The sequence below is a fragment of the Polyangium sp. y55x31 genome, from assembly GCF_029946505.1.
Taxonomy (GTDB): Bacteria; Myxococcota_A; Polyangia; order Polyangiales; family Polyangiaceae; genus Polyangium.
In genome coordinates, this window is sequence record NZ_JARZHG010000011.1 from 57,672 (window position 1) to 115,342 (window position 57,671).

Here is a 57,671-nt window from a genome sequence, read left to right on the forward strand (position 1 = left end):
CCGATACGACAAACCCGTCGAGCGCAGCTCGCACATGCTCCGCCTCACGCCGATCCACGACCGCCTGCAGACGCTCCACACCTGCGACATCACGCTCTCGGTCGACGGCAAGCAGCGCGACTACGACGACGTCTTCGGCAACCGCGCGCGAAAAATCGTGATCGAGCAGAGCTACACCGAGCTCGTCATCGAAGCGCGCTCCGAGGTCAGCCTGCTCGACACCGAGCCCTTCGGCCTCCGACCCTTCCATGCGCGGAGCACCATCCCGCTCGTGTGGATGCCCTGGCAAAGGCAGGTCCTGCAGCCCTACCTGCTCCCGCCCGAGCTACCCGAGAGCCAGCTCGAAGTGCTCGCCCGCTACGCCATGACCTTCGTCGAGCGCAACGACTACGACCTCGTCGACACGCTCTTCGACCTGAACCAGACGATCCACCGCGACTACCTCTACCAGAAGGGATCCACGAGCCTCTCGACGACGCCCTACGAGGTCTACACGCGGCGCACCGGCGTCTGTCAGGACTTCGCGAACCTCTTCATCTGCCTCGCCCGCCTGCTCAGCGTCCCGGCGCGTTACGTCTGCGGCTACCTTTATACGGGCCCGAAACATCCGAACCACAGCATGGCCGAGGCCTCGCATGCGTGGGTGCAGGTCTACCTGCCCGAGGTCGGCTGGAAAGGCTTCGACCCGACGAGCGGCGTCGTCACGCAGACCGATCACGTGCGCGTCGCCGTCGGCCGCAGCTACGTCGACGCGACGCCCACCTCGGGCACGATCTACACCGCCGGTGTCCGCGAGACGCTCGACGCCGCGGTCCACGTCACGCCGATCGAGTGACGATCAAGGCGCGACCGGCAAGAAGAGCCGGAGGCGCGTCCCTTTGCCCGGCACGTTCTCCACGTCGATCCGCCCGCCGTGGGCCGAGACGAAGCTCTCCGAAAGAGAGAGCCCCGGCTCTGCGGCGCGATCTGCGCTGCGCCCGCTCCCGAACACCTCCAGGCAGACCATCCCGGCCTCCGCGGGCGCGAGCACGATGCGCACCTCGTTCGCCTTCGGATCTCCCGCCGGCAGCGCGCGTGCCGTCCGCAGCAAGAGGTCCACGAGCAAGAGCGCGATCCCTGCCGGCTCTGCCGCGACGAGCGGCACATCGGCCACCTCGCACGAGACACGCGCGCGCATCGCCATCGCGCCGCTCGTGAGCATGAGCGCGGCCTCCACCGCGCGCTTGATGTTCGTCTTCGGCGGCGTCTCCCGCGACGCTTCGCCGAGGATCCGCATGTCGCGCACGATCGAGGCCATCCGCTTCGCCCCGAGCGCGGCCTCGTCGAGCGCCTTCGCCACGTCCTCGCTCTTCGACGCGCCGAGCGCCTCGGACACGAAGCCGATGTTCCCGATCAGGAACGAGAGCGGATTGTTGAGCTCGTGCGCGATGCCTGCGGAGAGCGCCGCCGCCGTGGCGAGCCGCGCCTCGGCCTCGCGTTGCCGATGCTCCGTGATGTCGCGCAGGATCGACACGAGCAGCCGCTCTTCCTTGCGCACCGCGAGCAGCGTCCGCTTCTCGACGAGCACCCGCAGCGAACCATCCGGCGCCTTGATCATCACCTCGCGCTCGTCCGCGACCTGCGGCCACCGATCCGGCCCTCCGCCCTTCGGCGCCGGCTTCAGCGCGTCCGCCGACTGCCCGAGGACCTCCTCGCGGGATCGCCCGAGGAGCGCGCAGAACGCGCGGTTCGCGATCGTGAGCCGCCCGGTGTCGTCCTCGACGGACAGCGGATCCGGGATCGCGTCGATGATGGCGAGCCGCGCCTCGGCTTCGAGCTTCTCGTGCTCGGCGTGGATCATCGCGGTGATGTCGCGCGAGACGGTGACGAACTCCTCGATCACGTCCGTGCGCGGATCACGCACGGGCCGGCTGATCGTCTCGAGCCACGCGTACTCGCCGTCCTTGCGCTGCAGCCGGATGATCGCGCCCGCGACCTGCGCGCCCGCGTCGAGCGCGCCGAGCGCCTCGAGCAGCTTCGAAACATCCGACGGATGCAGGATGTCGAGGATGCTCGACCCGAGCAGCTCATCGGGCTCGTACCCGAGCACGGTGCGACAAGCGGGCGAGATGTAGAGCCGGACGCCGCCGGGCGAGAAGCGCGCGAGGATCTCGGTCGAGCTCTCGGCGAGGTGGCGGAACCGCTGCTCGCTGCGCTCGGCGTGCCGGAGCGCATCGCCGAGCATGGCGGCCCGCACGGCGTCTTTTTTTCGTTGCGCGACACGCCGAAACAAGAGCCCCACGCGCGACGCGATGAGGCGCTCGTCGTTCGGCCAGAGCATGAAGTCATCGACGCCCTCGTCGCAGAGCGCCTCCACGTGCTCGGGCGTGGTGGCCATCGCGAGGACGACGGGCCCGCCGTCCGGGGCGCTCCGGAGCGTGCGACAAGCGGCCAGGATCGAAGCAAAATCCTGCTCGTCCTCGGACGTCAGGAGCACGGCGATCCCGATCCCCGCGCTCGACGCCGCCGCGAGCTCCAAGGCAGGCACGACGGCCACGTCACTGCACTGATCCCGAAGCAACCGCTCGAGCGGTTGTGGATCTGCCTTGGAAGAAGCGACGAGCAAAGCCTTCATACGCGAAAACCCCGCACATCCTGCCACACTTTGGGGGAGGGTGTCGCCCTCGATGATTTGGGGAGGTGTCGCGCTCGTCCGGCTCTAGCCGGCGGTTTGGCGGCTGGCTCGCTCGGCGAGCGCGGCGACGACCTGACGGATCGCGTCCGTGCCGCTGGTGGCGGGGATCACGTAATCGTCGGGTACGTCGGGGAATCGTTGCCTGTCGTCGATTCGGAGGCCGGCGAGCTCACCGCTCCAGCCTGCGATCTCCAGCGCCACGACGATTCGATCGTGGATCCAGGCCATGGCCATTTCCGACAGCGTCCCGGCGCCCCCGCCGACGGCGACGACGGCGTCCGCGTGCGCGACGAGCGCATTTCGCAAATGTCCGAGCCCGGTTGGAATCGCGATATCGACGTACGTATTGGCGGCGCGTGGGTCGTGCCCCGGAAGCAGCCCCACGGTATCGCCCTCTTTGTACCGCCCCGACGCACGCGCGCCCCGACAAGCGGCTTCCATGACGCCGCCGAGGCCGCCGGTGAGGACACGAAAGCCGACTTCCACAGCCGCACGACCGGCCTCGAAAGCGGCTTCGTACGCAGGAGATCCCGGGAGAGCGTTGCCGTCACCGATGATGGCGAGGAGGGGGCGGGGCATGGTCAGAGGGTGTGCCGTTCCAGGTAATGACGAAACATCAGGAAAAGGGGCGATTCCGGTCGAACGAAACGACGCGAGGAGTTCTTGCCCCTCGTCTCGTATCACCTGCCTACCCTCACGGTTCCTCGTTGACAAGACTTCCGTATACGGAGTCATGGAGGAAACCAGCGGCTTCCGCGCTTCGACTCCAGTTCGAGGCGATCGAGCGCATACTTTGGGATGGTATTGCGTCCTCGCGCCCGGGGAAGCGTCCACGCGCGGCGAAAAGAGCCGTCGGAACGTACAGAACCCCGTCTGCAAGCGTTGCAAGCGCCGATCAGAACGCCCGAAACCCGTCTGCAAGCGTTGCAAGCGCCGATCGGAGCGATCGGAACCCCGTCTGCAAGCGTTGCAAGCGCCGATCAGAACGCCCGAAACCCGTCTGCAAGCGTTGCAAGCGCCCCCCGGTGCGCCCGAACTCCTCTTTCCCCGCCTACCCTGCTGCCCCGCGCCCCGCCGCCCAGGCCAGCGCCCGCTCCCGCAGCCCTCGCACGAACGCATCCTTCGCCTGCGAATACGACGAAAACATCGTCGCCCCTTGCGCCACGGCCTCCTGCTTGTGCCGCGCGTACGCGAGGACCTCCGCCGGATGCGCCCGCAAATAATCCCGCACCGCGAGATTCGTCTCCCAGAACGGCTTTCCGTACTCCGTCACCGCCACGTTGAAATGCGGCGCCGTCCCCCGCTTTCGCAGGTAGATCCTCCCCGGCACGAAAATCTCGCCGAAATCCTCGTACCCGATGGCCACGAGCCCCGCGACGTGTGCCTTCGCCTCCTGCAAATCGGCCACCCCGACCAGGATGTCGATGATCGGCTTCGACACGAGCCCCGGCACCGCCGAGCTTCCGAACGGCTCGATCGCCACCACCACCGGCCCGAGCGCCGCCCGCACCCGCGCCGACTCCGCCTCGTATTCGAGGGGCCAGCGCGGGTCGTAGGCGACGATCGAAATCGGCTCGTCCACGTCCCCGCGCATGACCCCCCTCCCCGGCTACCCCTTCGCCGGCGGCGCCGCCGGCACGAGCCCGACCTTCCGGTACACCTTGGAGAGCGTCTTCCACGCCCGCGCCCGCGCCTTTTCCGCGCCCCGCGCGAGGATCTGCTCGAGGCCCGCCTTGTCCGCCATGACCTCTTCGTACCGCTTCTGGAACGGCTCCAGCGTCGCCACCACCACGTCCGCGACCTCGGACTTCAGATCGCCGTACCCCTTCCCCGCGAAATGCGCCTCCACCGCCTCCATCGACTGGTTCGTCAGCGCCGCGTGAATGGTCAGGAGGTTCGACACCCCCGGCTTGTTCTCGACGTCGTAGCGGATCTCCGTCTCCGAGTCCGTCACCGCGCGCTTGAACTTCCGGCGGATCACGTCCGGCGTATCGAGCACCGCGATGTAGTTGTCCGGGTTCGGGTCGCTCTTCGACATCTTCTTCGTCGGATCCTGCAGGCTCATGATCCGCGCGCCCATCTTGGGCACGAAGATGTCCGGGGTCACGAAGGTCTCCGAGTACCGCTGGTTGAAGCGCTGCGCCACGTCCCGCGCGAGCTCGAGGTGCTGCTTCTGGTCGGCCCCGACCGGCACCAGGTTCGCCTGGTAGATCAGGATGTCCGCCGCCATCAAGACCGGGTACGTGAACAGACCCGCATTGATGTTCTCTTCGTGCCGCGCCGACTTGTCCTTGAATTGCGTCATGCGCGACAGCTCGCCCATGTACGTCATCGTCCCGAGCACCCACGCGAGCTCGGCGTGCTGCGGCACGTGGGATTGGATCACGATCGTCGACGCCTCCGGATCGATCCCGCAGGCAATGTACTGCGCCGCGAACGACAGGCACCGGTTCCGCAGCTCCGCGGGCACCTGCGTCACGGTCAGCGCGTGCAGATCCACGACCAGGAAGACGCAGTCGTACTGGTGCTGCAGCTCGACCCAGTTCTTCAGCGCGCCCACGTAGTTGCCGAGCGCGAGCTGTCCGCTCGGCTGGATTCCCGACAGGATGACTGGCTTCTTCTGCTGCTGGGTCGACTCGCTCACGCGTGCCCTCTATCGCCGGACGCCCTCCGCGTCAACCCCTCGCATTCGTTCTTGCTACCGGGCAAAGGCACCTCTACCTTGCGGGCGGACGACGATGAACGCTCGGGATTTGCTCGATTCCAAGGCCAAGGACGAGGTCTCGCGGGTCATTCGGGAGCTCGAAGCGAAGACCTCCGCCGAGGTCGTCGTCGCCGTCCGCGCTGTCTCCGGCCACTACCGCCATACCGATTGGCTGGTCGGCTTCGTGCTCTCGCTCGTGGCGCTTTGCGTGTTCCTCTTTCATCCCGCGCCCTTCGACGAGGACCTCCTGCCTTTCGAGATCGTCCTCGTTTTCGCCCTCGGCGGATTCGTCTCGACGAATGTCCCGCCCCTCCGGCGCGCCCTCACGTCGCGGCGCCTGATGGCCGAGAACGTCCGCCGCGCCGCCTGCGCAACCTTCGTCGAGCGCGGCATCTCCCGCACCCGCGGGCGCACGGGCCTCCTGATCTACGTCTCCACCTTCGAGGAGCGGGTCGAGCTCGTCGGCGACATCGGCCTCGAATTCGACGCGCTCGGCGATGACTTCGCGGCGGCGCGGCGGCGCATCGAGGCATCGATCGAGAATGCGAGCGGGCTCCCCGCCTTCCTCGCCGCGCTCGGAGATCTCGGCGCCGCGCTCGGACGAACGCTCCCGCGCGCCGAAGACGACGAAAACGAGCTCGCGGACGAGGTGAGCACATGAAGCGGAAGAAGCATTTCGCGGCGCTCGCCCTCGCGGCCGGAGTCGGCCTCGCCGCGCCTTTCTTCGGAGGCGACGCGGCCGCGCGCCCGGGCGGCGGTCAAACCTTCAGCGGCCGAAGCAGCTCGTCGTCCTCGTCGTCCTCCTCCTCCTCGAACCGCTCGTCATCCCCGTCGCCGTGGAGCGGCTCGTCGGGGAGCCGTTCGTCCTCGTCCTCGTCCTCATCCTCGTCGCCGTCGTCGTCCTCCGGATCGAGCTCGTACAGCGGCGAATCCGTTGGTTTCTCGGGGCCCTTCGCGCTCGTCGTGCTCGTCATGGGGGCCATTTTTTTCGTCGCGAGCACCATCCTCCAGAAGCAACGCGAGCTCGAGCGCGGCTGGGAATCGAGCCTGCCGGATCCCCACGAGGAGCGCATGCAGGCCGCCCGGCGGCGCGAGCGCGAGCGCAAGCAAGCGCAAGCGCAGGCGCGCCGCCGGAACAACCATTCCTCCATCGAGTCCGCGCTCCGCGCCCTCGGGAGCAAGGACACGAATTTCTCGCGCGTCCTTTTCGAGGATTTCCTCTACGCGCTTTATGCTGAGGTCCAAGCCGCGCGTGGCAAGGGCACGCTCGACGCCCTCGGCAGCTACCTCGCCGAAGGCGCAATCGCCGCATATTCACCCTACCCTGCAGCCGAGGTCCGCGACGTCGTCATCGGCGCCATGCGATTCGAGGCAGTCGTCGCGCAGAGCAAGCCCGTCCGCCGCATCGAGCTCGTGGTCGGCTTCGAGGTGAACTACACGGAAGTCTCGGCCGAAGGCGAAGAGCAAAGCTTCTGGGTCTCCGAGAAATGGCGCCTCGTCCGGGACCCCGACGTAAAATCGCGTCCCCCCGAGAAAACGCGCCTCTTCGGCTGTCCGAACTGCGGCGCACCGCAAGACAAGTCCATCGGCTCGAAATGCCCCTACTGCGGCGCCGTCGCCTCCACGGGCGAGCTCGACTGGACCGTCTTCTCCATCGACATCGAGGCCCGCGAACCCCGCGGCCCCATGCTCACGGGCACGACCGAGGAGGTCGGCACAGACCTGCCGACCATCGTCGCGCCCGACACGAAATCAAAATGGTCCGCGCTGACGGAGAAGGACCCCGATCTCCGCTGGTCATCCTGGAAGGCACGCGTAGAAGCCATCTTCCAGGCCTTTCACGAGGGCTGGTCGAGCCAGAACCTCGCCCTCGTCCGCCCGTACCTCTCGGACCACCTCTTCCAATCCCAGCACTACTGGATCGACACCTACCGCAAGCAGAAGCTCCGCAACATCACGGAAGACGCACGCATCATCTCAATCGACCTCGCCCGCGTCCTCTCCGACGCCCATTACGACGCCGTCACCGTGCGCATCTTCGCCTCATGCCGCGATTACACCGTCGATGGAGACGGCAAAGTCGTCGCCGGCAGCGAGACGAAGGAGCGCGCCTACAGCGAATACTGGACACTCATCCGCGGCGCCGAACGACGCGGCACCCCGCGCGTCGATCCCGTCTGCCCGAACTGCGGCGCCCCAAACGCCAAAATCAACATGAGCGGCGCATGCAGCCATTGCAAAGCCCACATCACGGCCGGCGAATTCGACTGGGTGCTCTCGCGAATCGAGCAGGACGAAGTCTACAGGGGGTAATGCTTTTGTTGGAGCGTGGGCGCCGGGGCGCTGCCCCGGACCCCGCGGGGGCTGTTCGCCCCTCGACCCGAACCAGCGCAAGCGCTGGACTCGGGGGGTAAAAACTGCGCTACGCGCAGTTTTTACCACAGGCCGATGGCAAGACCTTGGAGGTGCGTTTCGCGCTGGCGACGGGGACGTTGCCGGTTGAACCGTCAGCGCTGCTGTCTTGGCTGGCAGGAGACTGGCCCGTTCGATGAACTGCGCATTGCGCAGTTCATCGACCCCGGGTCCAGCGCTTGCGCTGGTCCGGGTGCAGGGGCGGACAGCCCCTGCTGGGGCCTGGGGCAAAGCCCCAGCACAACGCTTCACGCGAAGATCAATTGATCCCGCAAACCACCTTGCCGTTTGCCTCGTCCTTGTTGTTTCCGTCGTTGCACTCTTGCACCGTGTTTTGCGGATCGACCACGGCGTAGATGAGCACGAGCAGGTTGGGCGGGAAGTTCGACATCTTCGACGTCAGCATCACGCTTTGCCCGGGATCCAGCGGGCCCGGGATCGTCTCCTCGTGGATGGGCGTGCCGCCCTGGTTGGGATCACCCGCGTAGAATCGCACGAGGATGTTGCTCGCAGGCGCCGAACCGTCGTTGTACACCGTCGCCGACACCGTCGGCGTTGGGCATCCGACTTCCGTGGCTGCGCCCACGTCGATGCGCAGATCTGGCTGCACTTCGCCCGGCGCTACCATTGCTTCGAGCGTGTTGTTGTCCTCGATGCATTCGCGCTCCTGGTTTGCGTCGTCCACGACCACGCGCACCTTCTCCGGCAGCGTCCCCGGCGAGTTGTTCGTCGCGTCGTAGCTCACCGTCACCAGGATGGATTGCCCCGGCTCCAGGCTCGTCCCGAGCACGGCCGTCAGCGGCGTCTGCGCGGCGTCTGCGTATAGCGGCTCGCTCGGCATTCCGTTCATCCACTCGCCGTAGAATGCGACGACCACGCCCGGGCCCACGCGCACGTCGCCGTCGTTGCGGATCTCGACCGTGATGTCGAGCTTCTTCGAGAGCTGCCCGCAGGCCGCGTCTGGCGACGACATTTGAATGCCTGGCACCCGGAGATCCGGCGCGACGCCGAACGAGCGCGGGTTCGAGCGGTACGTGTTGTATTCGCGGCCATTGTAGAGCTTCCAGCTCTCCGGCTCGAGCGCCGGGATTGCGCCGCTCTCGAGCACGTTCGTCACGTGGTAGGCGTGCTGGTTCCAGATGCGCCGCGCCGGCACCCAGGTGTCGCTCGTGTCGCCCCAGACTGCGATGCCGTTTGGATAGTTGTAGCCCACCGAGCACGAGCTCGAATCGTTGTTCGAGCAGAACACGATCTCCGCGTTGCCGTCGTTGTCGACGTCGGCGATGACCGGGTTTTCCGTGCGCGTGCGGCTCGGCGAGTGCTCCTTGAAGAGCACCTCCGACGTCGCGCCGTCGTAGATGCGGAACCAGCACTCGTCGTTGTAGATGACCTCGGCCGCGCCGTCGCCGTTGAAGTCGAAGACGCTGGAGGCCGTCACGCGGCTCGAGTCGTCCTCCGTGATGCGCTGCCAGCCGTTGTGCAGGCACACGCACGAGCCCTTCGCCGTGTTGCAGACTGCGCCCGCGCTGCATTCGGCGTCCGTCGTGCAGGCTGCGCCGGGCGTGCGGGCGGGATTCGGGTTCGCGGCGGCGTCGCTGATTCCCGTGGGCCACGCCGGGCAGCTCGCGGCCGTCGCTTGCAGGTCGATCATCATGTACCGCGTGCCGAATGCGGTGCCGATCTCGGGGAACCCGTCTCCGTCGAAATCGTCGACGTTCGGCGCGCCGCCGTTGTCGCCTGCGTTCAGGTTCGTGAATCGGCGTTGCGTCCCGGTCTCGCCATTGTAGATCGCGAGGTAGCCGCGCGAGATCAGGATGACCTCGGGCTTGCCGTCGGGCGTGTTGCCCGGGCCCGGCGCGGCGTCCTCGTCTGCGCCGAGGATGTCGGCGACGGCGCAGAAGCCCTCGCGTTGCGTGTTCGGCACCTTCGCGGCTCCATTGACCGCCTGCGCGTCCCAGACGACTTCGAGCTGGCCGAGGCAGAATGCGCTCATGTCGCCCGCCGCGCAATCGGCGCGCTTCGTCACGCCTGCCGGCGGCGTGGGGAATTTGTAGACCGTGCTGCCCGCCACGATCTCCTGCTTGTTGTCTCCGACGAGGTTCGCCACGCAGGAAATCGCGCCCTGCCCGTTGTTGCCGTTGACCGTGAGCGTGCCGGCGAACCGGTCGACGAACACGAGCTTGTTCGTCACCGGATCCTTGCCGACCGTGAAGACGAACCGGCCGACGACGATCTCGGCGAACCCCTTGCCGTCCACGTTCGCCAGCGTGATCGCGGGGACGTTGTAGCCCGCCGAGGGCAATTGATTGACGGCCGTCTGCGCGATGATGTCGCCCTTGTTGTCGAGGATCGCGACCCCGCCGGTCGACACGCCCGCCACGACCTCCGTCGGCATGACGATTTCGGGCACGCCGTCGCCGTCGAGATCACCCGCTGCGAGCGAGCCCGTCGAGTTCGCGATGCCTTGCGTGTTCGTCCACGCCTTGTTCAGCGGATCGCCCTCGTGCCAGACGTTCGTCCCGGCGTTGGCGAAATAATCTTTGCCCTTGTTCGGGCCGCCGCCGTGGATCGCGCGGACCACGCCGTCCTCGTCGGCCGCGGTCCCGTGGTACGTGGTGAACACGATCTCCGGGAAATCGAGCTCGTTGATGAGGCCGTCGCCGTTGTCGTCGTCGAGGTTCACGACGAGCGGCGTCATGCTCACCTGCGCCGAGCCGGCGAAGGGCGCATTGACGGCCACGTTGTTCGGCGCGACGCCGGTCCCGCCCCACTGGATCTCCTTCTTCGGCAGGACCTGCGAGAATGGCACGGGCGGCAGCGTGCAGGTCGCGGGTTTGCCCGTGCCCACGCATTGACCGACCTCGCAGGCCGTGTCCGCCGGGCAATCCCAGTCGTCCTCGCAGGGGCACGACGCGTCGCCCATGCCGGCGTCCGTGCACATGCTCATGTAATAGGACGTGCTGCCGCAGGTGAACTGCGCGGTCGTCCCGCTGCCGTTCGCCTGGCAGGCATAAAGCTCGTTCCCCATGCACGTCGTGGTGCCGGGGACGCAGGCGTCGTCGACGCAGATCGTGCCATTGCAATACTGGCTCGCCGGGCACTCGACGTCCTGCGTGCAGGAGATGTCCTTGCAGATCGCGCCGCCGCCGGGCGTGACCTCGCAGATCTCGGTCGGCAGGCAGTTCAGCATGCCGCAGTCGTTGTTCACGCAGCCGGGCATTCCATCCGGCAGCACCTCGCAGTGCTGATCCGGATTGCATTGGATGCCGACGCACAGATCCACGCCGCCGCCTTGGCCGCCCTGGCCGCCGGCGCCGCCGGAGCCGGCGAGGATGATTCCGCCGTCGCCGCCTTCACCGCTCGAGCCGCCGAGGCCGCCGGCGCCGCCTTGGCCGCCGCTGCCGGAGGGTGTCCCCGAAGTGGTTTGCTGCTGGGCCTCGCCGCCGCATGCGGCGGACAGCAAGGCGAGCAGCGGGAGTGCTGTCAGGAGAGAGGAGCTCGATCGTCGCATGACCGAGCAGGATATCGGAACGACGCGTCGCCGGAAATCAAGAAAAGGCCGCGTAAGACACGACGCGGCTCAAGGGACGGGCACGATGCTCATCCAGTTCAGCATCGTGTATTCGTCCTGCTGCCCGGCCTCCATCGTGACGTTGCCATCGGTCACTTCGACGACCACCGACCCGACGCGGTAAGGCTCGGCCGGCGTCGTGGCCACGGAGTCGAAGAGCGGCTGCCCCTCGATGAGGACACGATGCTTTTCGTAGGTGCCATCGTACCAGCCGATGGAGACCGTGACCTCGTACTTGCCCTTCGCGATATCCCAGTTGAACGTGTCGGTGCGCCCGTAATCGTTGTAGATCACGCTCTTCTGGAGCTCCGAGACGGGGGCGTCCGCGAGGTATTTGTACAGCATGATCCCCGGATCGCCGATGTACGGCCCGGACCAGCCGTAGCCTTTTTTCGCGTCGTAGGCCTCCCAGCCGATCTTGAGCCATTCGTGGCCGTCCACCACGAGCGGATTCGCGGCAGGCTGTCCGTTCGGGTCCTGGAAGTTGATGTAATAGGCGGCGCGCGGATGGGCGCCTTCCGGGGTAGAGTCGAGCGTCGGGCAGCCGTCGACCTTGCCTTCGAGGTAAAGCCCGAGCTCGTCGCGCAGGTGCGCGAGCGCGGAGGCGTCGCGCGTGAAGGAGGTCGGCGACGAGACCGCGCTCGCGGCCGAGAGGTCGCAACCCGCGGCTTGATCCGGCGTGGCGGGCATCGTGCCGCCGGCCGCACGGAGCAGGTATTCGAAATCCTCGGCGCCCTCGCGCAGAAGCTCCCAGCGAATGCTAGTCACGAGCGCGCCGTCTTCCGGCGGATACAGGAGAAACCCGTCGCCGTTCTGGTTCGTGCCCTGCGGCCGCGGATCCTGGTACGGATCACTCCCCCAGCCCGTGACGGAGTAATAAGCGAACCCGCGGATCCGATACTTCCAGGCGGCCCAGTGGGCGATACGCGTCTCGATGCCGGGGTGATCGATCGTGATGGGGTTGAAGTGCGGCGGGAGGTCGCCGTAGAGGAAATACCACCACACGGTCTCGCCGAGCGCCTGGCGCGCCTTCGCGTAGTCGGGATCGAAATGCGAGAGGTCGGCCCACCAGAGGTCGTAATGGCCGGACCCGATCGAGGCATGCTCGGCGATCTCGGGCTTCGGCTCCTCGCTGATGGCGATCCGCAGGTGCGGCGCGGCTTCCTTGGCGAGGTTCGCGAGGAACGCGGCGACGTCGTAATCCTCCGGCCCCTGCGGCTCGTTCTGCACGTAGTAATAGCCCTTGTCCTGCCAGCCCTTGGCCACGAGGTAGGCGTCGATCGCGGCGAGCAGCTTCTGCCACTCGGCGTTGTACTCGGGCGTCCCGAAATGGTCCGCGCCGCGCTCCTTGCCGCAGAACGTCTGCGGCCGCGGCGTGGAGTTGTCGACGAACTGCATGATCTGGAACGACGGAAACCCGATCCCGTTCCACCCGTCGCCGTCGATGTACGCGGGGCCGAGCTGGGAGAAGTCGTAGGCATTGTTCTCCTCCACGAACGATCCCGTCGCGCAATCGTAGTTGATGCCCCCGTTGTAATTGAGCCCGGCCGGCCAGGCGACGCCGGTCGGTACGAGGCGGTGCTCGTAGAAGAAGTCTTTCAGCTCGCGGACCTTCTCCAGGCTCTCGCCGCCGCCGAGGGCCTCGAAGCTCGTATTCCAGTTGCCATCGAAGCCGAGCTTCTCCGGAAGCTCGAAATCGTAGACGTGGAGCGTGACAGGGATGTCCTGCGCGGCGCCGGCGGTCGTGACCGTGAGCGTCGCGGTGTAATCGCCGGCCGCGGCCCCGGGCGGGACCCGGACGGTGATCCAGAACGGCTGATTTTCACCCGCGGAGAGGTCGTGCGAGGCGCCGAAGGTCGTCGGGTGGAGCGGATCCGGGACGAACGGGCTCACGATCGACGAGGGATCCGAGGGCTCCGTGATGTGGACGTACCCGACGCGGTGAATGCGGACGTCGTCGAGCGTGCCCGGTCCGGTGAAGGGCGTGAGCGTGATCGAGGCTTTCCCGGCGGCGTCGGGGCGGACGATGATCTGAAACGGCTCGAGCTCGTTCTTGGCCGCGGAGATGCGGATGCCGTCGCCGGTGCGGGAGGGCGGCGTGGCCTCGCGGAGGATCTTGTCCATGGGCGTCGCGGTCCAGAGCGTCGCGCCCGCGGGCGAGGGCAGGACGAAGGAGCGATCGCCCGACGGTGTGCAATCGGTGCAAGGCGGAAGCGGCGGCTTTCCATTGCCCGGCGGGCCGTCGGGGGAGCCGCAGGCGAGAAGCGAGAGCGCGAACCAGGCGAAGCGAAGGCGGGGCATCGGGACCTCCACCCCCGATGGTACGGCGGATCCGCGGGAAAACGCGAGGGATCGACGCTCGCCCACCCGAGCGCGTTCCGCCCCCCGCCGGTCTCTGCTATCACCTGCCCGCTCGCCCCGCCCAGTCCCCTCCAGAGCGTCGTGCGTTTCACTTCGAAAAACCTTTTTCCCCTGGCGATCGCCGCGGTGCTCGTGGCCTGCGGCGATTCTGCTTCGGCGCCCGCGGACGCCGTTCCGACGCGTCCCGCCGAGCCTCTCCCTCCCCTGCCCTCGCTGCCCGACGGCCTCACTGTGCGGCTCACGCCGCGGCCGGATCGCAGCGCGCTCGACGTCGAGGTCCACCTCGTCGGCCCCGCGGCTGCGCGCGCGAAGGAGCTCGCCATCGCCCGCGACTGGGCCGGCATCGACGGCATGGCCGCGCTCCGTGGCATTCGTGTCCGCGACGGCGAGGGCGTGATCCCCACGGATCCGGGCCCGGACGAAGGCCCCGATCGCACGCTCGTCCTCGGCCGCGCCCCGACCTCGCACCTCGCGATCACGTACGGCGTCGCCTCCGCGCCCAAGGACGCCGCGCGTTTCGCGCTCCACCTCGATCGCGAGCGCCTCTCCGGCGTCGGCCACACGTTCCTGCTCTTGCCCCGCACGAGCGAGCCGCTCGCCGTGCACGTGCAAATCCGCCCCGGCGCCCTCGCCCCCGGCGCCTCGGGCGCGAGCTCGTTCGGCGTGGGCGACGACGTCGAAGACCACGCGACGCCCGCCGATCTCGCGAATGCCGTCTACCTCGCGGGCCGTCTGCGCACGCTCGATTCGGCCGAGAAAGAGCGCCTCGTCCTCCTCGGACGTCCGGCCTTCGAACCGGAGGCCACGCTCGCCAGCATTTCCCGCGCCCACGCCGCACTCGCGCGCCTCTTCGGCGGCGCGCCGCGATCCGGCGCTAAAAGCGACGATTTTTCGTACCTCCTCGTCGCCGAGCCCGGGCTCGGAAAAGGCCACGACGGCGCGCTCCTCGGCCGCTCGTTTGGTCTCTGGATCGGCGACGATCGGCCCTTCGACGCCGCCGTCACGATCGCCGCGGCCCACGAGCTTTCGCACCGCTGGATCGGCGGCGCCGTCCGCCTCGTCGCCGAGGGCCGCGAGCAGGTCTGGTTCTCCGAGGGATTTTCCGTCCATTACGCGCGGAAGATCGCGTTCGCGGAAAAACTCATCAGCGGGCGCGACTTCGCGGCGGATCTCGAGCGTACGCTGGTGAGCGCGGAGGCGGATCTGCCAGCGCACGCGCGCTCGCGGAAGGACTATCAGCGCGGCGCGCTCTACGCCGCGGTCCTCGACGCCGCGTTGCGGAAGGCCTCGGGCGGCGAGCGTTCCCTCGATGATCTCGTGCGCGCCTTGCTCGATCGCGCCGCGACCGAAAAAAACGCCGATCTCCCGGTCTCCGCGCTCGGAGAGCTCGTCGCGCGCGAGCTCGGCCCGGCGCGCGGCGAGGAGCTCGACTGGGTCATGGTGCGTGGCCACGGCGAGATCACCCTGGACGAAGGCGCCTTCGGTCCGTGTTTCCACCGGGCTCGTACGAAATCGAAGGTCTACGAGCTCGGCTTCGACGAGGCGAGCCTGCGCCGCACGCCCGCGATGATCCGCGGCCTCGTCGCGGGCTCGGCCGCCGCGCGCGCGGGCCTCGAAGAAGGCGCGCTCGTGCTCTCGTCGAAGGTGCCGGCCGGGCGCGACGAGGAGACGGCCGAGCCCGTGGAGATCGTCGTCGCCGACCGCGGACGTGGTCGCAAGATCCGATTCGTGCCCGTGGCCGAGCGCCAGGTCGTCCGCTGGGCAGAAAAACCGCGCTGTCGCGATTGAAGCGCCCATCGACGGAGAGCCCGAACCGGGCGTACCATCGGCCCTGCCATGACAAACCCCGTCCCCGACGCGCCGCCCCCGGAGGCGAACGCGTATGCTCCCCCCACGGCGCCGCTGCGTGATCCGATCCCCGAGCGCGCGCCGCACGAGGTGACGCCCGCCCAGCGCCTCGCCGGCGGCCTGCTCATCGTGAACGCCGCGCTCGTGCTCATCGAAGCAGTGGCCCTGCCGGCCGATCCGAACCCGACGCCCCTCTCGTCGCCGGGCCGGAGCTTTTTGCCCGCGATCATCGACGTCGTGATCGGCATTTCTTTGCTCTCCAAGAATCGCAAGTTTTTGCCGTGGGCGGTCGTGCGCGTCGCGTTCGGGCTCGTCGTGCTGACGGCGCTGCTCGCGTTCAAGGATCCGTTCCTCGCGGTGATGCAGGTCGTGGTGAGCGGCTCGTTCCTGCTCCTGCTCGTCGGGGACGCCGGAAAACCCCGCATGGCCGTGGGCGGCGCGCTCTTCGGGTTCTACGTGCTCATCAGCGTGCTCGGCCTGTCCGCGACGCTGACGGGCACGAACCCGATCGCCGCATTCGTCTTGACCGCGCGGGGCGACATCGAGAGCACGCCGGCAGGCGTGGTCACGGGCGAGACGTCCCACTACCGCCTCCGCGCGCCCTCGGATCGCTGGCGGATGCGCAAGCCGGAAGCAGCGAAGAAGGACAACCCGCTCGCCGATCGCTGGATCTCGCGGCCCGATCTCGACGCGCACGTGCTCGTCATCGCCGAGAAGGCGCCGGGCATGCTGGTGCTCCCAGAGGCGCTCGCCGACGCCGTGATCCAGAACGGCAAGACCGCCGCGACGGCCTTCGAGCTCGTGAACCGCGCGCCCTTGCGCACGCACCCGGAGAACGGGCGAATGATCCACACGCGATCGACGACGAGCGGGATCGAGATCGAGTCCCTGACGGGCGTGGTGGCGACGTACGAGCACGGCTACCAGATCCTCGCATTCGCGCCGAAGAAGGCGTTCGCGGAGGCCGAGCCCGAGCTCCGCGCATTCGTGGAGTCGTTCGAGCTGCCGACAGACGAAAAGCCGGGCCTTCCAGCCGACGCCGAGGCGCTGCCGCCCGGCAAGCTCACAGGCGTGGCCACGAACTACACGCTGACACCGCCGAGCGATGCGTGGGCCCTGCGCAAGCCCGAGGCCGCGAAGAAGGACAACCCGCTCGCAGATCGCTGGCTGGTTCGTCCAGACAAGGACGCGCACGTCTTCGTGGTGGCCGAGCACGCGCCAGGCTCCGTGGTGGATCTCGAGCGGTACGCCGACGCGGTGGCGAGCTCGATCCTCGATCGCATGCACGGGACGATCGAGTCCCGCGAGCCCTTGCGCACGGATCCGAAGAACGCACGCCTGCTCCGCGTACGCGCCGAGGCAGACGGCATGAAGCTCGAGTACTACTACGGGCTCTTCGCGCGGGGCGATCGGGCGTTCCAGGTGATCGCGTTCGCCCGGACCGAGGTCTTCGCGAGCGTGAAGGACGAGCTCCTGAAGTCGATCGAGACGTTCGAGATGCCGCCGGAAAACGCGGCGGCGAGCACCAAGCGCTGAGGTAGCATCGAGGGCGCCATGACGAAGCGTGCTCCGCAGGCGCCCTCACCCGACGACGCAAACCTCTACGCGCCGCCGGCCGCGCCCGCGGCTCCGCCGGCCGCAAACCAGAACGCCGCGCGGGCGACGCCGGGCCAGCGGCTCGCGGGGGCGCTCCTCATCGTCAGCGCGGCCCTCTGGCTCCTCGAATCGCTCCTCGGGGGGCGTGGGCTTTTCGGGGGGCCATTCACGACGCCTCTGATGCGAGCGCTTCCGGTCCTCCTGGATGTCGTCCTCGGCGGCGCTTTGGTCCTCGGCCTTCGCCGGGTGGCGTGGCTCGCCGGCGCGCGCGTCGTGCTCGTGCTCGCCGCGTGGACGTTCATGCTCGTCGCGCGGGAGCACATCCTGGCGGCCCCCGCAATCGTGCTCGGGATGGCCTACCTGCTTCTGCTCGTGCGCGACGCGGGCAAGCCTCGGATGGTGGTGGGCGGCGTGCTCTGGGGGCTCTGCACGCTCCTCGACGTCGTCGGGCTTCGCGCGGCCGTGACCGGGAGAAACCCGGTCGCCGCGTTCGCGCAGATCCGCGCGGGGGAGATCGAGCCCGAGCCGGTGACGGTCGTGACGGGCGAGCAGTCGCATTACCGGCTGCGCTTGCCGTCCGGGGATTGGTACCTCCACACACGCGCGTCGACGCAGCGGGAGGGGCCCCTCGTCGACCGCTTCCTCTCGCGACCCGACGTCGACGCGCATCTGTTCGTCCTCGTCGAGAAGCACCACGGCCAGCTCCTCGCGCGGGACGGGCTCGCGCAGGGAGCCGTGCAGGCGGAGGCGAGGGATGCGCAGGCCTTCGAGTTCGTGCGTTCCAGGGCCATGCGGTCCCACCGGGAGGAGGGCCGGCTCCTCTGGATACGCAAGACGATGGCGGGGATCGAGACCGGGAGGCTCATCGCCGTGGTGGCGACGTACGAGTGGACCTTCAAGATCATCACGACCGCGCCGAGCCGGATCTTCCCCGAGATCGAAGCCGATCTCGAGGGCATCCTGGAGTCGTTCGAGCTGCCGACCGACGAGACACACGGCCTGCCGCCCGACGTGGAGCCGCAGCCCGTCGACGTGGTCGAAGGCGTGGCGGCGAAGTACAGGCTGAAGGCGCCGAGCGCGCGCTGGTTCCTGCGCAAGGACGCGGCCGCGAAGAAGGACAACCCGCAGGCCGACCGCTGGCTCGTGCGTCCGGACAAGGGCGCGCACGTGTTCATCATGGTCGAGGACCTGCAGGGCAAGGACGTGGGTGTCGATACCTATGCCGACGCGGCCGTCAAGCTCATCGAGGAGAAGCTCAAAGGCACGGTCGAATCACGCCTGCCTGTCCTTACGCACCCGGAGAACGGGCGCCTGCTTCGCTTGAGCATGGAGCAGGGCAAGAGCGAGATCGAGACTTACTACGGGGTCTTCACGCAACCGGGGCGCGCGTTCCAGGTGATCGCCTCCGCGCCGAGCGAGCGGTTCGCGAGTGTCGCGCCGGAGCTCGTCCGGTTGATCGAGTCGTTCGAGTTGCCGCCGGCGGACACGGCCGAAGAACGCTGAACTCTCACTTCGGCGCCGTCGTCACCACGACGCGGTGTCCACGCGCGAGCGTCTTCCGCAGCGCAGTGCGCATCGTCTGCACGCTCATCTTGTCGAGCTCCTCGATCAGCGCCTCGGCGGCGCCCGGCGCGAGCGCCTCGCGGATTCGCGCGCTGTTTGCGAACTTTGGCGCGTTCTCCACGACGGGCCCGCGCTGGCTCGCGATCTCCTTCTTGAGCCCTGCCTTCAGGTGCGCGACTGCGTATGCGATCTCCACGGTCGTCGGACCTCCCTGGACGAACGCGTCGATCTCTGCGTCGAGCCGCGTCTCCACTGCCGCGACATCGTGCGGCACGGCGGGCACGACTTCGACCACGGCGACGCTCGCGCGGCTGCCTGCGTCGAGCATCGCGCGCACCTCGGAGGCGAGACCCTTCTCGACGAGTGCGCGATCGAGCCGCCCACCCTTTGAGCTCGAAAGGATCCACATGGCCACGCGCATCGCCGCGTGCTCGCGCACGTCCTGCTCGCCTGGCGCGATCCAGCCGTAGAGCGCCCGCGTCGCGGGGACGTTTTGCTCCACGGTGATTCGCTCCTCGCGTGGATGCGGGCCGATCGGCAACGCGTCGGGCGCCGTGGGCAACGTGGCGAATACGCGCTTCGCGAGATCCTCGATCCGCGCGCGCGTCACGTCGCCGATCACTGTGACCGACGCGTGGGTCGGCATGCGCTCGGTGGCCATGGACTCCGCGAGCAGGAGATCTCGCGCCACGGCTGCGTCCTCGCGGGCGCCGAGCACGTAGCCTTCGAGCGGGTGACCGGCTGGGAAGAGCGCGTCGCCGAGTGCGAGCCATGCCGGGCCGTACGCTTGCGATTCGAGCGCGCGGCGCCGCGGCAGCGCCGAGAAGCGCCGCAGGCTCGCGAGCTGCGCGCCCGAGGTCTCGCCGAGCAGGAGCCGGAGGCGCCCCGCCGCAAGCTCCAGGCCGAGATCGAGATCCCGCTTGCCCACCGTGATCGTGTGCCGCGTCTCGCCCGCGCCCGCCTCGCCGGCCGGTTCGCTCGTGCCCGCGATCTTTCCTTCGTCCGGCGCGATGCGGATCGTGATCGCGATGCGCGGGGCCGAGGCGTCCTCGCGCACGCGCATGGCCACGCCGTTCGGCAGAACGAACCTTTGGAAAGGATCCGGCGGCGGCTCGAGCCGCGCGGCTGCCGGGATGAAGCCGAGCTGCTTTTCGAGGGCCGCGCCGCCGACGCCCTTGGCCGCCGCCGCCTGCGAGCTGCGCGCCTCGGAGGCGAAGACTGCGAGCGGATCGTCTGGACGGTTCGGCTGCCATCCGACGCCTCCGCCGATCGAGACGAACGGCAGCTTCGCGCCCATGGGGCCGAGGCTCGCCATGCTCAGCGTCGCCGGGCCCTGGCCTGGAAGCACGAAGTCGGGCAGGCGGTTTTTCCCGATCGGCGACGGCCGCGGCGGCAACGGGCCCTCGTCTTCGTCGCCCTCCTCCACGCCCGGGATCTTTGGCGCGCGCATCGCGGTCGCTTGCTCCGTGACGGGATCGGCGCCCGGATCGTCGACGCGCTCGTGCTCCAGGTACGCCGGGAACGCCGCGAGCGTCTGCTGCACGCGCTCGGCGGGCAGGTGGATGATGTAATCGCCGCCGAAGGGCGGGGTCCGATCGCGCAAAAGCTCGGGGTTGTACTCGCGGAGCAGGCGCGTGGGGATGCCGGCCGAGCGCGCGATCGTGCGCAGGCGCGTGCCTTCGGGCACGGCGATCTCGCCCATCTCCATCGAGGGATCGGCGTGGAAGGTGTCGAGCCCGAAGCGCGCGCGGTTGTTCGCGACGATCGCGAAGGCCACGATCTGCGGCACGTAGTTCGCCGTCTCCTCCGGCAGGAGCTTCTGCTGCGCGAGCTCGGCGAAGCCGATGGGCGTCTGCGGCGCGCCGGGCGGGCGCGTCTCGGCGACACGCGCCATGCCCCGGAGCACGGTCTCGATCCCCGCGTTGTACGCCGCGAGCGCGAGATCCCAGCGGCCGAAGCGCTCGTAGAGGTCACGCAGGTGCGCGACGGCGGCGACCGTGGAGCGCCGCAGGCTCCGGCGCTCGTCGACCCACTGCGATTGATCGAGCCCGTAGAGCGCGCCCGTCTCGGGCATGAACTGAAACAGCCCGGCCGCGCCCGCGGGCGAAACGGCGCGTGGATCGAAGCCACTCTCGATCGCCGCGAGCCACACGAGATCCTCGGGCAAACCCGCCTCGCGCAGGCTGTGCTCGATCATCGGGCGGTATCGCCCGCTCCGCTGGTACCGATCCCCGAAGATCGCGCGACCGCCGTCGGTCTTCGCGAAGAACCGCACGAAACGCATGGTGCGGCGGGTGACGGGGATCTTCAGGTCCGGCATCGCCAGCGTGGCGAGCGCTGCGCCTTCGGGATCGTCGAGATCGCCGTCGGTCGCCTTTTCGAAGTCCTTGGCGATCGCCGCGTCGAGCAGCCGGCTCTCCTCTTCGCCCGGCATGCGTCGGGGCATGGGGGCGGCGGGATCCTCGGTTGCGGGTTTGTCGAGGAGCGTGGGATCGCGGAAGGCGCGGTATCCCGCGGAGAGCGAGGCGCGCATCGAGGGCGAGGCGAGCGCGCCGAGGATCCCGGCAATGCCGAGGAGGGCCCCGGAGAGCAAGAGCGCTCGCCTGACGCGCGGCTTCATCGCGGACATTGTTCGACAAGTCCGGGCTCGGGGGAAGAGCGTTTCGCGGAGGCGGCCCGGCCGGAGATGGTCTCCGTTCCTATCACCCCTTTTCGAGCTCGGCTTCCAGCGCCTTCACGCGTTTCGCGCTCTCCCCAGCCTCCGTGCGCACGGCCCTCATGTCTTCACTCTCCTACGTACGCGCGGGCCGCATCAAAAAGGAAGACGGCGTAGGGCCTTGGTTTGCGGGTATCCCGGGCGGATACGTGAATGTGTACCTCGTGATACATGTCAGCCATGCTCCCCAACTCCGCGCTTCCTCGCGTCCCCATTCCTGGTCCGCGTGCGCTTCCGGTCCTCGGTGAAGGCTTCAACAGGCTCCGGTTCTTCAGCAAACCGGTGACCTCGCTCCTCACGTTCCATCGGCGTCATGGCGACATCGCGGCGCTCACGGAAGGCAGCACCGCGATGGTTTGCGCGTTCGGCGCCGAGCACAACCGCGCCGTCCTGGGGAGCGACGGCACGTTCCTCTCGCACGGCGAGCCGCCGTTCCCGCTCCCGAAAAACAGCGCGCTCCGGCGCATCTTGCTCGAGAACATGATGAGCAAGAACGGCGAGGATCATCGGCGCCTGCGTCGGATGCTCATGCCCGCGTTCCAGAAAGCGCGGATCCTCGCCTATCGCGACGATATCGTCGCCGTCTCCGAGCAGTCGCTCCGCCGCGTCGTGCCGGGCGGGGTCGTCGACGCCGTGCGCGTGACGCTCGAACTCATGCTCGACGTCATCATGCGGTGCCTCTTCGGCGTGGACCTGTCGCGAGATGGGGATCCCCTCGGTCCGCTCTCGCTCGCGCTGCTCGAAGGGTTCCTCTCCCCCCTCAACCTGGTCTTGCCCTACGACGTCCTGGGCACGCCGTTCCGGAAGCTCTTGCGTGACACGACGCTCCTCGAAGAGCGGCTCCTCGCCCTCATCGACGAGCGGCGCAAAGCGGGCGAAGGGCGGGACATGTTCTCGGCGCTCATCCATGCGCACGACGAGGATGGTTCGCGGCTGAGCGACGTCGAGCTCGTCGCGCAGAGCGTGCTCGTCTACATCGCAGGCTACGAGACGACCGCGATGTCCCTCGCCTGGACGATCCTGCTGCTCGCGCTGCACCCCGAGGTGCTTTACGACCTCGAAGACGAGGTCGACGCCGTGCTCCGCGGCGAGGCGCCGACCGTCGAGCACGCCGCGTCCATGCCGCTGCTCGACGTGGTCCTCAAGGAGAGCGCGCGGATCATGCCGGCGACGCCCATCTGCTCGTTCCGTCTCGTCGGGGAGCAGGCCACGCTCGGGGAGTACACGCTCCCGAAGGGATCGCTCATCCTGCTGAGCCCGTTCGTCACGCACCGGATGGGCGACGTCTTCTCGCAGCCCGCGCGTTTCTTGCCGGAGCGATGGAGCCACGCGACGCCGACGCCCTTCGAGTACCTGCCCTTCGGAGCGGGGCCGCGGATGTGCATCGGCCAGGCCTTCGCGAACCAGGCGTCGCGCCTGATCCTGCCGATGGTGCTCCAACGATTCCGGTTCTCGCTGCGGCCGAACACCGATGTCTCGGTGCAGCTCAAAGGGATCTCGGCCACGCCGAAGAACGGGCTCCCGATGGACGTCACCTCGCGTCGAGCGCCGCGGCCGCGAAGCACGCAAAGGCCGGAGCCGAAGGGCGAGATCCGCGCGCTCGTCGATCTTCCGTGAGCGCGCCGCGCGGCCGACCCGGGGCGGCGCGCCCCGGGTGGATGGAGTCATGCGCGTGCCGCTGCGAACGGCATCAAAGCGTATCGGAGAAAAGCAGCACGTAGGGCAGGTTGTCCCCCATCTCGCCGGGATTGTCCCCGCGGGGCGTCGTATCGCCGAGGCCGAGCCGACCGTAAAGCCCCGATCCCCAGCACTTGACCCGACCCTGGAGCAGGGCACACGTGGTGGAGTTGCCTGTCGTCACGGCCGTCGCCGACAAGCCGCTGCCCATATCGACGGCGGGCAGGGTGTCGCCCATCTGCCCGGGCATGGAGCCCCACGAATCCGTCGTCCCGAGCCCGAGCGACCCGAGCGCCCCGAATCCCCAACACTTCACGGTGTCGTCCGTGAGGATCACGCAGGTGTGAAGCCTTCCGGTCGCGAGGCTCTTCGCTTTTTTGCCGGTCCCCAGATCGACGGCCGGGAGGTTATCGCCCATCTCGCCCGGAGTGTCTCCTCGGTTCTGGGAATCCCCGAGGCCGAGGACGCCGAACAGGTTTTCGCCCCAGCACTTCACGCTCCCATCATCGAGGAGCGCGCAGGTACGATACCCGTTGGCGGACAGGGAGACGGCCGTCCTGCCCGTCCCCAGGTCGACGTAGGGCAGAGCGTCCCCCATTTCGTTGGCCTGGTCGCCGCGATTCTCCGTGTCGCCGAGGCCGAGCCGCCCGTAGGCGTTGCTGCCCCAGCACTTGACCCGATCGTCGCCCGTGATGGCGCACGAATGCTCCTCGCCCAGCGCGAGCGCCTTGACCGTCACGCCGGCGCCCAGATTCACGAAAGGAAGGTTCATGCCCATCTGATTCGGCTGCGCCCCTCGCGGGGATTTGTCGCCGAGGCCGAGCTGGCCGTAGAAGTTGTAGCCCCAGCACTTGATCCGTCCGTCGGCGAACAGCGCACACGTATGGGAATGCCCGGCGAAGATCGCTTTGGGTCCCATCGCGACGCCGAGGTCCACGAAGGGCAGAGCGTCCCCCATCTCGCCCGGCTCGTCGCCGTGCCAGAGGGTGCTCCCGAGCCCGAGCTGCCCCACCTCGGCGCTGCCCCAGCATTTTACGCGGCCGTCGTCGAAGAGAGCGCACGCGTGCCTGCTGCCCGGCGCGACGGAGTCGACCTTCAAGCCCGTCCCGAGCGGCACCCGCTGCAGGTTGGCCCCCATCTCGCCGGCCATGTCGCCGCGATGCAGCTTGTCGCCCTGTCCGAGGGGACCGTACGTGTTTTCGCCCCAGCATTTCACGCTCTTGTCGAAGAGCAGAGCGCAGGAGAAACCATCATACGTCTTCACGCCGAGGACCGTGGGGGGCGTGCAGCCCTCCTCGTCGGCCGTGCCGTCGCAATCCTCGTCGAGCCCCGTGCTGCAGATCTCGTCCGTCGGCAAGGACTCCCCCGCGCATTCCCCGGAGACGCCCGTACCGAGCTCATTGCATGTCGCAGTCCCCGCCGCGCAGAGCCCCACGCCGAGCGTACCGTCCGGGCCCGTGTAGCAAGTCGTGCTCGACGACGGCAAGCACACGCAAGCGGTCCCTTCCTCGTTGACCGACCCATCACAATCATCATCCACGGGCGTCTCGCACGTCTCGGGCGAGGGCACGATCTCGCCGACGCAGGGGCCAAACGCCGTCCCCTGCGCATTACACGTCTCGATCCCGCCCACGCAAGCCCCCATTCCCAGCGTGCTCGACGGGCCCGAATAACACGGCTGCGTGGCTCCCGGCACGCAAATGCCGCCGCCCCCCGCACCGCCGCCGCCCCCCACGCCGCCGGTGCCTCCCGTGCCGCCCGTGCCGCCCGTGCCGCCCGTGCCGCCGGTACCGCCCATTCCGCCGGTGCCGCCGGTGCCGCCTTCGCCGGCGGTACCACCTTCGCCGCCGTCCCCGCCGGGGCCCCTGGTATCGTCCCCGCACCCGATGGCGAAGCCGACGAGGCCCACGAAAATGGGGATGAGGGCCCTCGGCACCCGAACACGGCCCCCCTGCCCGTCCGCCGTCGCCCCGCGATTCTTCGATTCACGCATGACCATTCCCTACTTTCGACATCCGCCAGTACGCCGCCCGGCAGCCAAAGCGAATAAGTCTGAATTCCTGAAGCCGGCGACGCTCTAGCACGCATTCCGCGCGGCGGTCAACCGCACGAGCAAGCCACCGGCGAGCGTTTTTATGCATGACTGCCGCGTCGAAAGCGTGGATCTCCTATGGGCTGGAACCGCCGCGCCGGGGCGCTCGCCCGGCGCGGCGGCTTGCGATGAGACCAATGCTCAGGCCCAGGCCCCGGGGTTTGAGGCGTAGCTCTAGCCGCCCCAGCCCGGCACGCGCGCGCGGCGGAGCACCAGCGGCAGGCCGAACGCGGCGCCCGCCCACGCTTCGAGGAACGCCGCGAGGCTCGGGGCGATCCGCAGAGGCTTCCGCTTCCGCGCGCGTCGACCTCGCGTTGCGCCCCTTCCAAGGCGACCTCCGCGCGCGTCGACCTCGCGTTGCGCCCCTTCCAAGGCGACTTCCACGCGCACCGACCTCGCGTTGCGCCCCTTCCAAAGCGACCTCCATGCGCGCCGACCTCGCGTTGCGCCCCTTCCAAGGCGACCTCCACGAGCACCGACCTCGCGTTGCGCCTCTTCCAAGGCGACCTCCGCGCGCGTCGACCCCGCGTTGCGCCCCTTCCAAGGCGACCTCCATGCGCGCCGACCTCGCGTCGCGCCCCTTCCAAGGCGACCTCCGCGCGCGCTGACCTGTCTCCGCGCCCCTTCCAACCCGCTTCCCGCGTGCGCCGACCGCTCTTTGCGCCCCCTCCGAGCCTCGATCCCCACGCGCCGATCCCTCTTTGCGCCCTCTCCGCGGGCATGCCGCTTCATTCCGGATCGACCCCGCTCCATTCCGGATCGCTCCTCGTTCCGTTTCGGAGCACCCCCCTGCCGCGCCGCGCCCCTTTCGCGGCGTTTCTCCGCTGGCATTCACCTTGCTGTGTCTGCCTCCCGAACCCGCGGCGCGACATTCCGTCGCGTCTGCTTCCAGCGAGGTGTCTCTCCCATGCCGACGACCACCACCCCCGCCAAGCTCTCCCGCGCCGAAAAGGCCACCATTTGCCGCAAGCTCCACGACAATCTCGTCGTCCGCGCCCAAATGGGCCCCCCCGAGCCTGCGCTCGACGCGTTCATCCCGCAGCTCGACACCACGGCCACGCGGCTCGAGGCCCACGTGGCCGGCAAACATGCCGCCAGCGCCGCGCGCGCCGCGTACGCCGACCGCGTCGAGAAGGCCGACGTCGAGGTCGATACCTTGGCCTGCCACATCGAAAGCTTCCTCGGCAACGAAAGCCATCGCCGCCAGGGGCCCCACGTCGCCACGGTCCGAGCGATTCACGCCGCCGCATTCCCCACGGGGCGCTCGTTCCTCGATACGCGTGTCCCCGAGGAGAATGCCGAGGTCCGCCGGATCCTCGCCGTCCTGCGCGCCCCGGAGCATGCCGCCACGCTTGCCGGGATCTCGTTCCCCATGGAATGGTTATCCCGACTCGAGTTCGCCGTCGGTGAGAGCGACCTGGCCTATGCCGAGCGCGCTTCGGCGCGAGGGACCACCGGCCATCACGTGAACCTCGGCAAGGACGCAGAGGCTGATTGGCTCGATGTGGTGGGACGGCTGCGCAAGTACGTGGAGAGCCGCGCGTCCGCGGGAGACGTCGAGCGGTCCCTCGAAGGTCGGATGCTCCTCGCTCCACTGATGGACGCCATGGCGCACGCAAAGGCCGTCGCCGCCGCCCGCGCGACACGAAGGACCAAAAAGGCGGAAGAGCCGACAGCCGAGCCGTCGACGACCTAGTCGCCGCTGCCCGTCCGCCGCTCGTGTCCCCCTTCCGCCGCTGCAACACCCGATTGTCGGCGGCGCCCCGCTCCCGTTCACCGTCCACGAAGGTCCGTCCTTCACGCCCCTGCCCGTTTCCTCCTCGCACAACGCCCTGGTCGACGGCTCCCCTTGCCGCAGATCGACGCGCTTGCCCGGGTTGCGACGCGGCGCGGCGGGAGTACAGATTCCCTCGTCACGCGTCACGTCGGAGGGGGGCATGGCGTACCGGATGGAGGACCTGATCCGTGGGTCCATGCGTGGAGGGCTCATTTTCGGGTATGTCCCCGCGTCGCCGGAGCACGTATCTCCCGCGGTGTACAAATCCGCCCTGCTCGCCGAGCTCGACCGCATGAGAGCGGCGGGGCTCGCGGCCGAGGCGTGTTGTTCGAGCGAGCTCGAGGAGCTCGACGAGGCGCGCCTCTCGCCTGGCATCACGCTCTGCGGCCTCGTCCCGGATCGTGTCGGGCCGCAGGAGCTCGAGCGGATTCTGCGCTGCGTGAAGAGCGACGACCGTCCGTTCTTCTCGAAGCGTTTTCGCGCCGATCCTGCGAAACACCGGAAGAAGCCGGCCTCGCTCGCTCCGCAGCAGCGGTCGAGCCTGTTCGAGCTTTTTCCCGAGGTGCACCAGGATTTCGTCCTGTTCATCTCGCACGAGCCGCGCGTGGCCGACCTCTTGCGCCACTCCGCGCACGCAAGCTCGCCGCTCTTCGATTACCGGCACCACTACCGGATCATCGATCTGCCCTGAGCATTCAGCGGATCATGCAGGTCTCGTCCGCGGCGATGCAGGCGCCGAGCTGGGCGCCGCTCGCGCCACAACAGTTGCCGGTCAAACAATCGTCGTAGGTCAGGCAGCCGGAGCCCTTGGGGCACTTGAGCCCGAGCATGCCGCAGGTCGGGCCGCCGCAATCGACGCCGGTTTCGTCCCCGTTGGGGACGCCGTCCATGCAGTCGGGCGCAGCGCCGCCGCTTCCGCTCGCGCTTCCGCCGCTGCCGCCGCCGCCGCCTCCGCCTCCGCCGCCGCCGCCGCTGCTGCTCGCGCTTCCGCTCCCGCTCCCGCTCCCGCCACCGCTTCCGCCGTCGTCACCGTCTGCCGTGCATGCGGCCGCAGTGGCGAGGAGCGCTGCGAGGCCCCACCCGAACGCCTTGCCCATTCCCGATCTCTCTCCCTCGTGATCGCCGCGGACGGAAACGCGCGGACGAGACTACCACGGGGCTCTGTGCGCGGGCCGTTTTCATGAGAGAATCGAGCGATGGACGAGACGTTCCGCCTGCACGTCCGTGCGATCGCGGCCGAAGGCAAGGGCGAGCCTTTCGGAGGGCGCATCTTCCTCCCGCTCGTGACGCTCGACTCGGGCGCGCGCGTGGGCGTCGACGGCGATGGGACGTTCGTGCTCGCGAGCGCCGAAGGAGACGTGATCTCTCCGTACAGCACGGAAGACGCGCATGTTTTCCACGAGGTGCTGGAGTGGAAACGCGACGCCTTCGATGACAAGCTCGAAGAAGCCGGACGCGCGCTGGGGTTGCCGGAGCTCTCGGCCTCCCTCGCCTTCCCCGCGTCCGGCGTCGTCCGCGCCGTGCTCGCGAAGAACATGCACTACACGACCCGCCTGGCGCTGTCGTGGCTTCGGCCCTCGGAGCTCCGCCAGGTGCAGGACGACATCCGCCGCGTGGCCGAGGACAAGCAATTGCCCACGACCCTGCGAGATTTCGCGCGCAGGCTCCTCGTATCGTCCTGACGAACTTTTCGTTCCGGGCCACGCCCGACCGCGCTACACAGGTTCAGCGATCGTGAAGGAAAGGAACCCCATGCCCGAGCCGTCTACGCCCCCGCCTCCGGGCCTGATCAGCGAGCAAGACGTGGAGCAGGAAATCCAGCGCCTCTTTCTCGCCCAGGCCGGATCGGGCCTCGTCATCCGCGTCTACGGTGAGGAGGGCGGGACGGCCGAGAACCTCGAAGCCTTCCGCGAGATGCTCACGTCGCTCCGGATGTACGACTACGGGAGCGCCGCCGGCGACGTACTCGTGGACGCGCCGAACCGTCAGATCCTGACGCGCGCGCTCTCCGTCCTCGCTCGCGAGCAACACCAGAAGCGCATCCTCGACCACGTCCTCACGACGTTCGGTCGGCACCTCATCGATCCCCTGGCCCTCATCCTCGACACGACGCCCGAAGGCACGCTCATCTCGCGCCTCAGCGTGCTCCGGGACGTCTTCCTCGCGCAGATCGCCGAGCTGAAGCTGACGCAGGAGTCGCAGAGCATGCTCTCCGAGGACCTGCGGCGGCTCCTGACGGACGAGTACCTGTCGATGGTCGCCGAGCACGAGGAGCGTGTGCAAAGGCCGCGCGTGCGGCGTCTGGCGCAGCAGATTTTGCGCCTCGTCGGCTCGACGTTCCACAAGGCGCTGCGCGGCTGGCCCGAGCACGCCGAGCGCATCGCCTCGATGGTCTCACGCCGCATGCACGGCAAAGTGCAGCTCCGCGAGGTGCCCACGCTGATCCGCGATCAGATCTGCCACGCGATCGAGGAGTTTTTGTGGGTCGAGACAGCCAACGAGATCGAAGGCGCGTTGACGTCGCTGTTCGCCGAGCACCACGGCGTGATGAACGAGCCACCACGCGAGCTCGATCGGTCGCTCTACCGCGAGTTCGCCCACGCCTGCTGGGAGATCGTCGCGGAGTACTGCTGACCCCTCCCCCGGGGTGAGGAGAATCGGCACGGCCTTCGCATAGGGCGAGGCTACGAGCGTGCTGTCGGTGCGCGCCCGCCCGCTCGACGTCGAGGTACCCCGTGATCCGCACTTGTCCGTCTTGCCAGACGAAAAATCGAATCCCCCCGGAGCGCCTGACCGACACCGGTCGCTGCGGCGCCTGCAAATCCCCACTACCGCCACTCGCCGAAGCCCTGGAAGTCGACGCCCGGGAGTTCGGAGACATCGTCCGCACCGCGAAGGTGCCCGTGCTCGTGGATTTCTGGGCCCCCTGGTGCGGCCCCTGCCGGATGGCAACACCCGAGGTCGCCCGCGCCGCCGCCCAGCGAGCAGGAAAAGCCATCGTGCTGAAGGTGAACACCGACGAGCACCCCGATCTCGCCAGCCGCTACGGCGTCCGCGGCATCCCCCACTTCGTGGTGCTCCGAAACAGCGAGGTGGTGGTGTCACAAGCCGGGCTCGTCCGGAGCGCACAACTCGTCGCCTGGATCGACCGCGCCAGCGGGACCAATCCACGGCGCGCACACGTGGCCTAGCGCAGATTTCTGCCTAGACTCCGGCCCATGAGTGGAGCCCTCCTCGACGGAAAAGCCCTGGCGCAAAAGGTGCGCGACGAGGTGCGCGCAGACGTCGCACAGTTCGTCGCAAAGCACGGTCGTCCGCCCGGTCTCGACGTGATCCTCGTAGGCGAAGACCCCGCAAGCGTCGTCTACACGCGCAACAAGGAAAAAGCCTCAAACGAGGTCGGAATGCGCGGCAGGCTCCATCGGCTGCCCGCCGAGACGAGCGAAGCAGAGCTGCTCGACCGAATCGCCGCACTGAACGCCGACGAGACGGTCGACGGCATCCTGGTACAACTCCCCCTGCCGAAGCACATCCGCGAAGACCGCGTGATCGACGCAGTGTCGCCAGCCAAAGACGTCGACGGCTTCCACCCGATCAACGCAGGTCGTCTGGCAACCGGCAAAGCCTCCCTCGTGCCATGCACCCCCACAGGCTGCATGCGGCTGATCGCAGAGACAGGCCGTTCCCTCGAAGGCTCACGCGCCGTGGTGGTCGGGCGAAGCAACATCGTGGGCAAACCCATGGCCATGCTGCTACTCGGAGCAAACGCAACCGTGACGATGGCCCACTCACGCACGAAAGATCTGCCCGCCGTCTGTCGCGAAGCCGACGTACTCGTCGTCGCCGTGGGACGCGCACGCATGGTGAAAGGCGACTGGATCAAGGAAGGCGCCGTCGTGATCGACGTGGGCATGAACCGCGACGAATCCGGCAAGCTCTGCGGCGACGTCGACACAGAAAGCGCCCGAAAACACGCCTCATTCATCACCCCCGTCCCCGGCGGCGTCGGTCCCATGACCATCGCATGCCTGCTACAAAACACAGCACGCGCAGCGCGGGCACGCGTGGGCGGCTGAGGGCGTGGCGGCGCCGGGGTTTCACCCCGGACCCCGACCAGGGGTTGTCCACCCCTGGACCCGGACCAGGCACGGCCTGGACCGGGGGCGGAGAAACCGCGCGATGCGCGGTTTCTCCGACGGGCCCGTGGCAAGACCACGAGTGTCGTCGCAGCCGACCCGTCAGCCCTACCGTCTTGGCTGGCCAGCCCCTCGCCGGTCTTGACCTGGCCCGTTCGATGAACTGCGCATCGCGCAGTTCATCGACCACGAGTCCAGCGCTTGCGCTGGTCCGGGGTGCAGGGGGCGGACAGCCCCCTGCTCGGGGTCCGGGGTGAAACCCCGGCGCTACGCCGCTGCCTAGAGCCGCTGTGCGTAGGTCATGACGAGGTACATGATTGTCTCGGCGGCGTCTGGGTTTCGGTAGACGTGGGGCACGTCGGCTTCGAACACGATGGCGTCGCCTGTTCCGAGCAGTCGTTTTTCGGCGCCGATCGTCATTTCGCAGCGGCCTGCGTTTACGACGAGGTTCTCGACGGTGCCTGGCGGGTGTGCGTCTGCGCGTTCTTCGGCGTGGGGGGCGAGACGTAGCTCGTAGAATTCTACGCTGCGTGGCCGGTCCATGGGGAAGAGGGCGCGTGATTGGAATGTGCCGTCGACGCTGCGTAGGACGCGGGCGCGTGCGGCTGGTAGCACCATTGCGCCGGGACCGGATTCGGGGTTGATGAGGGCGGAGAAGGGCACGTCGAGGGCGCGTGCGATTTTCCAGAGCACGCTGATTGTCGGGGTGCTTTGGCTGAGCTCGATTTGACCGAGCATGGCGCGGCTCACGCCGGAGGCGCGTGCGAGTTTTTCTAGCGACAGCCCGCGTTCGGTGCGCAGCCGCTTGAGGTTGCCGCTGACTACGGGGGCGATGTCGGCGGCGGCTTCGCCTGGCGGCGGAGCTGCGCTTTCTTCGGGCGCCTCCTCGATCGGCTTTGCGGGCGTTTCCTCGTGGGTGACCTCGTCCGCTGGCTGCGCCTTGCCCTTCGTCGCTTTCATTTGGGGCGCGTACTTTCGAGGATGGCCCTGATCCCGTCAAGGACAGGTCTACAACACGAACGCTGCGACTGTCGCTGCGCCTGCTTGGATGGGGAGCTGGATCATGAAGCCCTGCTGCGTTGCGTCTGTCAGCGTGAACGTGCGTTGCTCGGCCGTCTGGGGCGCATCGACGTCGAGGGCCAGGATCACGCCTGCTGGGCCTGTGAGGTTCGTCTGGTTCGAGTAGAGCCCGACGCCTGTGTCGTAGACGATCTCGGCGCCTGGCAGCGACGTCGTCAGCGCCACTCCGGAGAGCGGCTGGCCGTTGCGTGAAACCTTGATGATCAGGTGTGCGCGCGTCGTGTCGAGCACGATGGGCGCGGGCAAGGTCGCTGCGATGGACGACAGCACGTTGCGATCGACCACGGGCAGGGTCACGGGGCCTGAGGAGGGCACGCGCACGGCTGAGTGGGTGGACAGGATGCCTGTGGCTCCGATGGTCTCGTCGCGCACGAAGATCCAGGGCGTCCCGCTGATCACCGAGGGCAGGCTGAAGCTCGTCACCATGTCGCCGTAGGGCGCTTCGAGCGGCATGCCTGTGCTCGATGTCGCGAAGATGGTCGCGGCGCCGGCGTAGGGGCCGATCTGGGAGAAGCTTGGGTCGTTCAGCACGCCCACGTTGCCGGTCACGTCGTTCGACAGCATTCCGCCGCCTTCGCCCCCCTGCCCGCCTCCGCCGCCGCTTCCGGCGGAGCCGCCGGCCGGGTTCACGCAGCCTTCGCCGGTGCATGGAGGCCGCGGCCCGAGGTCGGTGTCTGCCGAGCTGCATGCTGCCGCGACGAAGACGAGGCTCCCGAATGTGGAGACTCGAAGGACGAGGGAAAGCGAAGAGGACGTCTTCATGCGCCAAGGATAAGCGCTTCCCGCGTGCGGCAAAATGCCTCACGGGGGGCGCGCATCGATTCAGCGCGGACGATTAGCTTGCCGTTGCGGTCTTGGCGGTCGGGGCTGCCGGGGGCGTGGCCGAGGAGCTGCGGGTGCGGTGCTTGTGGAGGGCGAAGGCGAGACCGCAGATGGCGAGGCCGATGAGCTGCGAGGTGGACAGGCCGAGGAGCGCGCCGCGGTCGTCGGCGCGGAGGAACTCGAGCAGGAAGCGGCCGATGGCGTAGAGCGCAAGGAATGCGACGAACACCTGACCGTCGTAGCGCTTCCTGCCGTGCACGTAGAGCAGACAGAAGGCCGCGATCGCGAAGGAGACGGCCGACTCGTAGATCTGCGTGGGGTGCACCGGGTGCGAGACGTGGTTCATGCCGGGCAGCTCGTGGAGCTTCCACTGCGCCTCGCTCGCGGGGCTGTTCGGGGGGAACGCCAGCCCGAGCGGCCCGTCCGTGCGCACGCCGAAGCAGCAGCCTGCGAGCAGGCATCCCATGCGCCCGAAGCCGAGCCCGAGCGGCACGGCGAACCCGGCCATGTCTGCGGCTTTCCAGAAGGGGAACTTGTCGCGCTTGAGCAGGTAGACCGCCATCAGCGACGAGCCGATGAACCCGCCGTAATACGCGAGCCCGCCTTGCCAGAACTTCGCCCACGCGAAGCAGTCCTGCGCCGGCGGGTGACAAACTCCGCGCGCTGCGTCCCAGACCCCGCGTGCGACCCGTTCTTCCTGGCCGAAGGGATACCAGCCGAGGAGGTTGAACCCCGAGCCGCGCGGGACGAGCTGACCGCACTGGGCCTCGTTGTAGGGCCAGTCGACCTTCGTCGGATCCGTGCAGAGGTGCACGTAGTCCCAGAAGTAGCCGTCTGCGATCACGTGGAGCAGCCGCCCGCCGACGACGCCCATGAGCAGACACGCGAGCCCGAGATCGACGACGACGTCGGGATCCTGGCCGATCCGCCGCGCCCACATGGATCCGAGGGCCGTGGCGAAGAGGAAGCCCGCGAGGAGCAGGCCAAAATAGGCCGGGAATCCGATGTCGAGGTAGAAGACGCGGAAGAGCTCGGGTCGCATGGCTCCTTCAGGAAGAGGCTTCTTCGGCCTTCTTCGGCGGCGCGCTCTTCTTGCGCGACGTGAACATGTCGACGCCCATCAGGATGACGCCGGCCACGATCGCGATGTCGGCGATGTTGTAGGTCGGCCAGTGGTACTCGCGCATCGGGCCCGAGATCTTCTCGACGAGCTTGTCGAGGCCGGTGCCGTTGCCGATGTACATGTCGATGAAGTCGATGACGTGCCCGTAGCGGATGCGGTCGACGAGGTTGCCGAGCGCGCCGCCGAGCACGAGCGGAAGGCCCCACCGGAGCGCCGTCTGGTTCGGGGCGAGCTTGCGGTAGAGCGAGACGATGAAGGCGATCGCCACGATCGACACGAGCACGAAGAACGGCCGGCGCACGTTCTCGCTCTCGTTCTGGAGCAGGCCCCAGGCGCCGCCGCGGTTGTGCGCGAGCGCGAGCGAGAGGTAGCCCTTGATCAGGTCGACGCGGGCGAACGGCTTGTCGAGGTTCACGACCGCCCACCACTTGCTGCCGAGATCGAGCGCCAGCGTGACGATCGCGACCACGGCGAGGAAGACGTAGGAGGCGCGGTACGGCGGCGCGGCCTTCGGGGCCTCGCCCGCCCCGATCTCCGGGGCCTCCGCGCTCGGCTCGTTCGACCCCTCGCCCGCTGCGCCGGCGGACTGTAACTCCTCGGATTTCTCTTCCGTCATGGTCTTCGCGATGGTGCGCCCGGTGGGTGCGCCAAATCTTTCCGTAGCGTGTTCGGCGGTACCGCGAGGCGTGTCGGCTGTCCAGTGTCGAATTGCCTCACGCCTCTCCCGGAGGCACGGGCGCTTGGGGTGCGGGGCCCGCGGTCAGGGGCTCGGCAGGCGGCGCCGCCGGCTCGCCCGATCCGCTGCGCGTCTTGCGCGACAGGAACGTATCGAGGGCCATGAGCAGGACGCCGGCGACGATGGCGATGTCGGCGACGTTGAACGTCGGCCAGTGGATCTCGCGGCCGTTCCGGATGACGTAGAAGTCGATGAAGTCGATGACCGAGCCGTAACGGATGCGGTCGACGAGGTTGCCGACGGCGCCGCCGAGCGCGAGGGGCAGGCCCCAGCGCATGGCCCACTGATCACGGTGGATGCGGCGGTAGACCGAGACGATGAAGACGATGGCGGCCGAGGAGACGAAGAGGAAAAACGGGCGCCGGAGGTTCTCGGGCAAGCTGCGGAGGAAGCTCCAGGCCCCGCCCGGGTTCAGCGTGTAGATGAAGTCGAAGTGATCCTTGATCACCTCGATGCTCTTCGCGCGGCCCTTGTCCGCCCCGGATAACGCCGCCTTCGCCCAGCCCTTCGACGCGAGATCGGCCGCGGCGGACACGACCGTGACGACGGCGAGGAAGAGCAGGGACGGGCGGTAGGCGTCGTTCGGGGGCGCCTCCGCGGGCTTTTCCTCGGCGTCTTGTCCGGTCATGGGGTCGACCATGTGTACGCGATGGGCCACGGACCTGCAAAGCGGCCCAGCAGGCCTCCTTGTTCCCCGGGGCGTGGTGGCGCACCGCGGTACATCCGTTTAGTATGCGCGCCATGCCGCTGCCGCCGTGGAAGCAGCCCGTGGGCGTCGATGCCGTGATCGAAGGCTGGCTCGCCTCCGGGTACGTGCGCCCTTGCCTCACCGCCGATCGCGCCCTCCCCTCGTCCGACGGGGACTATCGAGAGATCCCGGCCGACCTGCCCGACGCATTGCGCCGCGCGCTCGCGTCACGCGGGATCACGCGGCTCTACGCGCATCAGGCCGAGGCGCTCGCGGCCGCGAAGGAGCGCAAGCACGTGGTGGTCGCGACGCCGACGGCGAGCGGCAAGAGCATGTGCTTCCACCTGCCCGTGCTCTCGTCGCTCATGGCGGATCCCGACGCGAGCGCGATTTATCTCTACCCGACGAAGGCGCTCTCCCGGGACCAGGAAGCCGGGGTGCAGAAGCTCATTCGCGACGCGGGGCTCACGATCCCGGCCATCGTCTACGACGGGGACACGCCGGGTGATGCGCGGCGCGCGGCCCGCGAGCGGAGTCCGATCGTCATGACGAACCCCGACATGCTGCACGCGGGGATCCTGCCGCATCACGCGCACTGGGCGCGCACGTTCCAGCGGCTCAAGTACGTGGTGCTCGACGAGCTTCATACGTACCGCGGCGTCTTCGGCTCGCACGTGGCGCACGTGCTCGCGCGCGTGCGGCGCGTGGCGCAGTTCCACGGGTCGGATCCGATCTTCCTCTGCGCGACGGCGACGATCGGCAACCCGGGCGAGCACGCGTCGCGGCTGCTCGGGGTGCCGGAGGATCGGATCCGCGTGCTCGGCGAGTCGGGCGCGCCGCGGGGGGCGCGTCGGCTCTTCGTCTACAACCCGCCCGTCGTGAACGCCGAGCTCGGCGTGCGCGCGAGCACGCTCAAGGCCTCGGTGCACCTCGCGGTGGATCTCATCCGGGCGCGCGTGCCGACGATCGTGTTCGGGCAGTCGCGGAACTCCGTGGAGATCATGCTGAAGTACCTGCGTGATCGTGTCGGCGACGAGGTCGGGCCCGACGCGATCATGGGCTACCGCGGCGGGTATCTGCCGGAGACGCGGCGGCGCGTGGAGCACGGCTTGCGCGAGGGAGAGATCCTCTGCGTCGTGGCCACGAACGCGCTCGAGCTCGGCATCGACATCGGCGAGCTCGATGCCGTCGTCTGCGCGGGTTACCCGGGCAGCATCGCGGCGACGTGGCAGCGCTTCGGCCGCGCGGGCAGGCGCGGCGGCACGAGCATCGCGGTCATGGTCGCGAACTCGACGGCGCTCGATCAATACCTCGCGACGAACCCCGAGTACCTCCTGCGCGGCGAGATCGAGCAGGCGCGGATCGATCCGGACAACACCGAGATCCTGATCCAGCACCTCAAGTGCGCCGCGTTCGAGATGCCGTTCCTGCGCGGCGAGGACTACCGCGGCATGGACCCCGAGAACACGGAGGCCGCGCTGCGGTTCCTCGCCGGACATGGCGTGGTGCACGAGTCCGAGGATCGGTTCCACTGGGCGACGGACGCGTACCCGGCGAACCACGTGAGCCTACGGACCGTGGGCTGGGACAACTTCGTCATCATCGATCGGGCCCAGGGCAAGGTCCTCGCCGAGCTCGATTTCCGCTCGACGCACACGATGCTGCACGAGCAGGCGATCTACCAGCACGACGGCGAGCAGTACCAGGTGGAGAAACTCGACTACGAGAACCACAAGGCGTTCGTCACGAAGGTCGAGCCCGACTACTTCACGACCGCGATGACGAAGCGCAAGGTGACCGTCATCGAGGAGAGCGCGCGCGCGCCGCTCGGCCGGGCCATGTCCGGCTGGGGCGAGGTGAGCGTCGTGGAGAAGATCGTCGGGTACAAGAAGATCAAGTTCCACACGCACGAGAACACGGGCTACGGCGACGTGCGGCTGCCCGACATGCAGATGCACACGACGAGCTTCTGGCTGACGGTGCCGGAGGAGGTGTGCATGGAGCTCGGGCTCGGGCGCGCCGCAGCGATCGAGGGGATGCGCGGGATTGCGGTCGCGCTGGAGACGGTCTCGACGCTCGCGCTCATGTGCGATCCGCGGGACATCGGGCAGACGCTCGGCGACGGCGGTGACGACGAGAACCTGCCGCCGCAGGCGTCGGGTGGTCCGCACGCCGGGTTCGATCCGACGATCTTCCTCTTCGACAACGTGCCCGGCGGCGTGGGTTTGGCCGAGCGGATCTACGAGTCGGCGCACGAGCTCGTGGCGCGGACGCGGCAGCTCGTCTCACGCTGCACGTGTCAGGCGGGCTGCCCGATGTGCGTGGGCGCGACGAGCGGAGACGGGATCCGGAAGAAGGCGGCGCTCGGGCTGCTCGCCTCGATCTTTCACTGAGTCATTCGTCGCGGCCGGCCGCGTCGTCGTCGTCGTCTCCGACATCGGCGACGCGGGATCGATCCTTCGTGAGCGGCGGATAGAGGTTCTCCACGAAGGCCTCGGACACGACCCCGGCGATCCGCGTGTCCATCTCGGACAGGTGGGCGCGCAGCTCCGCGACGGCAAGCTCCAGCGCGGCTTTCAGCGTGCGCTGACGCGGCAGCGATTCACGTTCCATCGCGGCCGTCGCCTCGACGAGGCGATCGCCCTTGGAGGCGCGCGCGTCGAACGTCGCCGCGCGGATCGCGCCGCGGTACCGCACGCGCTCGCGCTCCAGGAAATCGCGGTACGCCTTCACCGCGCCGGAGAGCTCCTGGATGCAGTTGTCGAGCCTCGTGAGCTCCTTGCGCAGCGCCTTCTTCGACTCGGCGTCGAGCCCGCTGTGCTCCACGTGCGCGGCCAGGGTCGCGTAAATCTCGCGCGCCCATCGGAGGTGACGGAGCCCCGACGCGCCTCGCCCGAGTTTGTCCACGGCTCGTCGCTCCCTTCCTTCAGCAGGGCTTCTTCTTGTTCTTGCCCTTCAGCTTCTCGCGCATCTTCGGACAAACGTCCTTGATCGTGCCGCTTCTTTCCTTGTACGCGGCCTTCATCTTCTCGAACTCGTCCGCGTTCTTCTTCTTGAGATCCACCTTCTCGGCCGGATCGTCCTTCAGGTTGAAGAAGCGGTAGCCCGCGTCGTCGCCCTCGGCGATGAGCTTGAAGTCGCCGCGCACGAAGGCCCTGCGTCGATCGTTGTCGCTCGTGCGCGGCAGATCCTGGATCACGTCGCGCTTCTCGGGATCCTTGCCGTAGAGCTCGGGCACGAGGCTCGTGCCCTGCATGGCCGGATCCTTTGGCTGTCCAAACATCTCGAGGATCGTCGGCGCGAGATCCACGCCGCTGCGCGGCTCGTCGATCTGGCGGGGCGTGATGCCCGGGGCGCGGATGATGAGCGGCACGTGCGTGAGCACGTCCCAGAGCTCGAAGCCGTGGCGGTACATGCCGTGCTCGCCGAACGCGTCGCCGTGATCACTCGAGATGATGATCGCCGTGCGCTTGCCCCACTCCTGCGAATCGACGAACTCGAAGAGCTTGCCGAGGTGCTGGTCGGTGAACGTGACCTCGGCGTCGTACTTGTCCCGCGTCGACTTGCCGTACGGGCCGATGCCGTCGTGCGGCATGTACTGATCGTGCGGATCGAGGAAGTGGAACCAGGCGAAGAAGCGGCCGCCCGTGTTCGCCTTCTCCGAGAGGATCTTCTTCGCGAGATCGACGTGCGCCGGGCTCGTGACGTTCTTGTCCGTGGTGTTGTCCACCGAGAGACCCGGGATGATCTCGTAGACATCAAAACCCTGGCGGAAGCCGGCTTTTTGATCGAAGTAGAAGTGCGCGTGCGCGGTCAACGTGCGCACGCCGGCCTTCTGCAAGAGCTCCGGGAACATGAGCACGCTGTCGGGGTAGTTGCCGAAGAAGTAGCCGCTCCGCTCGAGCTCGCTCGGATACCGGCCCGAGAGGAAGCCGCCGAGGCTCATCGCCGTGTACGAAGAGACGGCGTAGAAGCGCGAGTACGAGACCGCCGTCTTCGCGAACTTCGTGAGCACCGGGGCGATGTCGCGCGGGTAGCCGAGCCAGGGCATGTCGGCCCGCAAGCTGTCGACCGTCACCACGAGGACGTTGAGGTCCTTCGGGAGCCCCGTCCCCTTCGCGTCAGCCGGCGCAGCCTTCGGAGCCTCGGCAGCCGTCGTGGCAGCCGGAGCTGCGCTCGCGGCGGGCGCGGCCGAGGTCACGGGCGCAGCGGCGCTCGTCGTCTCGGCGGCCGGGCTGGCGGCGGGCTTCGGCGGCTGGGATTCGCCGTTCTGGGTGCAGGCAGCGGAGGCCCCGACGAGGGCCAGGATCGCGGTACAGCGGAGAGCTGAGGGCATGGCGCCGGCTATCTACCCCCGTTCGTGCCGGACGGCCGCGAAAACAACACATTTTGCTGTAAGGGCGCGTATCCTCGCGCGTTCGAGGCAACGCATGAGCCGTTTTTCTCGCTTTCGATTGGGCACCGTGGGTGGGTTTCTCCTTCTGACGTCCGCGCTCCCCCTCGCGGGATGTGCGCGAGGGCCGGACGTCGCGAGCGGTCTCGCGCTCCGGCGCGTGGTCATCTACCGCAACGGCGTCGGGTACTACGAGCGCGCCGGGCACGTGGACGAGGCCGAGGTCGCGTTCAAGGTGCGCACGGAGCGCATCGGCGACTTCCTCGCCACGCTCGCCGTGATGGAGCAAGGCGGGAGCAGCGTGCGCAGCGCGTCGTTCCCGGTCGAGCTGGAGAAGGACAAGGACGAAGGCGACAGCGAAGAGGAGGGCGAGGACAGCGAGGCCGAGCCGCCCATGCCCGAGCCTCGGTACGGCATGCCGATGCCGCCGCAGCCGCCGAAGCCGCCGAAGAAGAAGAAGGGCGATGGTCGCGAGACGGTGCGGCTGACGCTCGACGGCGAGGAGCACGATCTCGTGGTCGGGTACGTCGCGGAGACGCCGGTCTGGCGGCCCTCGTATCGCCTGGTGATCGGGAAGGCCGAGAGCACCGGGACGGGGAAGGCGGACCTGCAGGCCTGGGGCATCGTGCAGAACCAGTCGGGCGAGGACTGGAAGGGCGTGCGGCTCTCGCTCGTCGCAGGCGCGCCGCTCGCGTTCCAGGCGACCCTCGACAAACCCGTGGTGCCGCCGCGCCCGGTGGTGACGGATCAAGGCGAGGTGATCGCGTCGGTGCCCGTGGGCGAGACGAGCCTGCCCACGATGGCGCCCGCGCCTCCGCCGCCGCCTCCGTCGAGGGAAGCGACGCGGACAGAAGAAGAGAGCGAGACCCTCGATGGGCTGCTCGCAGAGGCCGAGGTCGCGAAGGACGAGGCGCAGGACGGCGATGCCAGCGGCGGCGAGGGCCGCGGATATGCGGCGCCGCGCTCGTCGACGACGCGATCGGCGCCCGCGAAGAAAGGCCGCGTCGCGGCGAACTACGGCGGCGGATATCCGGCCACCGGTCAGGCAGCCGCGCCCGCGCCATATCCGATGGAGATGCCGACCCCGGTGACGCCGTCGAACCCGCGCAACGTGAACGCACTCGCAGCCGTCGCGATGGAAGGCGGGACGACGCGTTACGATCTCCCCTTCGCCGTCGACATCCCGAACAAGAGCGCGACGATGGTGCTCTTGCTCGCGCAAAGCGTGCCCGGCGAAGCGATCTTCCTGTACTCGCCGGACGGCGGCGTGCGCGAGTCGTTCTCGCATCCGTTCCGCGTCGCGCGTTTCACGAACAACACGAAAGGCATCCTCGAAAAAGGTCCGATCGCGGTGTTCGACGGCGGCGCGTTCCTCGGGCAAGGCATGGTCGATCCGCTGCCGCCCGGTGCCGTCGCGACCGTGCCGTTCGCCCTCGAACGAGGCCTCGCCGTGACCACGGATCGAACGGAGGACGAGCTCAGCGCGCGCCTCGCGAAGATCGAAGCGGGTCAGCTCTACATCGAGCGCGACTGGGTCTACCACACGAAGTACACGATCAAGAACGGCACGGACTCCGACGCAAAGACGCTCGTGAAGCACGCGCGGATGCCCGGCACGCGGCTCGAAAACCCGCCCAAAGGCACCGAAGACAACGTCGGCACAGGCAGCGCCCTCGTGCCGCAGACGACGCCGAAGCGCGGGACGAACGTGCTCGACGTGGAGGAGCGTCGCAGCTTCACGCGTCAGGTCGACGTGCTGTCGCAGCTCGCCGACGACGCAGTGAAGGCCTACATGAACGATGCACGCGCCGACAAGGTCGTGGTGGCAGAGCTGAAGAAGGCGTGGGACTCACGCGGTCGGCTGCGCACGGCGCTCGACGAGCGGAACAAGCTGCAGGCCGAGCAAAACACGCTGGAGCGCGAGAGCGAGCAGCTCCGGAGGAACCTGAAGGCCATCGAGAAGATCAAGGACGACCCGCGAGACACGGTGTCGCGCCAGAACACCGACAAGATGCGGCAAGACTTCACGGATCGTCTCGGCAAGGCGTCGGTGCGTCTCGGCGAGATCACGAAGCGTCTGACGATCCTCGAGATCGAGGTGAACGAGCAATCGGTGCGGCTGCGGGATCAGCTCGCCTCGATCAAGCTGGAGAAGGCGTTGCCGACTCCGTGAGCGCGGGAGCGGGGCGTCGCCCCGCACCCCAGCAGGGGGCTGTCCGCCCCCTGCACCCCGGACCAGGCACGGCCTGGACCGAAGGCGTAGAAACCGCGCGATGCGCGGTTTCTACGACGGGCCCGTGGCAAGACCACGAGCGGCGTTGCCAACCAAGACAGCAGGGTCGATGTGTCGGCTGGGGGCGGCAGCGCTGCCGTTTCGGCTGGCCAGCCCCTTGCCAATCTTGCCAACGGGCCCGTTCGATGAGCTGCGCTCCGCGCAGCTCATCGACCCCGAGTCCAGCGCTTGCGCTGGTCCGGGTCCAGGGGTGGACAACCCCGGGGTTTGGGGCGTAGCTCGGCTTGCCGAGCGTAGCCCCATCGTTGACCAGACGGGGTCCGGGGTGAAACCCCGGCGCTACGCCTTCGAAGCCTTCGACGACCCTGGCGAGCGCGACGTGCCCGCGTGCGTCCATGTCCGCTCCGCGCCGAGCGCGAGCCAGGTCATCTCGATCGTTTGCTCTCCAACGACTGCGCCGACCTTGTCCCCCCACGCTGCGGGTTCGGGCAAGGAGAGGCTCTTTTGCCCCTTCAAGCCGTCGAGCGATGCGGGCGGCACTTCGAACGTTGCGATGCCTTCGCTTGCGAGCGCTGCCACTGCGGTGCTTGGGACGAATGGCGCGACGACGGCGCGGAGCGCGGGTAGGTCGATCGTCTTCTCCACGACGGCGCGGACCTCGTCGAGGGAGCGCAGCACGGCGATGACGCCGCCTGCGATGGGCGGACCTCCGGGCGCTGGTTGTGCCTCCGTGGATTTGCCGTTCGAGCTCGGCCGCGAGGCGCCTTCGATCAGGTCGAGCACGAGTGGCCCCTTCCACGACGCTGGCGGCGGCAAGGCGGGCGACTTGCCTGCGGCTGTGCCCTCGCCCTTCTTGTCGCGCAGCACGAGCACGTCGTCGGTGGGCAGCGCGCGCGGCACGGTCACGCGCACGGGGCGCTTGAACGAGCGTGGATCCCCGACGGTCCCCGTGGCCACTGCGTATGCGAGCGTCTCGGCCGAGGCCACGACGAACGACGGCACGCCGGGAACGCGCGGCGCAGGCTCTGCCGTGCGGAGCGAGATCGTCCCCGAGGGCGGCGGATAAAGCTCGCCTTTCACGACGCGCCGATCGGGCTCGATGATGCGCGCGCCTGTGGCCACGAGATCCACGAGCGCGCCCGATTGCGCGAGGACTTCGAGCACCTGGCGCGACGGCGGCGCGACGAGCAGGTCGAGCCGCGATGGAACACGCTTCGACTTGAGAAGAAGCGCGGCCGCGAGCATGTCGCGCAGGGTCACGCCGGAGTCGCCGCCGAGTACGACCTGACCTACGGGTTTGCCCGCGAGATCCCGCACGGGTCGCACGACGCCCGCTTCGTCCATGAGCAGCGGATCGACCGTGCTGAGATCGAGCGAGACGACCTCCTCGCACGGCGCGCCCGGATCGGGAACGAGAGCGCGGTGCGCCTTGGATCGGCGCTGATCCCGAAGGAACACTTCGGTCTTTTCGTCGCTCACGAACAGGGCTGCGGCGGCGCCGACCTGCGGCGCGATGCCGCAGAGCACCGCGCGCTCTGCGACCGAGAGCAGGCGCGCGCTCGGGCCTGCGAATTCGAGCACGACGGGCGCGTGATGCTCGGACTCGATGCGCCGTACGATCTCGTCGATGCCACGGCGTAGAAGCTCGAGGGCGACGTCGCGCGCGCACACGAACGGGCGCACGCGGCCCGAGAGGTGGATCTGCACGCTGCGCGGCGGGCGCACCCAGGTCGAGCCTGTCGCGAGGGCTTGGCCGAGCTGGCTCGGGGAGACCACGAGGGTCAGCATCCCGACCCCGCCGACGGGGGCGAGGCGTGCGTCGTCCGTGAGCGCGAGCCTTGCTGGGGCGGCGAAGCGCTCGAGGTGCACGGGCGCGGGGAAGCCGATGCCGCCGCGTGCGATGGGCACGTTGTACGCGGGCAGCTCTGGCGAGACGGCTTGCGGCGCGCCGGCGGCCACGTCGGCGAGGGCGCGCGCGTCGGTCACGCAGGTGCCGTCGTAGGCCACGGCCATCTCGACCGGGGTCTTCTTCATCCCGGCGGAGAGCGCCTCGCCGAGGGCTCGGTTGGGCGATCGCGAGAGGATGATCTGATCGACCTTGACCTGGACCAGATCTCCTCGGAGCTGCGGATCGGCGGCGCGTCCCGCGAGGATCTTCTGGGGCATCGTGCGGGGGGGATCCCCGGCTCGTGCGCGCATTTCTTTGGGCCGTCCTTCTCGTTCGGATACGTGTGGACAAACCAGGTGCCACCGCGATGGGGCGGTGGGCACGTAGCCGCGTCGCACGTTAGCCGCTCGGCGGGACGAGGGTCAAGCGCCGGTTGGGGCGGGCCCGTAGGTGCGGGAATGGCCCGGTTGGCATCGGGATGCAAGAGGCAAAAGAGGCTCCCCCGCGTCTGCTGGGACGATCGGAGGACGGAAAGAGCGGCCAGACGGACGGACGTCCTGGGGTGCCAGGCCGCAAATCCGAGGGAGTTCGAACGAACCTCCCCTTTCTTTTTCCCGTCCGCCTCGGGTTTCGCTAAGGTTTCAGCCCATGTTCCAGAGCGTCCTCAAGGAGGTCGTCGAAGGCACGGAGGGTGGCATCGCCAGCCTCCTCATGGATTTCGAGGGCATCCCGGTCGACAGCTACTCGAAGCCCGACGCCCCCTTCGACATCAACACGATCGGCGCGGAGTTCAGCGTCGTCATCAAGTCGATCCAGCGTGCGGCCCAGATGCTCGAGGCCGGCGATACCGCCGAGATCGCCATCCAGGCCGCGAAGGTGACGACGGTCATCCGCGTGCTGAACGAACGGCACTTCGTCGCGGTCTCCGTACGGCCCGACGGTAACGTAGGCAAGGCGCGGTACATGCTGCGCGTCAAAGCGCCGGTCCTGTTGAAGGACATGTGAGCACCTCGCCGAAGCGCGTCCTCGTGGTCTCGGGGCCGAACCTCGACAGGCTCGGCAAGCGCGAGCCTTCCATCTACGGCACGACCACCCTCGACGACATCCACAAGGCCGTCGAGGAGGTCGCGCGGAGCGAGGGCGTCCTCGTTTCCTTCCTGCAATCGAACCACGAGGGCGAGCTCGTGACGGCCATCGGACGCGCCGCGGACGAAGGCTTTCACGGCATCGTCATGAACGGCGCCGGACTCACCCACACCTCGGTCGTGCTGCACGACGCCATCCGCGCGAGCGGCCTACCCGTGGTCGAGGTGCACATCACGAACACCGCGGCGCGTGAGCCTTTCCGTCACCACTCGATCACGGCCGGCGCGTGCCTCGGCACTGTCGCCGGCTTCGGTCCTGCGTCGTACGTGCTCGGCTTGCTGGGGCTCGTCTACCACCTGCAGCAGCGCGAAAGTTGACGTCCAGCGTCACATCGCAGACGCCCCCGAATCCCCTTCCTTTTTGCCATCCTTCCGCTAGAACGCACCCCGACTTCGGCGTGCCGCTTCCAGGGAAGAGTGGCCGCCCACCGCGCGGGAACGGATTGGCATGAACATCGACCTCAAGCAGCTCCGGACGCTGCTTCGCGTCCTCGAGAAGCGCAACATCACCGAGTTCGAGTTCGAGGACGAGCACATGCGCATCAGGCTCGCGCGCGGCGCGGGCGGCGCGCGCGTCGTCGCCTACGAAGAACGCCCGGAGGTCGCACCCGCCGCTCCGCCGCCCCGCGCGGCCGCGAGCGAAGGCGACGGAGGCACCTACGTCACCTCGCCCTTCGTCGGCACCTTCTACCGCTCCCCTTCCCCCGACGCGCCGCCCTTCGTCGAGGTCGGCAGCCAGATCCGGGAAGGCCAGGCGCTCTGCATCATCGAGGCGATGAAGCTGATGAACGAGATCGAGGCCGACTGTCAGGGCACGATCGTCGAAATCCTCGTCGAGAACGGCAAGCCCGTCGAGTTCGGTCAGAAGCTCTTCAAAGTCCGGAAGGCTTGAGCGCCTCGGCGGCAGAGAGGAGGTAGGCGTCTTGTTCGGCAAGATCCTCATCGCGAACCGCGGCGAGATCGCGATGCGCGTCCTCCGGGCGTGCCGCAACCTCGGCATCCGCGCGGTCGCCATTCACTCGGACGTCGACGCGACCGCGCCGCACGTTCGCTTCGCCGACGAGGCCGTGTGCGTCGGCCCGGCCGATCCTCGGCGGAGCTACCTGAACATCCCGCAGATCATCGCCGCCGCCGAGATCACCGGCGCTGACGCGGTGCACCCGGGCTACGGGTTTCTCTCGGAGAACGCGGAGTTCGCCGAGCTCTGCCGGCGCTGCGGCCTGAACTTCATCGGCCCCACGCCCGAGGCGATGCGCCTCTGGGGCGACAAGGTCCGCGCGCGGGAAGCCGCGAAGAGGTTCGGTTTGCCCCTCCTGCCGGGCACGACCGTGCTTCGCGACGGTGATGACGCCGCGACGCAAGCGGCGCTCGTCGGCTACCCGGTGATCCTCAAAGCTGCGGGCGGCGGCGGCGGCCGCGGCATGCGCGTCGTGCGCGAGGAGAGCGAGATCCGCCGCGCCTTCGAGATGGCGACGAGCGAGGCGCAGGCGGGCTTCAAGAACCCGGACGTCTACCTCGAGAAGTTCGTCGAGGAGCCGCGGCACATCGAGCTGCAGGTGCTCGGCGACAGCCACGGGCACATCTTCACGTTCGGCGAGCGCGAGTGCTCCTTGCAGCGCCGGCACCAGAAGATCATCGAGGAGGCGCCGAGCCCGGCCATGACGCCGGACAAACGCGCCGAGCTCTCCGCGGCGTGCACGCGCGCGCTCGTCGAGACTGGCTACACCTCGCTCGGGACGCTCGAGTTCTTGATGGATGAGCGGGGGAATCTCTACTTCATGGAGATGAACACCCGCGTGCAGGTCGAGCACCCGGTCACGGAGCTCGTGACGGGCATCGATCTCGTGGAGAACCAGATCCGCGCCGCCGCAGGGGAAGCGCTCACCCTCCCGAGCGGTCGCGCGCTCGGCCTGCGCGGGCACGCCCTGGAGTGCCGGATCAACGCGGAGGATCCACGCACGTTCGTCCCGTGGCCCGGCCTCATCACCGAGTACCTGCCGCCGGGCGGCGGCGGCGTGCGCGTCGACTCGGGCGTCTACGGGGGCTTCCGGGTGCCGAACAACTACGACCCCATGCTCGCCAAGGTGATCACGCACGGCGCGACCCGCGCCGAAGCGATCGCCCGCATGCGCACGGCGCTCGACGAGTTCATCATCGGCGGCATCCGCACGAACATCCCGCTCCACCAGGCTCTCCTGCGGGATCCCGACGTGGTCGCCGGCAAGATGTCTACACGCACGATCGAACGACTACGATTCTAGGGAAACCACGAACGAGCCGGACAGGCGTGAGCGAATCTCGACGAGTCCCCTTCAATCGTCGGGGTGGCTACCCCATATTTCATCGCTAAAGACAGCAGTCACGACAGGAACGCGGGTGATGCAAGACGGTCTGCAAGTCGACTTCTCCTCCTGGGTGAACGCCACCTCCGAACCTTCCGAGCTCGTCCTCGGTGAGCCAGGGTTCGTGTACGCCGATCTCTTCGACGCCGGTCGACTGGCCGAGCTCACGGGGCGGTTTTACGCGTACTTCGAGGCCGCGGATCCCACGGGGTACGAGCGGTTCTCGAAGTACCGCGCGTGCCAGGGGAGCGGCATGACCGCCGAGGAGATCTCCGAGGCGTTGCTCGCCGGCGCGCCGCACCTTTCCCGCTTCGTCGTGCGCCTCTTCGGCGTGGAGCGTGAAGCGGAGGCGCTCGCCGCGGGCGCCGAGGAGCGCTCGCCGCTCTGGGCCTTCAAGAAGGATTTTGCCAAGAAGCGCCTCTTCAAGGCGGGCGCGGGCAAGGCGTGGAAAGGCACGGCCGTCGAGGCTGCGCATGCAGCGCGGCGCGCGCTCGCGGCGGTCGGCGCAGACGCGAGCCGGCTCGAGTGCGGATCCGAGGCGGAGGAGCTCGCGGTCGCGTCGGCAACGCTCGTGCTCGTCACGATCGACGACGTCGCGCGCAAGGCCGCGAAGGCGGGCGGCGCCTCGTGGACGCCCGAGCTTCACGAGAAGGCAGCGAAGGTGCGGGCCGCGATCGCCGCGGATTCGATGCTCGCGCAGGTCGCCGCGGGCGCGGTGGCCGTCGCGGGGGATGCGCCCACGGACGCGGAGGACGCTGCGGTCGTCGCGTTCGCCCTCGACGCGGTGGAGGCGTGGCTCGCGGCGCGGAGGGTCGATCACCACGATCCGGCGCGGCGCTGGTCCTCGCTCAAGGCCCCGGCGACGCTCGATCACAACCAGCTCGTCCAGCTCCGCCGCGCGGACGACAACCTGCCCGAGCTCTTTGTCGGCCCCGAGCACGAGCGGCGGCACCGCGACGGCTTCACGCTCACGGATCGGCGCGGGACCGCGCGCGAGGTCGAGAGCGAGGTCGACTACTGCCTCTACTGCCACGACCGCGACAAGGACTCGTGCTCGAAGGGCCTGCGCGACAACAAGACCGGCGCGATCAAGCCGAACCCGCTCGGCGTGGCGCTGAACGGCTGCCCGCTGCACGAGAAGATCAGCGAGATGCACGTGATGCGGCGGAGCGGCGATTCCATCGCGTCGCTCGCGCTCGTCTGCATCGACAACCCGATGCTGCCCGGCACCGGTCACCGCATCTGCAACGACTGCATGAAGGCGTGCGTCTACCAGAAGCAGGAGCCGGTCAACATCCCGCAGATCGAGACGAGCGTGCTCACGGACGTGCTCGGTTTGCCCTGGGGCTTCGAGATCTACGGCCTGCTCTCGCGCTGGAACCCGCTCAACGTGAAGCGGCCGCACCCGCGCCCGTACATCGGCAAGAACGTGCTCGTCGTGGGCCTCGGGCCCGCGGGCTACACGCTCTCGCACCACCTCGCGCTCGAAGGATTTGCCGTCGCGGCCGTCGATGGCCTCAAGATCGAGCCGCTCCCCGTCGAGCTCACCGGCGATGCCACGCGGCCGCCGCGTCCGGTAAAGGAGTACAAAAAACTCTACACGGAGCTCGACGAGCGCATCCTGCTCGGGTTCGGCGGCGTGAGCGAGTACGGCATCACGGTTCGTTGGGACAAGAACTTCCTGACGGTCCTCTACATGACGCTCGCGCGTCACCGGAACTTCCGCGCCTACGGCGGCGTGCGGTTCGGCGGGACGCTCGATCTCGACGACGCGTGGAAGCTCGGCTTCGACCACGTCGCGATCGCGGCGGGCGCGGGCCGGCCGACGATCATCCCGCTCAAGAACAACGTCGCGCGCGGCATCCGCAAGGCGAGCGACTTTCTCATGGCCCTGCAGCTCACGGGCGCCTACAAGCGCTCGTCGCTCGCGAACCTGCAGGTGCGCCTGCCCGCGATCGTGATCGGCGGCGGCCTCACGGCGATCGACACCGCGACCGAGCTCATCGCCTACTACATGATCCAGGCGGAGAAGACGGACGCGCGCGTGGCGAAGCTCATCGCGGAGCGCGGCGAGGCCGCCACGATGGCGTCCTTCGACGAGGAGGAGCGCGAGTTCGTCCTGGAGCAACGCGCGCACGCGGCGCAGATCCGCGAGGAGCGCGAGAAGGCGCAACGCGAGGGCCGCGCGCCGAACCTGCAGAAGCTGCTCGACGCGTGGGGCGGCGTCTCGCTCGTCTACCGCAAGCGCGTGATCGACTCGCCGGCGTATCGCCTGAACCACGAGGAGGTCGCGAAGTCGCTCGAGGAGGGCGTGCGCTACATCGAGAACATGGCGCCGGTCGAGGCGGTGCTCGACGAGCGCGGGCACGTGCGCGCCATGATCTTCGAGCGCCAGAAGGTGGACGAGGCCGGCAAGTGGACCTCGAGCGGCGAGATGGTGGAGCTTCCGGCGCGCAGCGTGTGCGTCGCGGCGGGCACGAGCCCGAACGTGATGTACGAGAAGGAAAAACCCGGCACGTTCGCGTTCGACAAGAAGAAGCAGTACTTCCAGCCGCACAAGGCGTTCGTCGACGAGGCGGGCAAGCTCCACGTCGAGACCGTCGCGGATCCGCGCGAAGGGTTCTTCACGAGCTTCAACGACGGCGCGCACGCGGTGAGCTTCTACGGCGACAACCACCCGCACTACGCCGGTAGCGTGGTCAAGGCGATGGCGAGCGCGAAGGACGCGTACCCGCACGTGGTCTCGCTCTTCGCGAAGGACATCGCGCGCCTCGGCGACGAGCCGCAAGCCGCGCGCGACGAGCGGCGGCGCTCGCTCTACGCGAAGCTCGACGAGGACCTCAAGGCCGTCGTGGTGAAGGTCGAGCGCCTGACGCCGACGATCATCGACGTCGTCGTGCGCGCGCCCGCCGCGGCGCGGAAGTTCGAGCCGGGCCAGTTCTACCGGCTGCAGAACTACGAGGTGTTCTCGAAGGTCGTCGACGACACGCGCCTCGCCATGGAGGGCATCGCGCTCACGGGCGCGTGGGTCGACAAGGAGAAGGGCCTGCTCTCGCTGATCGCGCTGGAGATGGGCACCTCGACGCGCCTGCTCTCGTCGCTCCGCGTGGGTGAGGAGGTCGTGGTCATGGGCCCGACCGGCACGCCGACCGAGATCCCCACGGGCGAGACCGTGCTGCTCGCGGGCGGCGGCCTCGGCAACGCGGTGCTCTTCTCGATCGCGAAGGCGCTCAAGGCGAGCGGCGCGAACGTCGTGTACTTCGCGGGCTACAAGAACGGCGAGGATCTCTTCAAGCAGGAGGAGATCGAGGCCGCGACGGACCAGGTCGTGTGGTGCACGGACGCCGGCGCGGAGATCTCGCCGCGCAGGCCCGTGGATCGTCACTTCCGCGGCAACATCGTGCAGGCGATGAAGGCCTACGCGGAGGGCGCGCTCGGCGGCGAGATGTTCAAGCTCGCGCAGGTGAGCCGCATCATCGCGATCGGCTCCGATCGCATGATGAACGCGGTGCGCGAGGCGCGGCACGGCGTGCTCGCGCCGCACCTGAACCCGAAGCACGTGGGCATCGTGAGCATCAACTCGCCGATGCAGTGCATGATGAAAGAGGTCTGCGCGCAGTGCCTGCAGCGCTGGGTGGATCCGGAGACGGGCAAGGAACAGTTCGTCTTCACCTGCTACAACCAGGACCAACCCATCGATCGCGTGGACTTCAAGAACCTGTCGGCGCGCCTCCGCGCGAACAGCGCGCAGGAGAAGCTCACGAACATGTGGCTGGATCGGCTCCTCGCGAAGAAGCCCGATCTCAGGCGGATCTAGGAGCAAACGCGCCGTGCATCCGCTCGCGGAGAAGGTGCTCGCCCGGGACATGCGTGGCACGGCCCGGGCTTGCCGTCTGGCCGACGATCGCACCGGGGACTATCTTACGGTCCTGAAGGATCTGTTCCCGCACACGGGCCGCGCCTGGACCATCGGCGTCACGGGCAACCCCGGCGCAGGCAAGAGCACGCTGACGGATCGGCTGATCGCGGTCTTCCGCAAGCAAGGCAAGCGCGTCGCCGTGGTCGCGATCGATCCGACGAGCCCGTTCTCCGGCGGCGCGATCCTCGGCGATCGCATCCGGATGCAGGCGCATTTCAGCGATCCCGAGGTGTTCATCCGATCCCTCGCGACGCGCGGCGCGCTCGGTGGTTTGTCGCGCTCGGCCGCGGACGTGATCCGCGTGCTCGACGCGTGGGGCGCGGACGTGATCCTCGTGGAGACGGTCGGGGTCGGTCAGGACGAGCTCGAGATCACGCGCACGGCGGACACGACGCTCGTCGTGATGGCGCCGGGACTCGGCGATGACGTGCAGGCGATCAAGGCAGGCCTGCTCGAATGCGCAGACGTGTTCGCCGTGAACAAGGCGGATCGCGAGGGCGCGGACGCCGCGGTGCGGGACCTCGAGCTCATGATCGCGCTCGGCGGCGAGGTCGTGAGAGCGGGCGTGCACAGCCGAGGTCACGCGGCGGGCACGCTCGACATCCAGAAGCAGGTGGTGCGGCACGACGCGCACAAGTGGGTGCCGCCCGTGGCGCGGACCGTGTCGACGCGGGACGAGGGCGTGGCCGCGCTGGTGACGCAGCTCGAAGCGCACCACACGTGGCTCACGGGCACGGAAGCAGGCGCGGCGCGACGATTCGAGCGGCTGCGCGAGGCGATGCGCACGCAGCTCCGCGAGGCGCTGCTCGACGCGGCGATGGGCGAGCTCGGCCGGGCGCTCGACGAGGCCGCGCAAGCCGTGGCGCACCGGCAGACCGATCCGTACACGGCTGCCGAGCGGCTCGTGACCGCGTTCCGCGGCCGTTAAGCCCGCCCGCTCCCCTTCCCTTTCGCTGCCGCCTTTTTCGGCGCGATCCGCGTCGCCCCGCCCTTCTTGACGATGACCTTCTTCACGGTCGTCGTCGTCGCGGTCGCCTTCTTCGCCGCTGCCTTCTTCGTGGCCGCCTTCTTCGGCGCCGCCTCGATGACCACGGCCGGCCGCTTCCGCGGCGGCTTTCTCCCCACGTTCTCCGCCGCGAACGCGCTCGGGCACGCGTCGTTCACCCCGCACGCGGCGCACGCGGGCTTCTTCGCGAAGCAGACCCGCCGCCCGTGGAAGATCAGGACGAGCGACAGCATGTTCCAGTCCTCGGGCGGGAACAGCGCGCAGAGCCCCTTCTCGATCGTCTCGGGCTTCTGCTCCGTGGTCCAGCCGAGCCGCTGCGAAAGCCGCTGCACGTGCGTGTCCACCACAACGCCCTCGGGCCGGCCAAACGCGACGCCGAGCACAACGTTCGCGGTTTTTCGCCCGACGCCGGGCAGCTCCACGAGCTCGGCGAGCGTGCGCGGCACCTCGCCGCCGTGCTTCTCCACGAGCTTCTTGGCGAGCCCGACGATGTTCTTCCCCTTCTGGTTGAACATCCCGAGCCGCTCGCGCAGGAGCGCCGCGACCTCGGGGATCGGCGCCCTCGCGAGCGAGGGCGCGTCGGGCCAGCGGGCGAACAGCTTCGGCGTGATCTGATTGACCAGCACGTCCGTCGTCTGGGCGCTGAGCACCGTGGCGACGAGGAGCTGGAACGGGTTCACATGGTCGAGCTCGCAGTGCGCGTCCGGATGGATCACGCGGAGGCGCCTGAAGGTCTCCTGCGCGCGCGCGCGCTGCTGGTTCGTCGCGGTCATGCCTCGGGTCCCGGTTGAAATGGCCATCGCCCCGCGATTTCGCTCGGCTGCGAGCGTCATCGGCGGGGCGATGGTTTTACCTTCTGGAACCCCTGATGCAAACGGGGTTTGGGGCGCAGGGCGCCGTCAGGCGACCCGGAGCCCCAAGCGTCGAACAGGACCGTGTTTGTCCGGGGATCAGCTCACGAACGCGCGCTTTCGCGTCTCGTACTCGTCGAGGAGCTTCTCCACGCTGGAGAGGGCGTTCTCGACCGCTTCCTGCACCATCTGGAGCACGGTCGTGGCCGAGCCCTTGAGCGCCTCGTAGTAACGCTGGCGCTCGGTCGAGTGGATGATCGACGGCGGCAGGCCCGAGCGGATGAGCAGGAGGTTCATGAACAGCCGCGCGACCTTGCCGCTGTCCGACTGGAAGGGATAGACGCGCAGGAGGTCGTAGTGGGCGCGGGCCGCGATGCGCAGGCCATTGCGGGTTTTGCGCGTCTCGGGATCGTTCAGCCAATCCACGATCTGCCGCACCTTGTAGGCGATCTTGTCGGGCGGCGCATACTCGTGGAAATACAGCCGGTGCTGCGGGATGTCCTTGCGATACTTGACGGTCTTGATGTCTCCCTCTTCCGGATGGAGGATGAGGTAGATCTTCTTGATCACGTCGATCGTAATGGGCAGCTTCTTCTTGCCGTAATCACGGACGAACTCGATCGCCTCCTTGTGGCGGCGAATGTCGTCGTAGGTCGGCTGGAGGTTCGTGTCCGAGACCGGCGGCGCATACCCGGAGAGCGCCGTCCGTAGCTCCTCGAACGTGTACACGACGCCTTCGAGCGCGCTGTCGTGGAAGATCCACGACATGTCGAAGCGGTCCGTGTAGTTTTTCTGGAACTCCTCGCTTTGCGAGGTCAAGCGCTTTTCGATGACCTCGGAGCGCTCCTCGATGGTCGCGCGGCGCTGCGGGGGAAGGAGCGGCAGCGGGAGCGCCACGACACGCGGCGCAGGCTCGCGCACCGCGATGAGGCGGCCCTCACGCGGCTTGTCGGCCTTGAGGAGCTTGCCCTCCTTGCCCTTCTTCTTGTCCTTGCCGCCCTTTTCCTTGGCGACCTTTTCCTTGGCGACCGGCTCTCGCTCCTCGACCGGCCTCTCCTTGGCGGCCTTGCCCTTCTCCTTGAGCGGGAGGGCCTTGGCCTTTTCCTTCGGAGCCGGGGCCTTTTCGGCCTCCTTCTCCTTGCGGGCCTCCTTGTCCTTCTTCGCCGCCTTCGCCTTCCGGAGGGCTTCCTTGGCGGCGAGCCGCTCGGCCTCCTCCGCCTCGCGCGCGGCGCGGGCCTTGGCGGCGGCCTCGGACTTGCGGGCCTCCTTGGCCTCCCTCGCCTCCCGCGCTTCCCTCGCCTCCCGGGCCTCGGCGGACTTCTTGCGGGCCTTTTCGGCGGGGCGGACCTTCGCGGCCGGGCGGGCCGGGCGCTTCGGGCGTGCCGGCTTGGCGACGCGCTTGGCCGGGCGTGCCTTCGCGGCCGGGCGGGCGGCGCGTTTGACCTTGGGGAGCGCGGCCTTCTTCTTGCGCGGGATCGCGCGCGCCTTCTGGCGCTCGGCGCGGGCGGGTTTGCGCGCGACCTTCTTCGACTTCTTTTTCGCGATCGCGCGCTTGACCCTCTTCTTCGTCGGGCTTTGCGCCTTGCGGACCGGAGCGCGTTTGGCGCGGACGACCGTTACCTTTTTCTTCGGCTTGGTCGCCTTGGCCTTCTTGGCGGCCGCGCGCTTCTTCACCAAGGCCACGCGCTTCGTCGCGCGCGCGGCGGAGGCGGCCTTGCGGACGGCCTTCTTGGCGGCTGGCTTCGCTCGCTTCGTGGCCAGCGCGCGCGGCTTTTTCTTCAGCTTCGCCGCCGCGGTTTTCCGGGGCGGGGCCGCGCGCCGACTCGCCTTGGCTCGGGTAGCTGCCTTCTTCTTGGTGTTCTTGGCCAATTTACGGGTCTTTTTAGCCGCCATGGAGCGTGATTCCAGCGGTCGCTCGGAGAACCCCCCGCGGCGACACGGCACGATGAGTCTGTCGGGCCCCTCTGGGCCCGTGCGACGGGGCGTGAGGGTAGCAACCAAGGATTTTGCCCGTCAACCGCTGTTCTTGCACGAACGGCGCGGCCGCGTCGCCTCAATTCGTACCCTCGGCCCCGACGACACGCGAAAAGGCCGATCTCGGGTCCCGCGTTCGACGCTCGGGGCTCCGGATCGCCAAACGGCGTCCTTCGCCCCGAACCCCGTTCGACGCTCGGGGCTCCGGATCGCCAAACGGCGTCCTTCGCCCCGAACCCCGAGCGGCCCTTTCGCGCAGGTCGAACGGCGACGTTCAGGCGTCGATGTTGATGCCCAACTTACGACGGATGGCGAAATAGTCCTCGCTGACCGAGAACAGGACGAGCTCCTTGAGGCGCTCTTTCTGCGGCACCGCGCTCGCGGAGTCGTCGGCGGCCTTGATGATTTCCTGCGAGATCTCGAGGTCGTTCGCCACGACGAAGCCCGCGCGATCGGCCGTGAGGTCGACGCCCGCGACCCACTTCTTGAGGTCGATCGCTCCAGCCTGGAGGAGCTTCGTGACGGCGCTCGCGAGCTCGTCGCGCCGCGGGCCCGTGATCACCGCCTCGATGACCGCGAGGTTCTCCTTCACCGGCCCCTCGATGTCCTTGGAGATCGGGAAGTTCGGGGAAATGAGCTTGATCGCGGCGAAGAGCCACGCCCGGAGCCCCGTGCCCGTGGGGACGAGGTAGCGGAGGTACATGCCGGGCCGGTAGTACGTGAGGTGGCGGCTCGCGATGAACGCGCCCATCTGCGGGGGAACCTCCGTGGCGAGCGCGGCGGCGCCGAGCACGATCGCGGGGTTGTGGGCGTGGAGGAACGAGAGCCCTCCAGGATCCATGGGATTCTGGAAGCAGATGGGCAACTCGAGGCCCAGCACGCCGGCCGCGAAGACGATCGTCTGCGAGAGCGGGTACGGGTGCCGCATGAGGTCGATGGCGTAGGCCATCTGGTAGCCGAGCGCCTCGAGGGGCTGGCCGTTCTTCATGATCACGGCCGGCTGGATGACGGCGAAGACGTTCGTCAGGAGCGGGTCGGCATCGGGGTGCGTGAGGTTCGCGAACCAGTCCTCCTCGCCGAGCGGGACCTGCGCCGCGGCCGCCGTGTCCGAGCGCATGCGCTTGAAGAAGCGCTCCTCGTCGGGCTCGGCGAAGCTCATCAGCGTGAGGGCCTGGCAGAGGCAGTACGCCGAGTCCGCTCGCTTCGACTCGGTGTAGAGCTTGCGCAGGAGCTTGTACGGCTCGGGGCGGTAGGGGTTTCTGCGGAGCAGGATCGCCTGCGCCGCCACGGCCTTGTCGAGGTACTGCGCGGGGTCGCTCGCGTAGAGCTTGGCGAGCAGCTCCTCGCGCTCGTGGTTCTCGGGATCGAGCGTCTGCGCAGCCTCGTACGCGTCGATGGCGTCCGCGATCGCGCCGAGCTTGTCCTTGTAGAGCGCGCCGAGCTTCTCCATCGTGGAGAGCACCTTCGCCGTGTCGTTGCGCTCGGTCGCTCGCTCGAGGTCGACACGTACGAGGCGCTCGACGCCCTCCCAGTCGCCCTTCTGCTCGCGGACCTCGATCGCCTCGGCGAGCGCCTTGTCGAGCGAGGGATCGAGCTCGAGGACCTGGTCGTAGTACTCGATCGCCTTGTCGATGTCGCCGAGCTGGCGGGAGCTGACGATCGCGGCGGTGTGCATGTACTTCGCCTTCTGCCGCTTGTCGTCGATCTTGCTCGCGAGCTTGAGCACGACCTCGATGAGCTTCGACCAGTCCTTCTCCTCGCTGTAGAGCTGCATCAGCTTGGTCAGGATCTTCCGATCGTCCGGGCGCTCGTCGAGCGCGGCGACGTAGCTCTTCGCGGCGCGGGTGCGATCGCCGAGCTGCGCCGCCATGATGTCGCCGACGTCGAGGAGGAGCGCGACACGCTCGTCGCCGCTGACCACGTCGATGCGGCGCATCTTGAGGCGGATGACCTCCTCCCAGTCCTTCTTCGCCTCGTAGAGGCGCACGAGCGCCGCGATCGGCTCCGGGGCTTCGGGCATGAGGTCGGCCGCGTCGAGCAGCGGCAGGACCGCTTCCTCGACCTCGCCGAGCGAGAGACGCGCCTGGCCGAGGTAGAGCATCGCCTCGGCGCGATCGAGCGGATCGAGCTTCTCGGCGAAGCGGTTCGTGAGGTCGACGTAGAGCGCGGCGCTCTCCTTGTACTGCTTGGCGTCGTAACGGACCTTCGCCGCGCGGCGGATCGCCTGCGGGACGTCGGGCGCGAGCGCGAGCAGCGTCGGGAGGACGGAGACGGCCTTCTCGGTCGAGCCGATCTTGCTGAGCGCGTCGATGTAGTGGCTGACCACGTCGAGCGCGAGGTCCTT

At 68.4% G+C, this 57,671-nt stretch carries 43 protein-coding genes (2 of these 43 cut by a window edge); 21 read left to right on the forward strand and 22 right to left on the reverse strand.

Annotated elements, in window-relative coordinates:
* Positions 1-835: the 3' portion of a class II glutamine amidotransferase gene (locus QHF84_RS20630; RefSeq protein WP_281315055.1), read on the forward strand. 887 nt of this gene lie to the left of the window's left edge; 835 of the gene's 1,722 nt are visible here — the last part of the coding sequence; the start codon falls outside the window, past its left edge; it ends in the stop codon at positions 833-835.
* Positions 836-838: 3 nt separating this feature from the next.
* Here the strand turns inward: QHF84_RS20630 and QHF84_RS20635 are convergent, their stop codons facing one another.
* The 4 genes from QHF84_RS20635 to trpS form a co-directional block, all read right to left on the reverse strand.
* Complete coding sequence (locus QHF84_RS20635) at positions 839-2,614, reverse strand: PAS domain-containing sensor histidine kinase (protein ID WP_281315056.1); 1,776 nt, start codon at positions 2,612-2,614, stop codon at positions 839-841.
* 84 nt (positions 2,615-2,698) lie between these two features.
* On the reverse strand, positions 2,699-3,253 hold the full coding sequence (locus QHF84_RS20640) for an LOG family protein (RefSeq protein WP_281315057.1): 555 nt from the start codon (positions 3,251-3,253) through the stop codon (positions 2,699-2,701).
* Positions 3,254-3,725: 472 nt separating this feature from the next.
* Entirely contained in the window at positions 3,726-4,268 is a 543-nt protein-coding gene (locus QHF84_RS20645) for a GrpB family protein (RefSeq protein WP_281315058.1), read from the reverse strand.
* A 15-nt stretch (positions 4,269-4,283) separates the two neighbouring features.
* Positions 4,284-5,318, reverse strand: a complete 1,035-nt coding sequence (gene trpS / locus QHF84_RS20650; protein ID WP_281315059.1) for a tryptophan--tRNA ligase — start codon at positions 5,316-5,318, stop codon at positions 4,284-4,286.
* A 94-nt stretch (positions 5,319-5,412) separates the two neighbouring features.
* Between trpS and QHF84_RS20655 the strand changes: the two genes are divergently transcribed.
* On the forward strand, positions 5,413-6,039 hold the full coding sequence (locus tag QHF84_RS20655; protein ID WP_281315060.1) for a hypothetical protein: 627 nt from the start codon (positions 5,413-5,415) through the stop codon (positions 6,037-6,039).
* A gap of 97 nt (positions 6,040-6,136) precedes the next feature.
* Here QHF84_RS20655 and QHF84_RS20660 read toward each other — a convergent pair whose 3' ends face one another.
* Positions 6,137-6,352 (reverse strand): hypothetical protein, encoded by a 216-nt coding sequence (locus tag QHF84_RS20660; protein WP_281315061.1) that lies wholly within the window; start codon positions 6,350-6,352, stop codon positions 6,137-6,139.
* On the opposite strand from QHF84_RS20660, the gene QHF84_RS20665 reads away from it, so the two are divergent.
* Entirely contained in the window at positions 6,351-7,691 is a 1,341-nt protein-coding gene (locus QHF84_RS20665; RefSeq protein ID WP_281315062.1) for a TIM44-like domain-containing protein, read from the forward strand. The genes QHF84_RS20660 and QHF84_RS20665 overlap by 2 nt on opposite strands.
* A gap of 358 nt (positions 7,692-8,049) precedes the next feature.
* Here the strand turns inward: QHF84_RS20665 and QHF84_RS20670 are convergent, their stop codons facing one another.
* Together QHF84_RS20670 and QHF84_RS20675 are read right to left on the reverse strand one after the other, a co-directional pair.
* The gene (locus tag QHF84_RS20670; RefSeq protein WP_281315063.1) at positions 8,050-11,301 is read right to left on the reverse strand and encodes a CARDB domain-containing protein; all 3,252 of its coding nucleotides are present in this window, start codon (positions 11,299-11,301) and stop codon (positions 8,050-8,052) included.
* A 69-nt stretch (positions 11,302-11,370) separates the two neighbouring features.
* Complete coding sequence (locus QHF84_RS20675) at positions 11,371-13,662, reverse strand: glycoside hydrolase domain-containing protein (protein WP_281315064.1); 2,292 nt, start codon at positions 13,660-13,662, stop codon at positions 11,371-11,373.
* Positions 13,663-13,803: 141 nt separating this feature from the next.
* Here QHF84_RS20675 and QHF84_RS20680 point away from each other — a divergent pair, with 141 nt between their 5' ends.
* The 3 genes from QHF84_RS20680 to QHF84_RS20690 are packed head-to-tail and all read left to right on the forward strand — an operon-like array spanning position 13,804 to position 18,669.
* Positions 13,804-15,510 (forward strand): hypothetical protein, encoded by a 1,707-nt coding sequence (locus tag QHF84_RS20680; protein ID WP_281315065.1) that lies wholly within the window; start codon positions 13,804-13,806, stop codon positions 15,508-15,510.
* A 48-nt stretch (positions 15,511-15,558) separates the two neighbouring features.
* Positions 15,559-17,106 (forward strand): hypothetical protein, encoded by a 1,548-nt coding sequence (locus QHF84_RS20685; protein ID WP_281315066.1) that lies wholly within the window; start codon positions 15,559-15,561, stop codon positions 17,104-17,106.
* 18 nt (positions 17,107-17,124) lie between these two features.
* Positions 17,125-18,669 (forward strand): hypothetical protein, encoded by a 1,545-nt coding sequence (locus QHF84_RS20690; RefSeq protein ID WP_281315067.1) that lies wholly within the window; start codon positions 17,125-17,127, stop codon positions 18,667-18,669.
* 4 nt (positions 18,670-18,673) lie between these two features.
* Here QHF84_RS20690 and QHF84_RS20695 read toward each other — a convergent pair whose 3' ends face one another.
* Entirely contained in the window at positions 18,674-21,349 is a 2,676-nt protein-coding gene (locus QHF84_RS20695; RefSeq protein WP_281315068.1) for a transglycosylase SLT domain-containing protein, read from the reverse strand.
* Positions 21,350-21,625: 276 nt separating this feature from the next.
* Here QHF84_RS20695 and QHF84_RS20700 point away from each other — a divergent pair, with 276 nt between their 5' ends.
* Positions 21,626-23,062, forward strand: a complete 1,437-nt coding sequence (locus QHF84_RS20700; protein ID WP_281315069.1) for a cytochrome P450 — start codon at positions 21,626-21,628, stop codon at positions 23,060-23,062.
* A gap of 73 nt (positions 23,063-23,135) precedes the next feature.
* On the opposite strand, the gene QHF84_RS20705 is transcribed toward QHF84_RS20700, so the two are convergent.
* Together QHF84_RS20705 and QHF84_RS20710 are read right to left on the reverse strand one after the other, a co-directional pair.
* Positions 23,136-25,115, reverse strand: coding sequence for a hypothetical protein (locus QHF84_RS20705; RefSeq protein ID WP_281315070.1), 1,980 nt, complete (start codon positions 25,113-25,115; stop codon positions 23,136-23,138).
* Positions 25,116-25,388: 273 nt separating this feature from the next.
* Positions 25,389-25,598 carry a hypothetical protein gene (locus QHF84_RS20710; RefSeq protein ID WP_281315071.1) on the reverse strand — a complete coding sequence of 70 codons (210 nt, stop codon included), beginning with the start codon at positions 25,596-25,598 and terminating at the stop codon, positions 25,389-25,391.
* 523 nt (positions 25,599-26,121) lie between these two features.
* Between QHF84_RS20710 and QHF84_RS20715 the strand changes: the two genes are divergently transcribed.
* Positions 26,122-26,910: a hypothetical protein gene (locus QHF84_RS20715; protein ID WP_281315072.1), complete on the forward strand. Its 789-nt coding sequence runs from the start codon at positions 26,122-26,124 to the stop codon at positions 26,908-26,910.
* A gap of 277 nt (positions 26,911-27,187) precedes the next feature.
* The gene (locus tag QHF84_RS20720; RefSeq protein ID WP_281315073.1) at positions 27,188-27,682 is read left to right on the forward strand and encodes a hypothetical protein; all 495 of its coding nucleotides are present in this window, start codon (positions 27,188-27,190) and stop codon (positions 27,680-27,682) included.
* Positions 27,683-27,686: 4 nt separating this feature from the next.
* Here the strand turns inward: QHF84_RS20720 and QHF84_RS20725 are convergent, their stop codons facing one another.
* On the reverse strand, positions 27,687-28,088 hold the full coding sequence (locus tag QHF84_RS20725) for a hypothetical protein (protein ID WP_281315074.1): 402 nt from the start codon (positions 28,086-28,088) through the stop codon (positions 27,687-27,689).
* Positions 28,089-28,187: 99 nt separating this feature from the next.
* On the opposite strand from QHF84_RS20725, the gene QHF84_RS20730 reads away from it, so the two are divergent.
* The 4 genes from QHF84_RS20730 (at position 28,188) to folD (ending at position 31,067) form a co-directional block, all read left to right on the forward strand.
* Positions 28,188-28,673 (forward strand): hypothetical protein, encoded by a 486-nt coding sequence (locus QHF84_RS20730; RefSeq protein ID WP_281315075.1) that lies wholly within the window; start codon positions 28,188-28,190, stop codon positions 28,671-28,673.
* A gap of 70 nt (positions 28,674-28,743) precedes the next feature.
* Positions 28,744-29,625: a hypothetical protein gene (locus QHF84_RS20735; RefSeq protein WP_281315076.1), complete on the forward strand. Its 882-nt coding sequence runs from the start codon at positions 28,744-28,746 to the stop codon at positions 29,623-29,625.
* Positions 29,626-29,726: 101 nt separating this feature from the next.
* Positions 29,727-30,182 carry a thioredoxin domain-containing protein gene (locus tag QHF84_RS20740; protein WP_281315077.1) on the forward strand — a complete coding sequence of 152 codons (456 nt, stop codon included), beginning with the start codon at positions 29,727-29,729 and terminating at the stop codon, positions 30,180-30,182.
* A gap of 27 nt (positions 30,183-30,209) precedes the next feature.
* Positions 30,210-31,067: a bifunctional methylenetetrahydrofolate dehydrogenase/methenyltetrahydrofolate cyclohydrolase FolD gene (folD, locus tag QHF84_RS20745; protein ID WP_281315078.1), complete on the forward strand. Its 858-nt coding sequence runs from the start codon at positions 30,210-30,212 to the stop codon at positions 31,065-31,067.
* A 339-nt stretch (positions 31,068-31,406) separates the two neighbouring features.
* Here the strand turns inward: folD and QHF84_RS20750 are convergent, their stop codons facing one another.
* From QHF84_RS20750 to lspA (QHF84_RS20770), 5 genes are all read right to left on the reverse strand, one after another.
* Entirely contained in the window at positions 31,407-32,087 is a 681-nt protein-coding gene (locus QHF84_RS20750; RefSeq protein WP_281315079.1) for an XRE family transcriptional regulator, read from the reverse strand.
* A 48-nt stretch (positions 32,088-32,135) separates the two neighbouring features.
* A complete protein-coding gene (locus QHF84_RS20755; protein WP_281315080.1) occupies positions 32,136-32,969 on the reverse strand; it encodes a hypothetical protein in 834 nt (277 codons plus the stop codon).
* A 73-nt stretch (positions 32,970-33,042) separates the two neighbouring features.
* Positions 33,043-34,071 carry a prolipoprotein diacylglyceryl transferase gene (locus tag QHF84_RS20760; protein ID WP_281315081.1) on the reverse strand — a complete coding sequence of 343 codons (1,029 nt, stop codon included), beginning with the start codon at positions 34,069-34,071 and terminating at the stop codon, positions 33,043-33,045.
* Positions 34,072-34,078: 7 nt separating this feature from the next.
* Positions 34,079-34,768, reverse strand: a complete 690-nt coding sequence (gene lspA / locus QHF84_RS20765; RefSeq protein ID WP_281315082.1) for a signal peptidase II — start codon at positions 34,766-34,768, stop codon at positions 34,079-34,081.
* Between the two features lie 97 nt (positions 34,769-34,865).
* Positions 34,866-35,516, reverse strand: a complete 651-nt coding sequence (gene lspA / locus QHF84_RS20770) for a signal peptidase II (protein ID WP_281315083.1) — start codon at positions 35,514-35,516, stop codon at positions 34,866-34,868.
* A gap of 113 nt (positions 35,517-35,629) precedes the next feature.
* Between lspA (QHF84_RS20770) and QHF84_RS20775 the strand changes: the two genes are divergently transcribed.
* Positions 35,630-37,969, forward strand: coding sequence for a DEAD/DEAH box helicase (locus tag QHF84_RS20775; RefSeq protein ID WP_281315084.1), 2,340 nt, complete (start codon positions 35,630-35,632; stop codon positions 37,967-37,969).
* Position 37,970: 1 nt separating this feature from the next.
* On the opposite strand, the gene QHF84_RS20780 is transcribed toward QHF84_RS20775, so the two are convergent.
* Positions 37,971-38,483, reverse strand: coding sequence for a hypothetical protein (locus tag QHF84_RS20780; protein ID WP_281315085.1), 513 nt, complete (start codon positions 38,481-38,483; stop codon positions 37,971-37,973).
* Positions 38,484-38,502: 19 nt separating this feature from the next.
* On the reverse strand, positions 38,503-39,912 hold the full coding sequence (locus QHF84_RS20785) for a sulfatase (protein ID WP_281315086.1): 1,410 nt from the start codon (positions 39,910-39,912) through the stop codon (positions 38,503-38,505).
* 94 nt (positions 39,913-40,006) lie between these two features.
* Here QHF84_RS20785 and QHF84_RS20790 point away from each other — a divergent pair, with 94 nt between their 5' ends.
* Entirely contained in the window at positions 40,007-42,142 is a 2,136-nt protein-coding gene (locus QHF84_RS20790) for a hypothetical protein (RefSeq protein ID WP_281315087.1), read from the forward strand.
* 399 nt (positions 42,143-42,541) lie between these two features.
* On the opposite strand, the gene QHF84_RS20795 is transcribed toward QHF84_RS20790, so the two are convergent.
* Positions 42,542-44,368: an aconitase family protein gene (locus QHF84_RS20795; protein WP_281315088.1), complete on the reverse strand. Its 1,827-nt coding sequence runs from the start codon at positions 44,366-44,368 to the stop codon at positions 42,542-42,544.
* A gap of 370 nt (positions 44,369-44,738) precedes the next feature.
* Here QHF84_RS20795 and QHF84_RS20800 point away from each other — a divergent pair, with 370 nt between their 5' ends.
* The 6 genes from QHF84_RS20800 (at position 44,739) to meaB (ending at position 52,424) form a co-directional block, all read left to right on the forward strand.
* The gene (locus QHF84_RS20800) at positions 44,739-45,095 is read left to right on the forward strand and encodes a hypothetical protein (RefSeq protein ID WP_153817438.1); all 357 of its coding nucleotides are present in this window, start codon (positions 44,739-44,741) and stop codon (positions 45,093-45,095) included.
* The gene (gene aroQ / locus QHF84_RS20805) at positions 45,092-45,553 is read left to right on the forward strand and encodes a type II 3-dehydroquinate dehydratase (RefSeq protein ID WP_281315089.1); all 462 of its coding nucleotides are present in this window, start codon (positions 45,092-45,094) and stop codon (positions 45,551-45,553) included. Before QHF84_RS20800 ends, aroQ begins: the two co-directional genes overlap by 4 nt.
* A 130-nt stretch (positions 45,554-45,683) precedes the next feature.
* Entirely contained in the window at positions 45,684-46,127 is a 444-nt protein-coding gene (accB, locus tag QHF84_RS20810) for an acetyl-CoA carboxylase biotin carboxyl carrier protein (protein ID WP_281315090.1), read from the forward strand.
* Between the two features lie 31 nt (positions 46,128-46,158).
* Positions 46,159-47,496, forward strand: a complete 1,338-nt coding sequence (accC, locus tag QHF84_RS20815) for an acetyl-CoA carboxylase biotin carboxylase subunit (RefSeq protein WP_281315091.1) — start codon at positions 46,159-46,161, stop codon at positions 47,494-47,496.
* Between the two features lie 118 nt (positions 47,497-47,614).
* Positions 47,615-51,394: an FAD-dependent oxidoreductase gene (locus QHF84_RS20820; protein ID WP_281315092.1), complete on the forward strand. Its 3,780-nt coding sequence runs from the start codon at positions 47,615-47,617 to the stop codon at positions 51,392-51,394.
* A gap of 13 nt (positions 51,395-51,407) precedes the next feature.
* Complete coding sequence (gene meaB, locus QHF84_RS20825; RefSeq protein ID WP_281315093.1) at positions 51,408-52,424, forward strand: methylmalonyl Co-A mutase-associated GTPase MeaB; 1,017 nt, start codon at positions 51,408-51,410, stop codon at positions 52,422-52,424.
* Here meaB and nth read toward each other — a convergent pair.
* From nth to QHF84_RS20840, 3 genes are all read right to left on the reverse strand, one after another.
* Positions 52,421-53,275 (reverse strand): endonuclease III, encoded by an 855-nt coding sequence (nth, locus tag QHF84_RS20830; RefSeq protein WP_281315094.1) that lies wholly within the window; start codon positions 53,273-53,275, stop codon positions 52,421-52,423. The two genes, meaB and nth, sit on opposite strands and share 4 nt — an antisense overlap.
* Positions 53,276-53,452: 177 nt before the next feature.
* Entirely contained in the window at positions 53,453-55,222 is a 1,770-nt protein-coding gene (locus QHF84_RS20835; RefSeq protein WP_281315095.1) for a Fic family protein, read from the reverse strand.
* 379 nt (positions 55,223-55,601) lie between these two features.
* Positions 55,602-57,671 carry the 3' portion of a protein kinase gene (locus QHF84_RS20840; RefSeq protein WP_281315096.1) on the reverse strand. The gene runs 3,264 nt beyond the window's last position, so 2,070 of the gene's 5,334 nt are visible here — the last part of the coding sequence; its start codon lies off the right edge, out of view — the gene reads right to left on this strand; the stop codon is at positions 55,602-55,604.

Excerpts from the sequence above, each read along its gene's own strand:
- QHF84_RS20635 (WP_281315056.1), bottom strand. The coding sequence starts at position 2,614 with ATGAAGGCTTTGCTCGTCGCTTCTTCCAAGGCAGATCCACAACCGCTC.
- QHF84_RS20640 (WP_281315057.1), bottom strand. The coding sequence starts at position 3,253 with ATGCCCCGCCCCCTCCTCGCCATCATCGGTGACGGCAACGCTCTCCCG.
- QHF84_RS20645 (WP_281315058.1), bottom strand. The coding sequence starts at position 4,268 with ATGCGCGGGGACGTGGACGAGCCGATTTCGATCGTCGCCTACGACCCG.
- QHF84_RS20655 (WP_281315060.1), top strand. The coding sequence starts at position 5,413 with ATGAACGCTCGGGATTTGCTCGATTCCAAGGCCAAGGACGAGGTCTCG.
- QHF84_RS20665 (WP_281315062.1), top strand. The coding sequence starts at position 6,351 with ATGGGGGCCATTTTTTTCGTCGCGAGCACCATCCTCCAGAAGCAACGC.
- QHF84_RS20660 (WP_281315061.1), bottom strand. The coding sequence starts at position 6,352 with ATGACGAGCACGACGAGCGCGAAGGGCCCCGAGAAACCAACGGATTCG.
- QHF84_RS20670 (WP_281315063.1), bottom strand. The coding sequence starts at position 11,301 with ATGCGACGATCGAGCTCCTCTCTCCTGACAGCACTCCCGCTGCTCGCC.
- QHF84_RS20675 (WP_281315064.1), bottom strand. The coding sequence starts at position 13,662 with ATGCCCCGCCTTCGCTTCGCCTGGTTCGCGCTCTCGCTTCTCGCCTGC.
- QHF84_RS20685 (WP_281315066.1), top strand. The coding sequence starts at position 15,559 with ATGACAAACCCCGTCCCCGACGCGCCGCCCCCGGAGGCGAACGCGTAT.
- QHF84_RS20690 (WP_281315067.1), top strand. The coding sequence starts at position 17,125 with ATGACGAAGCGTGCTCCGCAGGCGCCCTCACCCGACGACGCAAACCTC.
- QHF84_RS20695 (WP_281315068.1), bottom strand. The coding sequence starts at position 21,349 with ATGAAGCCGCGCGTCAGGCGAGCGCTCTTGCTCTCCGGGGCCCTCCTC.
- QHF84_RS20700 (WP_281315069.1), top strand. The coding sequence starts at position 21,626 with ATGCTCCCCAACTCCGCGCTTCCTCGCGTCCCCATTCCTGGTCCGCGT.
- QHF84_RS20705 (WP_281315070.1), bottom strand. The coding sequence starts at position 25,115 with ATGCGTGAATCGAAGAATCGCGGGGCGACGGCGGACGGGCAGGGGGGC.
- QHF84_RS20715 (WP_281315072.1), top strand. The coding sequence starts at position 26,122 with ATGCCGACGACCACCACCCCCGCCAAGCTCTCCCGCGCCGAAAAGGCC.
- QHF84_RS20720 (WP_281315073.1), top strand. The coding sequence starts at position 27,188 with ATGCGTGGAGGGCTCATTTTCGGGTATGTCCCCGCGTCGCCGGAGCAC.
- QHF84_RS20725 (WP_281315074.1), bottom strand. The coding sequence starts at position 28,088 with ATGGGCAAGGCGTTCGGGTGGGGCCTCGCAGCGCTCCTCGCCACTGCG.
- QHF84_RS20730 (WP_281315075.1), top strand. The coding sequence starts at position 28,188 with ATGGACGAGACGTTCCGCCTGCACGTCCGTGCGATCGCGGCCGAAGGC.
- QHF84_RS20735 (WP_281315076.1), top strand. The coding sequence starts at position 28,744 with ATGCCCGAGCCGTCTACGCCCCCGCCTCCGGGCCTGATCAGCGAGCAA.
- folD (WP_281315078.1), top strand. The coding sequence starts at position 30,210 with ATGAGTGGAGCCCTCCTCGACGGAAAAGCCCTGGCGCAAAAGGTGCGC.
- QHF84_RS20750 (WP_281315079.1), bottom strand. The coding sequence starts at position 32,087 with ATGAAAGCGACGAAGGGCAAGGCGCAGCCAGCGGACGAGGTCACCCAC.
- QHF84_RS20755 (WP_281315080.1), bottom strand. The coding sequence starts at position 32,969 with ATGAAGACGTCCTCTTCGCTTTCCCTCGTCCTTCGAGTCTCCACATTC.
- QHF84_RS20760 (WP_281315081.1), bottom strand. The coding sequence starts at position 34,071 with ATGCGACCCGAGCTCTTCCGCGTCTTCTACCTCGACATCGGATTCCCG.
- lspA (WP_281315082.1), bottom strand. The coding sequence starts at position 34,768 with ATGACGGAAGAGAAATCCGAGGAGTTACAGTCCGCCGGCGCAGCGGGC.
- lspA (WP_281315083.1), bottom strand. The coding sequence starts at position 35,516 with ATGACCGGACAAGACGCCGAGGAAAAGCCCGCGGAGGCGCCCCCGAAC.
- QHF84_RS20775 (WP_281315084.1), top strand. The coding sequence starts at position 35,630 with ATGCCGCTGCCGCCGTGGAAGCAGCCCGTGGGCGTCGATGCCGTGATC.
- QHF84_RS20785 (WP_281315086.1), bottom strand. The coding sequence starts at position 39,912 with ATGCCCTCAGCTCTCCGCTGTACCGCGATCCTGGCCCTCGTCGGGGCC.
- QHF84_RS20790 (WP_281315087.1), top strand. The coding sequence starts at position 40,007 with ATGAGCCGTTTTTCTCGCTTTCGATTGGGCACCGTGGGTGGGTTTCTC.
- QHF84_RS20795 (WP_281315088.1), bottom strand. The coding sequence starts at position 44,368 with ATGCCCCAGAAGATCCTCGCGGGACGCGCCGCCGATCCGCAGCTCCGA.
- QHF84_RS20800 (WP_153817438.1), top strand. The coding sequence starts at position 44,739 with ATGTTCCAGAGCGTCCTCAAGGAGGTCGTCGAAGGCACGGAGGGTGGC.
- accB (WP_281315090.1), top strand. The coding sequence starts at position 45,684 with ATGAACATCGACCTCAAGCAGCTCCGGACGCTGCTTCGCGTCCTCGAG.
- QHF84_RS20820 (WP_281315092.1), top strand. The coding sequence starts at position 47,615 with ATGCAAGACGGTCTGCAAGTCGACTTCTCCTCCTGGGTGAACGCCACC.
- nth (WP_281315094.1), bottom strand. The coding sequence starts at position 53,275 with ATGACCGCGACGAACCAGCAGCGCGCGCGCGCGCAGGAGACCTTCAGG.